This window comes from Devosia crocina (genome assembly GCF_900116545.1).
GTDB lineage: Bacteria > Pseudomonadota > Alphaproteobacteria > Rhizobiales > Devosiaceae > Devosia > Devosia crocina.
The window spans coordinates 1304702-1358098 of the sequence record NZ_FPCK01000001.1 but is presented as its reverse complement, the minus strand read 5'-3'; the positions used below and the strand labels follow the sequence as shown (position 1 = coordinate 1358098).

The 53397-nt window shown below is 62.0% G+C and carries 65 protein-coding genes and 2 tRNA genes (2 of these 67 only partly in view); 27 read left to right on the top strand and 40 right to left on the bottom strand.

Annotation, left to right across the window (positions count from 1 at the left end; translation table 11 throughout):
• The 8 genes from BM364_RS06530 to BM364_RS06495 all read right to left on the bottom strand — a co-directional run.
• Positions 1–269 carry the 5' portion of a phage tail fiber protein gene (locus BM364_RS06530; RefSeq protein ID WP_092422480.1) on the bottom strand. It extends 160 nt beyond the left edge of the window, so the window shows 269 of its 429 coding nt (coding positions 1–269); it begins with the start codon at positions 267–269; its stop codon lies beyond the left edge, outside the window.
• The gene (locus tag BM364_RS06525) at positions 269–892 is read right to left on the bottom strand and encodes a hypothetical protein (RefSeq protein ID WP_092422477.1); all 624 of its coding nucleotides are present in this window, start codon (positions 890–892) and stop codon (positions 269–271) included. Before BM364_RS06525 ends, BM364_RS06530 begins: the two co-directional genes overlap by 1 nt.
• A complete protein-coding gene (locus tag BM364_RS06520; protein WP_092422474.1) occupies positions 892–1599 on the bottom strand; it encodes a phage adaptor protein in 708 nt (235 codons plus the stop codon). Before BM364_RS06520 ends, BM364_RS06525 begins: the two co-directional genes overlap by 1 nt.
• 6 nt (positions 1600–1605) lie before the next feature.
• Positions 1606–2466: a hypothetical protein gene (locus BM364_RS06515; RefSeq protein WP_092422471.1), complete on the bottom strand. Its 861-nt coding sequence runs from the start codon at positions 2464–2466 to the stop codon at positions 1606–1608.
• Positions 2467–2598: 132 nt separating this feature from the next.
• Complete coding sequence (locus BM364_RS06510; RefSeq protein ID WP_092422468.1) at positions 2599–3054, bottom strand: hypothetical protein; 456 nt, start codon at positions 3052–3054, stop codon at positions 2599–2601.
• Between the two features lie 66 nt (positions 3055–3120).
• Positions 3121–4242, bottom strand: a complete 1122-nt coding sequence (locus BM364_RS06505; RefSeq protein ID WP_092422465.1) for a N4-gp56 family major capsid protein — start codon at positions 4240–4242, stop codon at positions 3121–3123.
• 106 nt (positions 4243–4348) lie between these two features.
• Positions 4349–4612 carry a hypothetical protein gene (locus BM364_RS06500; RefSeq protein WP_092422462.1) on the bottom strand — a complete coding sequence of 88 codons (264 nt, stop codon included), beginning with the start codon at positions 4610–4612 and terminating at the stop codon, positions 4349–4351.
• Between the two features lie 57 nt (positions 4613–4669).
• Complete coding sequence (locus BM364_RS06495; protein WP_139232511.1) at positions 4670–6811, bottom strand: hypothetical protein; 2142 nt, start codon at positions 6809–6811, stop codon at positions 4670–4672.
• A gap of 490 nt (positions 6812–7301) precedes the next feature.
• Here BM364_RS06495 and BM364_RS06490 point away from each other — a divergent pair, with 490 nt between their 5' ends.
• The 3 genes from BM364_RS06490 to BM364_RS06470 all read left to right on the top strand — a co-directional run bounded on the left by BM364_RS06490 (position 7302) and on the right by BM364_RS06470 (position 9306).
• Positions 7302–7580: a hypothetical protein gene (locus tag BM364_RS06490; protein WP_139232510.1), complete on the top strand. Its 279-nt coding sequence runs from the start codon at positions 7302–7304 to the stop codon at positions 7578–7580.
• Positions 7581–8272: 692 nt separating this feature from the next.
• Positions 8273–8614: a hypothetical protein gene (locus BM364_RS06475; protein ID WP_092422450.1), complete on the top strand. Its 342-nt coding sequence runs from the start codon at positions 8273–8275 to the stop codon at positions 8612–8614.
• Positions 8611–9306, top strand: coding sequence for an HNH endonuclease signature motif containing protein (locus tag BM364_RS06470; RefSeq protein WP_092422448.1), 696 nt, complete (start codon positions 8611–8613; stop codon positions 9304–9306). The genes BM364_RS06475 and BM364_RS06470 overlap by 4 nt, the downstream gene beginning before the upstream one ends.
• Before the next feature lie 7 nt (positions 9307–9313).
• Here the strand turns inward: BM364_RS06470 and BM364_RS06465 are convergent, their stop codons facing one another.
• Positions 9314–9529, bottom strand: a complete 216-nt coding sequence (locus BM364_RS06465; protein ID WP_092422446.1) for a hypothetical protein — start codon at positions 9527–9529, stop codon at positions 9314–9316.
• Positions 9530–9559: 30 nt separating this feature from the next.
• On the opposite strand from BM364_RS06465, the gene BM364_RS18400 reads away from it, so the two are divergent.
• The gene (locus BM364_RS18400; RefSeq protein ID WP_175528485.1) at positions 9560–9826 is read left to right on the top strand and encodes a hypothetical protein; all 267 of its coding nucleotides are present in this window, start codon (positions 9560–9562) and stop codon (positions 9824–9826) included.
• Positions 9827–9924: 98 nt separating this feature from the next.
• Positions 9925–10461 carry a hypothetical protein gene (locus BM364_RS06455; RefSeq protein WP_092422443.1) on the top strand — a complete coding sequence of 179 codons (537 nt, stop codon included), beginning with the start codon at positions 9925–9927 and terminating at the stop codon, positions 10459–10461.
• A 472-nt stretch (positions 10462–10933) separates the two neighbouring features.
• Here the strand turns inward: BM364_RS06455 and BM364_RS06445 are convergent, their stop codons facing one another.
• The 14 genes from BM364_RS06445 to BM364_RS06380 all read right to left on the bottom strand — a co-directional run bounded on the left by BM364_RS06445 (position 10934) and on the right by BM364_RS06380 (position 20946).
• Complete coding sequence (locus tag BM364_RS06445) at positions 10934–11866, bottom strand: hypothetical protein (RefSeq protein ID WP_139232509.1); 933 nt, start codon at positions 11864–11866, stop codon at positions 10934–10936.
• A gap of 216 nt (positions 11867–12082) precedes the next feature.
• Positions 12083–12304, bottom strand: coding sequence for a hypothetical protein (locus BM364_RS06440; protein ID WP_244542789.1), 222 nt, complete (start codon positions 12302–12304; stop codon positions 12083–12085).
• Positions 12305–12316: 12 nt separating this feature from the next.
• Positions 12317–13222, bottom strand: a complete 906-nt coding sequence (locus tag BM364_RS06435) for a hypothetical protein (RefSeq protein ID WP_139232508.1) — start codon at positions 13220–13222, stop codon at positions 12317–12319.
• Between the two features lie 23 nt (positions 13223–13245).
• The gene (locus tag BM364_RS06430) at positions 13246–15504 is read right to left on the bottom strand and encodes a portal protein (RefSeq protein ID WP_092422430.1); all 2259 of its coding nucleotides are present in this window, start codon (positions 15502–15504) and stop codon (positions 13246–13248) included.
• Entirely contained in the window at positions 15504–15947 is a 444-nt protein-coding gene (locus tag BM364_RS06425) for a hypothetical protein (protein WP_092422427.1), read from the bottom strand. Before BM364_RS06425 ends, BM364_RS06430 begins: the two co-directional genes overlap by 1 nt.
• A complete protein-coding gene (locus BM364_RS06420) occupies positions 15944–16198 on the bottom strand; it encodes a hypothetical protein (RefSeq protein ID WP_139232507.1) in 255 nt (84 codons plus the stop codon). The genes BM364_RS06425 and BM364_RS06420 overlap by 4 nt, the downstream gene beginning before the upstream one ends.
• Position 16199: 1 nt before the next feature.
• A complete protein-coding gene (locus BM364_RS06415) occupies positions 16200–16496 on the bottom strand; it encodes a hypothetical protein (RefSeq protein WP_139232506.1) in 297 nt (98 codons plus the stop codon).
• 60 nt (positions 16497–16556) lie between these two features.
• Complete coding sequence (locus tag BM364_RS06410) at positions 16557–16811, bottom strand: hypothetical protein (RefSeq protein ID WP_092422418.1); 255 nt, start codon at positions 16809–16811, stop codon at positions 16557–16559.
• A 95-nt stretch (positions 16812–16906) separates the two neighbouring features.
• Complete coding sequence (locus BM364_RS06405; RefSeq protein ID WP_244542788.1) at positions 16907–18490, bottom strand: hypothetical protein; 1584 nt, start codon at positions 18488–18490, stop codon at positions 16907–16909.
• Positions 18487–19299, bottom strand: a complete 813-nt coding sequence (locus tag BM364_RS06400) for a terminase small subunit (protein WP_092422415.1) — start codon at positions 19297–19299, stop codon at positions 18487–18489. Before BM364_RS06400 ends, BM364_RS06405 begins: the two co-directional genes overlap by 4 nt.
• Positions 19300–19698, bottom strand: a complete 399-nt coding sequence (locus tag BM364_RS06395; protein ID WP_139232505.1) for a hypothetical protein — start codon at positions 19696–19698, stop codon at positions 19300–19302.
• A complete protein-coding gene (locus BM364_RS06390; protein WP_092422409.1) occupies positions 19695–20066 on the bottom strand; it encodes a Thoeris anti-defense Tad2 family protein in 372 nt (123 codons plus the stop codon). Before BM364_RS06390 ends, BM364_RS06395 begins: the two co-directional genes overlap by 4 nt.
• A complete protein-coding gene (locus tag BM364_RS06385; protein ID WP_092422406.1) occupies positions 20063–20680 on the bottom strand; it encodes a helix-turn-helix domain-containing protein in 618 nt (205 codons plus the stop codon). The genes BM364_RS06390 and BM364_RS06385 overlap by 4 nt, the downstream gene beginning before the upstream one ends.
• Positions 20677–20946 carry a hypothetical protein gene (locus BM364_RS06380; protein WP_139232504.1) on the bottom strand — a complete coding sequence of 90 codons (270 nt, stop codon included), beginning with the start codon at positions 20944–20946 and terminating at the stop codon, positions 20677–20679. The genes BM364_RS06385 and BM364_RS06380 overlap by 4 nt, the downstream gene beginning before the upstream one ends.
• 106 nt (positions 20947–21052) lie before the next feature.
• Here BM364_RS06380 and BM364_RS06375 point away from each other — a divergent pair, with 106 nt between their 5' ends.
• The gene (locus BM364_RS06375) at positions 21053–21364 is read left to right on the top strand and encodes a helix-turn-helix domain-containing protein (protein WP_092422400.1); all 312 of its coding nucleotides are present in this window, start codon (positions 21053–21055) and stop codon (positions 21362–21364) included.
• Between the two features lie 6 nt (positions 21365–21370).
• Here the strand turns inward: BM364_RS06375 and BM364_RS06370 are convergent, their stop codons facing one another.
• Complete coding sequence (locus BM364_RS06370; protein ID WP_092422397.1) at positions 21371–21694, bottom strand: hypothetical protein; 324 nt, start codon at positions 21692–21694, stop codon at positions 21371–21373.
• Positions 21695–21848: 154 nt separating this feature from the next.
• Between BM364_RS06370 and BM364_RS18170 the strand changes: the two genes are divergently transcribed.
• The 15 genes from BM364_RS18170 (at position 21849) to BM364_RS06305 (ending at position 29475) form a co-directional block, all read left to right on the top strand.
• Positions 21849–22073 carry a hypothetical protein gene (locus BM364_RS18170; protein ID WP_139232503.1) on the top strand — a complete coding sequence of 75 codons (225 nt, stop codon included), beginning with the start codon at positions 21849–21851 and terminating at the stop codon, positions 22071–22073.
• Between the two features lie 5 nt (positions 22074–22078).
• Positions 22079–22291, top strand: coding sequence for a hypothetical protein (locus BM364_RS06365; protein WP_092422394.1), 213 nt, complete (start codon positions 22079–22081; stop codon positions 22289–22291).
• A gap of 1 nt (position 22292) precedes the next feature.
• Positions 22293–22736 carry a hypothetical protein gene (locus BM364_RS06360; protein ID WP_092422391.1) on the top strand — a complete coding sequence of 148 codons (444 nt, stop codon included), beginning with the start codon at positions 22293–22295 and terminating at the stop codon, positions 22734–22736.
• A gap of 86 nt (positions 22737–22822) precedes the next feature.
• Positions 22823–23086 carry a DUF2312 domain-containing protein gene (locus tag BM364_RS06355; protein ID WP_092422388.1) on the top strand — a complete coding sequence of 88 codons (264 nt, stop codon included), beginning with the start codon at positions 22823–22825 and terminating at the stop codon, positions 23084–23086.
• A gap of 2 nt (positions 23087–23088) precedes the next feature.
• Entirely contained in the window at positions 23089–23490 is a 402-nt protein-coding gene (locus BM364_RS06350; protein WP_092422385.1) for a hypothetical protein, read from the top strand.
• Entirely contained in the window at positions 23487–23711 is a 225-nt protein-coding gene (locus tag BM364_RS06345) for a hypothetical protein (protein WP_092422382.1), read from the top strand. Before BM364_RS06350 ends, BM364_RS06345 begins: the two co-directional genes overlap by 4 nt.
• Positions 23701–24093, top strand: a complete 393-nt coding sequence (locus BM364_RS06340; RefSeq protein ID WP_092422379.1) for a hypothetical protein — start codon at positions 23701–23703, stop codon at positions 24091–24093. Before BM364_RS06345 ends, BM364_RS06340 begins: the two co-directional genes overlap by 11 nt.
• Positions 24090–24314 carry a helix-turn-helix domain-containing protein gene (locus BM364_RS06335; RefSeq protein WP_092422376.1) on the top strand — a complete coding sequence of 75 codons (225 nt, stop codon included), beginning with the start codon at positions 24090–24092 and terminating at the stop codon, positions 24312–24314. Before BM364_RS06340 ends, BM364_RS06335 begins: the two co-directional genes overlap by 4 nt.
• A complete protein-coding gene (locus BM364_RS06330) occupies positions 24307–25311 on the top strand; it encodes a phage Gp37/Gp68 family protein (protein WP_092422373.1) in 1005 nt (334 codons plus the stop codon). Before BM364_RS06335 ends, BM364_RS06330 begins: the two co-directional genes overlap by 8 nt.
• Positions 25308–25625 (top strand): hypothetical protein, encoded by a 318-nt coding sequence (locus tag BM364_RS06325; RefSeq protein ID WP_092422370.1) that lies wholly within the window; start codon positions 25308–25310, stop codon positions 25623–25625. The genes BM364_RS06330 and BM364_RS06325 overlap by 4 nt, the downstream gene beginning before the upstream one ends.
• Entirely contained in the window at positions 25622–25828 is a 207-nt protein-coding gene (locus tag BM364_RS18395) for a hypothetical protein (RefSeq protein WP_092422368.1), read from the top strand. Before BM364_RS06325 ends, BM364_RS18395 begins: the two co-directional genes overlap by 4 nt.
• Entirely contained in the window at positions 25825–27165 is a 1341-nt protein-coding gene (locus BM364_RS06315; RefSeq protein WP_092422364.1) for a site-specific DNA-methyltransferase, read from the top strand. The genes BM364_RS18395 and BM364_RS06315 overlap by 4 nt, the downstream gene beginning before the upstream one ends.
• The gene (locus tag BM364_RS18760; RefSeq protein ID WP_280140626.1) at positions 27162–27290 is read left to right on the top strand and encodes a hypothetical protein; all 129 of its coding nucleotides are present in this window, start codon (positions 27162–27164) and stop codon (positions 27288–27290) included. The genes BM364_RS06315 and BM364_RS18760 overlap by 4 nt, the downstream gene beginning before the upstream one ends.
• A complete protein-coding gene (locus BM364_RS06310) occupies positions 27287–29254 on the top strand; it encodes a DNA cytosine methyltransferase (RefSeq protein ID WP_092422361.1) in 1968 nt (655 codons plus the stop codon). Before BM364_RS18760 ends, BM364_RS06310 begins: the two co-directional genes overlap by 4 nt.
• The gene (locus BM364_RS06305) at positions 29254–29475 is read left to right on the top strand and encodes a hypothetical protein (protein WP_092422358.1); all 222 of its coding nucleotides are present in this window, start codon (positions 29254–29256) and stop codon (positions 29473–29475) included. Before BM364_RS06310 ends, BM364_RS06305 begins: the two co-directional genes overlap by 1 nt.
• On the opposite strand, the gene BM364_RS06300 is transcribed toward BM364_RS06305, so the two are convergent.
• From BM364_RS06300 to BM364_RS06285, 4 genes are all read right to left on the bottom strand, one after another.
• Positions 29459–30784, bottom strand: a complete 1326-nt coding sequence (locus tag BM364_RS06300; RefSeq protein ID WP_092422355.1) for a tyrosine-type recombinase/integrase — start codon at positions 30782–30784, stop codon at positions 29459–29461. The genes BM364_RS06305 and BM364_RS06300 overlap by 17 nt on opposite strands.
• Before the next feature lie 114 nt (positions 30785–30898).
• Positions 30899–30988: transfer RNA gene (locus BM364_RS06295), tRNA-Ser, on the bottom strand.
• 60 nt (positions 30989–31048) lie between these two features.
• Positions 31049–32020: a quinone oxidoreductase family protein gene (locus tag BM364_RS06290; protein WP_092422352.1), complete on the bottom strand. Its 972-nt coding sequence runs from the start codon at positions 32018–32020 to the stop codon at positions 31049–31051.
• The gene (locus BM364_RS06285) at positions 32017–32952 is read right to left on the bottom strand and encodes a TerC family protein (protein ID WP_092423945.1); all 936 of its coding nucleotides are present in this window, start codon (positions 32950–32952) and stop codon (positions 32017–32019) included. Before BM364_RS06285 ends, BM364_RS06290 begins: the two co-directional genes overlap by 4 nt.
• Before the next feature lie 214 nt (positions 32953–33166).
• Here BM364_RS06285 and BM364_RS06280 point away from each other — a divergent pair, with 214 nt between their 5' ends.
• Positions 33167–34333, top strand: a complete 1167-nt coding sequence (locus BM364_RS06280; RefSeq protein WP_092422349.1) for an FAD-dependent monooxygenase — start codon at positions 33167–33169, stop codon at positions 34331–34333.
• Between the two features lie 62 nt (positions 34334–34395).
• Here BM364_RS06280 and BM364_RS06275 read toward each other — a convergent pair whose 3' ends face one another.
• The 4 genes from BM364_RS06275 to BM364_RS06260 all read right to left on the bottom strand — a co-directional run bounded on the left by BM364_RS06275 (position 34396) and on the right by BM364_RS06260 (position 39533).
• A complete protein-coding gene (locus BM364_RS06275) occupies positions 34396–35100 on the bottom strand; it encodes an invasion associated locus B family protein (protein WP_092422346.1) in 705 nt (234 codons plus the stop codon).
• A 143-nt stretch (positions 35101–35243) separates the two neighbouring features.
• Positions 35244–38729, bottom strand: coding sequence for a transcription-repair coupling factor (gene mfd, locus BM364_RS06270; protein ID WP_092422343.1), 3486 nt, complete (start codon positions 38727–38729; stop codon positions 35244–35246).
• Positions 38726–39004, bottom strand: a complete 279-nt coding sequence (locus tag BM364_RS06265) for an FAD assembly factor SdhE (protein WP_210186389.1) — start codon at positions 39002–39004, stop codon at positions 38726–38728. Before BM364_RS06265 ends, mfd begins: the two co-directional genes overlap by 4 nt.
• Before the next feature lie 178 nt (positions 39005–39182).
• Positions 39183–39533 carry a hypothetical protein gene (locus BM364_RS06260; protein ID WP_139232501.1) on the bottom strand — a complete coding sequence of 117 codons (351 nt, stop codon included), beginning with the start codon at positions 39531–39533 and terminating at the stop codon, positions 39183–39185.
• Positions 39534–39635: 102 nt separating this feature from the next.
• Between BM364_RS06260 and recG the strand changes: the two genes are divergently transcribed.
• Positions 39636–41744 (top strand): ATP-dependent DNA helicase RecG, encoded by a 2109-nt coding sequence (gene recG, locus BM364_RS06255; protein WP_092422334.1) that lies wholly within the window; start codon positions 39636–39638, stop codon positions 41742–41744.
• A 38-nt stretch (positions 41745–41782) separates the two neighbouring features.
• Here the strand turns inward: recG and glmS are convergent, their stop codons facing one another.
• Both glmS and glmU read right to left on the bottom strand, forming a co-directional pair.
• Entirely contained in the window at positions 41783–43609 is a 1827-nt protein-coding gene (glmS, locus tag BM364_RS06250) for a glutamine--fructose-6-phosphate transaminase (isomerizing) (protein ID WP_092422330.1), read from the bottom strand.
• Between the two features lies 1 nt (position 43610).
• Complete coding sequence (gene glmU / locus BM364_RS06245; RefSeq protein WP_175528484.1) at positions 43611–45005, bottom strand: bifunctional UDP-N-acetylglucosamine diphosphorylase/glucosamine-1-phosphate N-acetyltransferase GlmU; 1395 nt, start codon at positions 45003–45005, stop codon at positions 43611–43613.
• A gap of 70 nt (positions 45006–45075) precedes the next feature.
• Here glmU and BM364_RS06240 point away from each other — a divergent pair, with 70 nt between their 5' ends.
• Positions 45076–45879 carry a hypothetical protein gene (locus tag BM364_RS06240; RefSeq protein ID WP_139232500.1) on the top strand — a complete coding sequence of 268 codons (804 nt, stop codon included), beginning with the start codon at positions 45076–45078 and terminating at the stop codon, positions 45877–45879.
• 108 nt (positions 45880–45987) lie between these two features.
• A tRNA-Lys gene (locus BM364_RS06235) sits at positions 45988–46062 on the top strand.
• A 3-nt stretch (positions 46063–46065) separates the two neighbouring features.
• Here the strand turns inward: BM364_RS06235 and BM364_RS06230 are convergent.
• Entirely contained in the window at positions 46066–47790 is a 1725-nt protein-coding gene (locus BM364_RS06230) for an ABC transporter ATP-binding protein (RefSeq protein WP_092422324.1), read from the bottom strand.
• Positions 47791–47946: 156 nt separating this feature from the next.
• Here BM364_RS06230 and BM364_RS18755 point away from each other — a divergent pair, with 156 nt between their 5' ends.
• Both BM364_RS18755 and BM364_RS06225 read left to right on the top strand, forming a co-directional pair.
• Complete coding sequence (locus tag BM364_RS18755) at positions 47947–48081, top strand: hypothetical protein (protein ID WP_280140625.1); 135 nt, start codon at positions 47947–47949, stop codon at positions 48079–48081.
• A gap of 66 nt (positions 48082–48147) precedes the next feature.
• Positions 48148–48675: a hypothetical protein gene (locus BM364_RS06225; protein ID WP_092422321.1), complete on the top strand. Its 528-nt coding sequence runs from the start codon at positions 48148–48150 to the stop codon at positions 48673–48675.
• Here the strand turns inward: BM364_RS06225 and map are convergent.
• The 5 genes from map to BM364_RS06200 all read right to left on the bottom strand — a co-directional run.
• On the bottom strand, positions 48672–49427 hold the full coding sequence (gene map / locus BM364_RS06220; RefSeq protein ID WP_092422318.1) for a type I methionyl aminopeptidase: 756 nt from the start codon (positions 49425–49427) through the stop codon (positions 48672–48674). The genes BM364_RS06225 and map overlap by 4 nt on opposite strands.
• Before the next feature lie 3 nt (positions 49428–49430).
• A complete protein-coding gene (gene pgi / locus BM364_RS06215; protein WP_092422315.1) occupies positions 49431–51071 on the bottom strand; it encodes a glucose-6-phosphate isomerase in 1641 nt (546 codons plus the stop codon).
• A 25-nt stretch (positions 51072–51096) separates the two neighbouring features.
• The gene (tgt, locus tag BM364_RS06210; protein WP_092422312.1) at positions 51097–52236 is read right to left on the bottom strand and encodes a tRNA guanosine(34) transglycosylase Tgt; all 1140 of its coding nucleotides are present in this window, start codon (positions 52234–52236) and stop codon (positions 51097–51099) included.
• A gap of 65 nt (positions 52237–52301) precedes the next feature.
• Entirely contained in the window at positions 52302–53087 is a 786-nt protein-coding gene (locus BM364_RS06205) for a mechanosensitive ion channel family protein (RefSeq protein ID WP_175528483.1), read from the bottom strand.
• 57 nt (positions 53088–53144) lie between these two features.
• Positions 53145–53397 carry the 3' end of an exopolysaccharide biosynthesis protein gene (locus BM364_RS06200; protein WP_175528482.1) on the bottom strand. The gene runs 371 nt beyond the window's last position, so only the last 253 of its 624 coding nucleotides appear in the window; the start codon falls outside the window, past its right edge; its stop codon occupies positions 53145–53147.

Sequence of the window (53397 nt, the reverse complement as noted above, 5' to 3'; positions counted from 1 at the left end):
GCGCCATCATTCTCCGGAAACAGCATCTCCTTGAGGTTTGAGCTGGCCTTGCCGGCAGCAGCGCTGAAACCAGTTGCGATCGCTGCGGCGGCCGCAGGATCCTGCCGCGCGTAAGACGGCCAGTTCGCCGCACTGACTTCGTTGGCCGTGCCGTCCGCCCCGGGATCTCCGGTATGCAAAGCCATCCACACCCGTGTGGGCGTAGCCGGAGCAACACCGCGCAAATAGAGGTCGAGAATGTCGTGGGCGGCGCTTGTGCTGGCGGGCATCAGAGGAAACTCGGTTTGGTGCGGAGAGGAGCGTTCTGCTGGCCCTTGAGAGCCTTGCGATGCGAACGGACAAGGATCGACTGGAACTCGGCCAGGTAGAGACCGCCGACCTGGGGATTTGCCCATTCGCCCTTGGGATGCATCAGCACCCGGGCAATTGCGCCCTTGCCGATATCGATTCCATGGTCGGTCACCATAAAGTCCGGCAGGGTTCGAGCATCTATCGACGGCACCAGAACACACCGCAGCGTCAGCTTGCCTCGCGTTCGAGGAGCCACGGAAACCGTGCCGGGCCTGAGCTGGGTGATGAACTGAGGCGCACCTTCCGGCGCGTCCGCAGACTGCCAGCCCGGCAATTCATCGTCGAGGCGCTGGGGGTCGATCGGCTCGAGCTTGCGTCCATCGAACCGCGCGTCCTCGATCTTGACGATCGTTGCATCGGGAAATGGTGTCAGCACCTCATAGTCAGGTGCGGAGATGTCGAAGCTGTCCGTCTCGCGCCAGAAGAGTGCCTTCCCCGCGAGCTCGATTGCCGCCTCGAGGATATACCCCTCCGCAATCGGAGAGGGGCAGCTGGGGGCCATCGAAAGGACCCGGGGCAGAAGATCTTCAAGCGGACGCATTATGCACCCCCGCGAGCAGCATTCGGGCTCGACGCCCGCTCGACTTGGATCTTGAGGCCGATCGCAGAGGCGAAGGCCGCGTAGTGCATCTGCGCGCGGCCCGGTGCACCTTCCAGCGCATCCTTGGAGAACGCCCGGTGCAGAACATAGTCGAGGACAGGCCCCGAATAAGGTTCGGGCAAGCCGATGGGAGCGGCATAGCTGTCGATGCTGTCGGGTGCGCCGCTCGCTGCGAGATCGGCCGGCACCGTCGAGACTGCCGCTTCAACCATCCCCTCCCCGGTGTTACCGGGATAGACATAGAACTCCAGCGGCACGTTCTCGTCGTAAGTGTAGTGCCGGACGTCCTTGGAAAAGCGACCTCTGACCGGGTCGTGCCAGTCTGGAGAACTGGCTTCAAGAACCGAGTGCGACACGACGGTCACTGACCGCCCACCAATGCGCGCGGGAGCGCTGCTGGTGATGTTTCGCTTGATCGAAAGAAGGGCAAGTGCGGTTGCAGCATTCTCGACCTGCGCCACGCGCTGCAAAGTGCCCTTTTCCAATGTCAGCACGCGGGTTTCTGACGATGCGGACGGCTTCGCCAGCACAATGGCTTTGACGCCATCGTTTACCCAGCCGACGAGCTCTGGGATTGTCCAGCGCACGTAATCTTCATCCTGGAGCAGGATGCCGGCCCGTTTGAGAATGCCGACGCCGGACACCATTGCGGCTTACCCCTGGTTCTGCTGGGCAGCTTTGGCAGCTGCCTCGGCTGCGGCCTCGTCCTTGAGCTGCTGAAACACCTTCGCCTGGCCCACCCAGTCGCCACGCTTGATGGCGCCCTTGAGGCCCAGATCGGTGTCGAGCATGGCAATGGTCTGTTCGTCCCATGCGGCGATCTGCGAGAAGCTCGTGATGTCGAGCTCGGCGAGCTTGGCCGCTGTTGCTGGACCAAGACCGGCAATGTCGACGATCGGGTCGATGACCTTTTCCTTGGACTTGGCAAGACGCTCGGCGGCCGCGGCTTCTTCGGCTGCGGCAGCTGCTGCTGCCTCTGCCTCAGCAAGGCGCTGTGCTTCGGCCTCTGCCGCAGCAGCCTCGGCAATGCGAGCGGCCTCGGCGTCCTTCAATGCCTGAGCATCAGCCGCCTTCTGCGCCTCGGTCGCAATCTCGCGATCAACCTGCGCCTGGATGGCGTCCACCGTTGCGTCGAGGCGCTGTTCGCGCTCGTCCTGCGTCAAGCCGTTCCACTCTTCTGGCGTGAGGCCCGACTCCGCCACGGTGTGCGAAACGAGATAGCCCAGCGTAAGCTTGTGGGCTGGCGAGAACACGATTTCGTCCGGAAGGACCGTCGAACCGAGTAGCGTTTCGATCGATGTCTTGAGCTCGGGTGCCGGCGCAGTAGCGCGCGCGGCGAGGACCTCGGCAACAGTGGGCACCTCTTGATAGTGCTGCACCGAGAGGAAGCACTTGATGTGCACCAGGTCATGGACCTTGCTGACGGCGCGCCGCAGCTCGTCATAGGAAAACACATAGCCCTGGCCGCCAACGTTCGTTTCAGTCGGGCCAAGTTTGCATTCAATCAGAGCCATAGCGGATAGCCTTCATGTTGAAAGTGAAAAGGGTGAGACGGCCAATGGCTTAACCGTCTCACCCTCTTGGTTGGCGACTGCTGCGGGAGGAGGAGTACAGCGCGCCGCCGATCTACGTGGGCGGGGTGCCGCTTATCCCGCCACGTAAAACACGGTGAGCCCGATCGTGCCGCCCTGTGCGCCGGCTGGCGCCGTCGCGACCTTCACGCCGATTGAGCGATTCTGCGTCGACTGGCCGATACGGTAGGCAGACTTGAGGGTTGGGCGGGCAACGCCACCGGCCTGGCCGACATTGGTGCCGTCCAGAATGATGTCGTCGCAGGTGCGCGCCTGGTCGCGGTCGCCGAACTCGCCGGACATCAGGCCGACGTCGAATGTCAGCGCAGTGCCGGTATCGAGATCATCGGTGTCGAGGATGAACTCGCGCGGCACGCAGCCGGCGGGGAGCGGCGCGATCTCGAAGATGTTGTTCGCAACCAGCATGGCAGCAGTGACGGCAATGGAATAGCGCTTGGCGACGACTTCGCCAGCGGAAGCCGGGAACGGGATGTTGTCGATACCCTTCGCGGCGCTGCTCTGAATGATCATTGGAAACTCCGAAGTGACCAGTACGGTGAGGCCCGCGCCTTGCGGCGCGAGCGGCTACGTCGCGGCTTAGAGAGCGTTCGGATCCTTGGCGGCCGTGTCGATCGACAGGACGCCAAAGTCGGACGGTTCGCCACCGGGAGGGGTGAAACGGGTCTTCTTGATGCCAAGGATGACGCCGGAGGCGACAACCTGCTCGTTGCCATGGTCGTTGGTTTCTTCGGTCCAGTCGAACCGCAGACCACCCGACGAGCCGTAGGCAATGACGCCAGCCTGGCGGCCAAGCAGCAGAGCACGGCCGGCCATGACATTGGCGCCGGCACCATAGTCGTTGAAGCGGATGCCGCTCTGGTGGGCGTGGAGCACCACCGAGTTGATCATGCCCAGACCGCCCTTGAAGATCGGGTTGTCGCGGCCTTCGGCAGCAGCCGCAGCCTTCTGGATGTCCAGCCAGCCACCCGCACCCACTTCCTGGCGCAGGTCGTAGGACTGGAACTCGTTCATGACGCAGACATAGTGCTGCTCGCCCTTGATCAGGACCGGCAGCATGTTCGACTTGGTCGGGTCGGTCGACCGCATCGTCTTGGCCTTGAGCTCGGCGCGTTCGACAACGGCCTTGCTCATCTTGTCCGAGGCGGCGAGGCTGGCCTTCGACGTTGCGACACCACCATAGAGGAGGTGGCCGCTGTCGGGCGCTTCGATCGCGTTGGTCGCGTGGCCGGTCCAGGTCAGGTCTTCGGTGAAATCTTCGTTGATACCCCGGCTGCCCGACAGGTATACAAAATGCATTTCGTCGACAAATTTTGCCCAGTAGTCACTTAGCCGATCCTTGCCCACGGTGCGCAGGTCGTGCGCGGTGCGCTTGCGGGTCATCTTGCCGCCGACGCTCACGCCGTGGCGCATCTGGTCGATCACGATCTTGTCCGAAGCGAACTTGAGCCCCTCTTCCTTGCCCTGCAGGCGCTGGTCGCCATAGGTCGGCTTCTGCTTGAGCTGCACCGACAGGTCGAACTGGATCGTGTCGCCCGGACCCGACTCGAGCTCGTTCAGGCGCTGAATGACATGGTTGTCACTCGTGCCGACGAACTTTCGGTCGAAGTAGGACTTCTTCTGGGTTTCGAGAAATAGCGCGCCAGACCACTTCTGGATCGCTTTGGGGTCGCCGAATGAGATCTGCGTGGGGCCCGGCATGGCGGTGCGTCTCCTGTATGAGGGGATGCACGTTCATGCGCTGCTCAATGCATATGCGAATTCTTGGCAGCTTGCAACGGGTCAGCATGCGGTGTGGCGGCGGCGCTTAAGGCGCCAATCTGCCGGCGCGGTAAGCATCAAGAAAAAGCATCATTTCCGCTTCGACGCCTTTCTCGCCGAAGACATCTCTATCGATGTTCTCGAAAGGCGCCATCCGGGCCTCGGCCGTATCGACAAGCGCATCCGCTTCGGCGGCATCACGGCACACGACGGCGTTGCCTTGGATCTCCACCCAGATCTGCCCATCGACCTCGAACCTGACGATCCGCACACCCATCTCGCCCTCCGCTCTCCTGGCGCGGGCGATCATCTCAGAGAGAACTTGATGAAATCCCCTCCACGGAACGGGGGCACACCCCCTCTGACGTCAGCTCGCGATCGATTGAGCCGTCCCGTCGTTAGATGGACCGCTGGCCTCGCCGGTCATGCGTAGCCAATGGTGGCTGCTCTGCGTCGTCGAGTTTTTGACGCCGTTGTGCCCCTGGATCATCTGCCCGCCATTGGCAGCTGTCCCGAGCACCGTGCCGACAGGCGGTTTCGGCCCCGAGCTGCGGGTCAGGCCGAACATGTTGCCGAGCCCTTGACGCAACCCGTCGCCGATCCCCTGCCCCAGCCCGCCGGCTGGCAGACCGACCGCCATGCGCGCGCGCTCGAGCAGATTGGGTTCACGTTCGACAGGATCTTGCTTCTGCGGTTTCGGCGCTTCCACGGGCCTTGGCTGCGCGGTCTTCTTCTGCGGCTTGGGCGCCTGCTGCTCCACCCACTCCGGGTTCAGCGTGGTACGCTGCACCACTTTGAATTGCATCTGCTCCGCAGCCAAGCGTCCCGCTTCGGCTTGAGCGACCGAATCCCGGCCATACATGTGCCGCGTCTCGCCCAAGGGAATGCTGCCGTCAGTGAACTGCGTGCTGGGCTTGACCGGAGACTGGCCGCCCGGCCGAGTGATCGGCACGCGCTCTGTCGTGGTGATGTATTTTGGAACGTCCGCCGGCGATTGAGCCTGGGCCGGTTTCTGCGTCGCATCGAGAACGTCGTTGACCCGCTGGGAAATCGGCTTCGTGCTGCTCTGAGGCTTGCCAACCTGCGGCTTCGCGCCAGTCTGCGTTGAGGACGGCAACCCCATGGCCTGGTTGAACTCATCGCGCTGCGGCATCGATCCGACGCTGTCCATGCGCTGCAACCCTGTAGCGGCGCCGGAGCTGCTGCTGGTCGGCTTGGTGTTCCCCGGCTTCGTGCTGCCCTGAGGCGTGTTGCTGGTTGCGGGCTTGGGATTGGTAATGCCGACGGCTCGTTCTTGGCCGGCATAGGACATACCATTGGAGACCAGCTGCTGGCGTGCTGTATCACGCTCCTGCTGGCGCCGTGCGTCCTCCGCCTGCTTTACCAGCGAGTCGGCCGCTTCCGGGCGGGCGCCTGGCGTCATCTGGCTATTGCCAGCCATGGTTGCGCGATCTTCCGCCTGGATGCGCGTGATCGAGCCCGGTGGCGTCGTTGCTGGCTTCTGGGTCGGCGCAACCCGTTCCTGCCCGACCATGCCAGATTGGCCCGGCTGCTGCTGACGGAGTGCGGTCAACTCAATTGGCCGTGGCATGCTGCCGGGATCGTCGAAGCGCTCGCGGCCACTCGGCCCGATCGAGGGGAGAAGGCGCGATTTGCTCTCGAGAGGCGCAGCTGTCGGCTGCGACTGGCTGGACTTCGGTGTCACGGCACGCGGCCCCGCCTCGGCTCCGACAAAGCTGCTGCTGCCCGGCATGTTGCTCATGACGCGCCCTGAATCGGACAGCCGAGGGGTCAGCCCCGGCCGCTCCTGCGTCAGAGCGAGATCGGCAGCCGGCTGCACCGTCGGCGTGCTCCTGGTGACAGGTCCAGCCCGATCGTCGGCGGCGAACGATGCGGGCCGCGTCGTCTGTGTCGCGGGTGGCTTTGGCGGCCCTGCTCTGTCTTGCCCCACAAGCCCCCCGCTCGGCACATTCGGTGCCGTGCTCGGCTGGCGGTTGAAGGCGCGAAGCTCGGCCGCGCTGGGCATCGCTCCAACGGGATCCCGCGGAGAGCTCTCGCCCGTGCGCCCAATGATCGGCAGGCTGCGCTTCTGGCCGGAAAAATCCGCCGCGCGCGACCGTGCGATTGCAGCATCTGAAACAGGCGCCGGCACTGGTGGCGCATCGCGGGCGGCCTGCTGGGCGGCGATGCTGCCCGGCTTGGCAATGGGTCGCGGGGCGTTGAAGGTGGCTTGGGTTCGTGCTGCGGTGCCTTCGATCCGGTCGCGCGGGATCGGAGGTAGGCTGTCGAGCATCTGCTGGACGCGACGCCCGATCGACGGCGAGGTGTCGAGCTCCGACGCGACGATATTCGGGATTTCGGACGGAGGCAGCCGAATGCCTGCCTCGTTGTAAACGTCACCTTGGCGCCAGCCTTCGTGACGCTGTTGCGCCGCTAGAAAGGCCGCGCGTTGGTCTGGCGACAGATCCTTCAGCAGTGTGTGGCCAGACGTTCCGGACGCCTGTGTCACCGCTCGAATATAGCCTTCAGTATCGTTCTCATCCGGCGGGGCGTACCGGTAGATCGCCGCGCCTATTGAGCCCTTGGGGTAGGAGTGCCCCCAGCGTCCCGCGTTATCTGCGTTGAGATACGACGAGCTCTCAAATTGAAGGACCTCGCGCGCGCGCTGACCAGCCTCAAGAGTCGGAAATATGGCGAATCCGCGTTGGCGCCCCGGTGGAACCGCGCCAGGCCCAATGGCGCCCATGCTCCGGGCATATTCACCCCACTCAATATTTCCAGGATTATTGGAGCGCCATGCGTAGCTACCATCAAGGGTGTACACATTGCCATCAGCTAGCCGGACCTTATTCCAGCCGCCACCGACATCAACGATCTCAACGATTTGCAAAGCACGCGCTCCCACATAAGGGATGCACGTCCATGCGCAACTATGCAGACGATACCGAGTTCGTTAGGAATTAGCGAGAGGAGCTGCGGAGGAATGAGCCATTCGTAATTTGCTGACCGCATTGTTTTTCATCGCCATCGCTAGCGGCCACGCTTTCGGTGATGAATGCAGGTATCGCGCAGATGACGGAAGTGTCTTGGAGCGCGTCAGCTTGCCTGACTACAATTACGCCTTCCAGCCGAAGGGCGAATGGGGGACGCTCTGTGCGATCATGCGCAGCGACATCTCCACGGATTTGGTATGCGACAATGGCTTCGAAGCAGAACTGTCCGGGCTGGGAGAAGAGTTGCAGATCGGAGATCGACGCTTCACCCGCCAGTGCGATTGATGTTGGCTCAGGATCATTGCGTGGGGTCGCATCGCCCGGGATGGCACCAATGAACTGTGCCGGTCCATCGGTCTAGTCGGAATGCCACTGCAGTGCCGTCGCTTGTCGCAGTGGCGACCTCGTACCGTACCATCACCGCTGTCAGCGCGATCAGCAGGAATAGCCCGAAGACCGCATACTTGCGCCATCCGCGCCACAGATAGTACTTCGCTTCGTCCCTGAAAGACGGCGGCTTGAGGCTTGCGTGGGCTATCCGAGTGGCTATGGCCTCCATATCAGCAGCATACTCTGAGCCGGATAGCTCGCCCTCTTCAAAGCGAGCTGTGAGCCTGTCTCGCTCCTCGCGCAACTTCTGCACCAGTTTGTGCTGCACGTGTCGCTACCCCCCTTTGCTCTCGCCAAGATGCCCATGCTCGGCCAGCCACGCCTTGACTATTCGGCGCACAGCTTCAGGGCGCCCCGGCTTATCCTCCTCAGCCTCCGCATAACGCTCAACGGCATCGAGCAAATCCGGCTGGAGTCTCACCCCTACCAGAACGCCTTTACCTGTAGCAGGAGGGCCGGGCTTCTTTGCCATCTGTGTTAACACGGTTCTTGAATTGTAATTGCAGCTGTGTTAACACGGTTGCGGCTCGGAGGGAAGGTGGAAGCTCCCGCCCGAGCCTAACCGAAACTCGATAGGAGCATCGAGCATGGCTGAAGCCACCGTTACCACGCCTGCTGCCGGCGCGTCACCAATCGCCTTCCTGGCCCCACGTCGCCACGCAATCCAGAACGCCATCACGGCCCTTGAGCCACTGCTGCTCGCCGAGGGCAACACTGCCTCGCCACGCATCAAGGCGCTCGAGCTGATCTTCGGCCAGCTGATGGACGAGCTGTCAGCGGTCGACACAGTCATCCTCGCCCTGCCTCCGACCAGTGCGGACGATCTTCACGTGCAGGCCGCGATCACGCGTGCCTCTGTCGATGATTACCTCGACCGCATGCCGTTACTCGACAAGCTGCTGCAGCACGTTGAAGCCTTCGCAGCATGAAGACGTGCAGTGTCGCCGGCTGCGGCGCGCCTCACTATGCAAAGGGCTATTGCAATACCCATTGGCAGAGGTGGAAGCGCCATGGTGACCCGCTGATCGCCTACAAGCGAACCGCACCGCGGCCCGCGGCGAAGGTCTGCGCGGTTGAGGGTTGCGGCAAAGGAGCGATCGCCAAAGGGCTTTGCTCCAAGCATTGGCAGCGACAAAAGAAGTATGGCGACCCGCTGCATGTGCCCTACAGCACGGCGCCAGACAGACATGCCAGCCGCTTCTTCAAGGAAGTGGTGCTGCCCTATGAGGGCGATGAATGCCTGCTGTGGCCCTTTGCGTCACGTCCGAAGGGGTATGGAGTTTTGGGCGAGGACGCAGTGCATCGGCTTGTATGCGAGCGCGAGCACGGCCCGCCGCCGTCGCCAACTCATGAAGCCGCGCACCGCTGCGGGAATCCTCCATGCTGCAATAAGCGCCATCTCTACTGGGCGACGCCATCTGAAAACCAGATGGATAGGATCGCGCACGGCACCAGCAACAGGGGCGAGCGACACCCAAACGCCACTCTGACGGAAGATGATGTCTTGGCGATCCGGGCCATCAAGGGGACGCCCCTGTCTCAGATCGCGCATCGGTACGGCGTAACTCCGCAGACGGTTTGGGACATACAGCACCGCCGCTCCTGGTCCTGGCTCCCCTAACCCGCCCTCACGGCCCCGGCTGCGCTATATCCTCAACGGAGATCTGTGCCGCATCGGCAGCCTCAGCGAACTGCTCGTCCGACACCTCCGCAAAATTGAAAGGTATGAACAGGCGAACGAGCTGCGAAACGAGCTCGTGGAGCTGATTCAGCGTCAGCCCTTTCGCGCAGATGTTCTCGCCATACACATCGAGGCCGGTTTCGATTGAGCCTTCTATCCGCATTTACCAGAACCCCAACCAAGCGCCCCAGCCATGGATAACGGCAACTGGGAAAAACAGCGCGCCCGCGATCAGAAAACCCCAGTTTCCGTCTGTGAAGCAAATGTAGAGGTGGTTGAACCAGCCTGCCGCGCACGCCAACGCAAAAGCGATACCGAGTATCGCCCCGAAAATATCACCCACTCTTATCCCCGCATGAGTGCCAATCTTGATCGCATCGCTACCCAAACACCGAGCGAAACGCAAACCTATTGGTGGTCAACAGAGCAACTTGCAATCCGAGCCGCTGCTCCTGGCTGACCTATTCCCCCAACAAAAAACCGACTGTGCTAACAAACTGGCTTTAGCACTTAACTTCATGCTCTTCCGCTTGTTCGGGCAATAGAATATGCAGCGGCATGTCTTTCCCGGTCTTGCATTCGCCGATCACCTCAGCCGGCATCAAATACTCGCTGCATCACCTTCAGCCCTTCCATGTCAAGCTTGAGGGAAAGGGTAAGGACGGCCTCGACTTGACCGTGCGCGTGTCGTTTCACTCCCACGTGTATTCGAAGGCCGACAGTGACGAAGCGACGGGACATCGGTTCAAGGACGAGGGTGGTAAGTGGCGCGAGTTCTGCACGGATCGGTACGGCTGGTGCGTCGATCTCCCCGTCATCTGCACCGCTATGGTCGAGCAGAACTTTCCGTCTTGGGAAAGCCAAGACGCTGGGCAGAAGAACAATATGGCCGTTTCCGAAGCCGTGCCAACTAGCGGCCTCAAATACCTGATCTTTTACGATCTCCACCCCAGCCAATCGTCCGGCATCGACGTCGAGTTGGTGGTTAAGAGCGCCTACAAGAAGCAGTTTTTCGCGGATCGCGTGGGTAAGCGGCTGAAGGTGCACGCGCTCCTGCGCACTGTGCTTTACAAGGGCGTTCGAATGCCCAAATAAAAAAGGCCCCGTGAGGGACCTTGATTATGGCAGCTTAAGTCTCTGCCGTGCGACTGCCGCTTACCGTGGTATGCTGGCCTCAAGGGCGGGCTTGTAGCAGCATCCTTTCGGAGGCGTCGCTTTCTGCTACTGGGAGTACAATAGACTTTCAGGCGGTAAGGTTCAAGACTTTTTCGAAAAAAACCAGCCGTGAAGCTAAGGGACGCTACGGCGCAACAGCCCTATAGCCCCGGCATCCCGCCATCGCATTTGGGGCAGCGCCGCTGGTGGAAGTCTGACCCGTTAGCGCCATAGACATGCCCGCAGTTCTCTCGCTCACACTGCAGCGCCCAGATAAACTGATTGTGGTCTGTGCCGCGGAAGGTCGACTTCCGCAGCAAGCGCTGATTGTTCCTATTAAGGTCGCCTAACTCTGCCATCTTCCCCTCTGTGTTTATCGCCTAGCCGTGGGCCACGCACGGCACTGTAGCGCTCAGTCCTTTTGCTTCAGGATCGGCTTCAGCTCATGGAGAGCTTCCTCAAAGCGCTGTCCTACGCCATGGGCCCAGACCATGTCGGCCGCGTTAGCGAACGTCTTCTCCATGAACCCGTTGTACGCGGGCTGAGCCAGCAATCCGACGGCTAACAAGATGCCACCCAACCAGCGGGAGAAGGTGACACGCGCTCTATCAACGTGTTTTGCCGCATTGAGGATCTCTGCGCGCGGCGTGTTCTCATCAGCGCTTTCGAGCAGGCCGAGGCTGGCATCTAGATCCGCTTTTGCTTGTCCTGCGACAAGGAAGTCCGGCACCTCACCATTTGAGGGCGTTCTCAGCATATCGGCGACCATCGCCCGCACTTCCGGCGAGACGGCGTCCAGAGCAGCACGGAGTTCTTCTGCGGTTCGGCGGACTTCGGCCAGCCGGACAACCTGCAAATCCGCGCGCATGTTGCCCTCGCCACTGAGGGTTGCCGTCGCCGAGATCACATCAGGTTCTTCAGTTATCATCGGCTCGCCGTCCTCGGTTACGAGTTGCGCGCCATTCTCAGTCTGAAGGGGGGCTCCGTCGTCGACTACGTAATCCTGATCGACGTATCCGTCACCGGCATATAAGCCAAAAGATGCCGCTTCCGCAGGATCGCTTTGACTGCGTGCGCCACCTGCTGGACCCACGTCGTCTCGTGCGTAACCTTCTGGCAGGTCTACTGCGGTTTCCCAATAATCGGTGTTCTCCCGCTCCATGTCTTGCTGTGCGGATTTCGTTGAGCTCGCCTCAACTTGCACCTCAGCCGCCCTACCGGATCGAAATCCTGGCCTGCCTCTTGAGGCAAGACCCTGACCGGTAGCAGTGTCCGGGCGCGCGTGTGTGCTGTCGCCATTGTGCTTCGACGGTATCTGTGGCGGCGTTTCTTCGTCGTCTGCCATTTGCCTCCCCGATCTGGGGAAGACAATCAGGCTTGGGCATGGCGTTGGCAAGCGCCTTGCGAGGTTAGCGTTAAAGCCGCAAATCCTTAGATTCGTCCTTCGACTTCACGCTGGCGCGCGGAGTGCCCTGGCTGCGATCGATCAGCAGCCGATCGCGAGGGAGGCCGCGGGCGACAATTGCGCGCCGCCAACGGCCCTTGGTGTCGACGACTTCGCTCACGCGACGAGGGCTGCGGACGTTTTGTCCGGTGCCAGCCCTGTCGGCAGGAACGCCGGCGGGATGATACCCGTCGGGATCCGCGTGACCCGGAGGGACGGGTCCATGGTCGCGATCTTGAGCTTGACCGAACGGCCATTCCGATCGTCGACTTTTACAATGGCGACCTCGCCGATTTGCACGGCCTCGCCGACTTTGACGCTGACAGACAGCAAGCCCATTTGGTCCTCTCGTTAAGCGTATTCAGACGCCAGGTACTGGTTGCGCTCGGTGTCGGAGAGCTGCGCCATAGCGTTCTCCTTGGCCTCGCCAGTCATGCGCGAGATGACCGCAAACTTGCTGGTGTCCTGCAGGTCGGCCGGTGCTGCGCTGGGCAGACCGCCCAATGCCGGCGGGATCTCACGCTTGGGCTCCGTCGGCGGCTGTGGTGTGCTTGGCTTGTTTTCTTCCGCCGGAAGGCCGAGCGCCTTGCGCATATCGCGCTGCACCTTGGCATGCGCCTGGTCGAGGATCGATGCAGCGAACGGGTCGGCTGCATTCCCGCCCTGGAGCTTCATAACCTCAGCGTTCAACGCATCGTAGCCCGCGCTGCCGGCTTCATACTGCGGATGCTTCGCCAACCAGTCCGGCACGGTGTTTTCGAACCAGGTCGATTTGCGGATCTCAAAATCATGCTTGCGGCTGTCGGCTGACAACTCGTGCTTGAGCTGCATCCGCTCGAGCTCGCTGCGCTGGTCGTTCAGCTCGCGCAGGCCCTTCCGATATTCAGCGCTCGACAGCTCGCCGTCGTCGAAACGCTTTTCGAGATCGTCCTCGCCGGACTTGATCGCCTCCAAGCGGGCTTCGAAATCCTCGGGCAGATCGTAGGCCGGGAGGAGCGACTGAGGCTGCTGCACGGCGGCTGGCTTGCCTTCATCGGCGGCAGCATTCTCGACAGTGACCGACCCGTCAGCAGCAACGGCGCCTTCCAGCTCAGTCTCGGCAGGCGCGCTGGTATCGTCCTCGGCCGACGGAGTATCTGCCGCGGCAGCCGCTTCGGCTTCCAGCCCCTCGTCGACCAGGTCGGGGTTCAGGAGCCCTGCCCGTTCTTCCTCGGACAGGCTTTCGAGCATTTCATCGGTAAAGTCTGGCTTTGCCATTCTGGCTTCTCTCTGGTTCGGCGTTATGCGGGCACGTCCATGGCCGGCGCCGCACCGGTCTGGAGTTGTTCGGATTCGGCAGCAGCGGCCTGCTCAAGCTGGGCTTCTTGAGCCAGCTCAGTCTGGGCGGCTGCGACGCCGGCGGCCTGCGCCGCCTCGATGTTCTGATCGCTCTGCGACTTGAAGCCGGACTCGGACATGATCATGTCGGCCGTGTGCGAGGCTGCGGGTGGGAGAGCCAGGGCATTGCCGGCGGTCGCGAGTGCGCGATCCTGGGCGCTGACCTTTTCGGTGACGGTCTGGGCCGTGATCCGCTGTACCTCGGCACGCTTCTTCTCGGCGCTGGCTTCCTTGTCGGAAATGTCGGCTTCCACGGCACGAGCCTGCAGCTTGGCTGCCTCGGCTGCGGCCTGCTGGGCCTGCACTTCTTCTTCCGTCAGCTCCTCGGCGTCTGGGTCGCGCTGATTGGTGACGGCACGGATGCGCTTCACGATCTCCTCGCGGTTGCCGATGTCCATCTGCTCCACGACCAGGTCGAGCAACACCATGCCGACGGCTGGGGGCAGCTTGCCCACCAGACCCATGAGCTCGTCCATGGCATGCTGGCGCATGGATGCGCGCCAGTCGGCCTCGGTGATGACGAAATCAGCCTTGGACCGCTGGATGTCATTGGCCGGCAAGCCATCGTTCACGGTGATGTACTGAGGCGTGCCGCGCATATTGGTGATTCTAAATGCTTTTTCTTCGCTCACGAACTGCTCGATGTTCGACAGCAGCTTCTCGCCGCGCAGCTGGGACGCGAAGCGGAGATTATCGAAAAAGTGCATCGTCGCCATGGAGCCCTGGTCCTGACGCCGTCCGATCGCGACACCAGAGGTGGCATTGGTGTGGCGCCCGAGGAGCTCGTCGGTGACACCGCTCGACTGCTGGATCATCGCAATTGAGCGGGACATGAATTCGAGCTGGTACTGGGAAAGCTCTCGGTCATTGTCGAGGTCGAGCTGCGACCCCTTCTTCTTGACGATAATCGCGTCGGGGCGCGAGGCCTCGCGGCGCAGCTCGTCGATGTCTTCGACGGCGTCGTCGTCCATGACGATCTTGTTGGTGGAGAGGATGTAGAGCGCCTTGGATGCGCGCTTGTTGATGTCCTCTTGCATGCCCTTGAGGCCGCGGATCATACCGTATGGCAGGCCGTCGCGTCCGCGGCGCTTCCCCCAGATCGGGGTAAATGGAAACTGGTTGTGCCGGTACGGGCTCTCAGAGAACCAGAGCATGCCGGCATGGGTGAATATCGCCACGTGCATGCGCATGGTGATGCGCTCGACGAGCTCCGCTTCGCCACTTGCCAGCGAGTCCCTGTGGCCTGGCGAGAACGGGTCATAGATTTCCCGGGCGAAGGCGCCGCCCTTTAGTGCTTTCACCAGCACCGGCATGCGGATCCACCCTTCGATCAGGCGGACGCGCTGGCGGTGATAGCCATGGTTTACCCGATCGGTGCGGCCGCCCGATTGGTCGAGCGCCATCTCGGAATAGTCACCCACCTCGTCGCCATCATCGCCATACGTGCCGATGTCGAGCGCCTGCTGCGCCGAATGCTCGAGCAATTGTCCGCGCTTGCGGAAGATGGCCTTTGCAATATCGAGGTCGACCCACTTGTCCCGGAAGATGTACCGGGCGTCCGAGAGGTCCATCTCCGTCGAGGCGCTGTCCCAGAGCACGCGCCGCCAATTCTCGTAGCGGGTGCGCAGCGGTTCGTCGTCGCCGTCGCCGTCGAAATAGTCTTCGACCCAGCCGATGCCGCTTTTCACCGAATCCGCAAAGGCGCGGCTGACATGGAAAGGCGTGCGGTTGACGTCGCTGAGATATTTCATCAGCTCCGATTTGCGCTGCGCCGGCTTGCCCTCGTTCTTGCGACGCGGAATGACCTTATGGTCGGAGCGGGTGCGCTTCTCGGTGCCGAGCACCCAGTCGACCGATGCCGAGATCACGTTATAGACGAGAGCCTTCTGGCCGCGGTCTTCGACTTCCTGGGCGTCTTTCTCCGCCCACTGGATATTGTCGTAAAAGTCCTCGTCCTGCGCCTGCTCGACGCGGTTGTCGTATTGCCGATCAAGCTCCTTGGCCCGCAGGTCCATGAGCTTGTGGTGCATCTCCACCATGTTGGGAGCGTCGAGCCCTGAGGGCTTGATCTCCCTGGCGCCTTCCCGCCCCTCGCCACCCTTGATCGGTGACTTGAACTCGGTTTTGCGGACGGAGCCATCATCGGCATTGATGTCGAACATCAGAGGAGGACCTCGCGCACGCGCTTGCCGGAATTGCGGTCGGTGATCGTCACCTCGGCCATGGCCTCGTTGTCGGTCAGTATCGGCACGCGATAGGGCGGAATGCCGAAGAGGTCATCGATATTATCCTCGATCAGCTCGCAGATGCGCTGCGCAGATTGTGGCGTAACCCCGATGCGGAGGGCTTCGGCAAAACCGAATGCCATGAGCGCCGCCTTGCGGGCCCAGTCCGGATAGTGCTTGTGCGATGATCGATCGAACAGGAATGCGCTCTGCAGCGTAACGACGCATGGCACCGTGTGCTCGGAGAACTCTTCGCCCGTGCGGATCAGGCACAGGCATGGCGCGACGCCATCGTCCGTGGAGACCCACGTGCCGATAAGCGTGAGATTGCCCTTCACGGTTGTGAAGTGGCGCTGGTCTAGGTCGAGAACGGCAGTCATGCACGGCCCCCGGCAAAGGGGTGGTGCGGCAAGGGGAAGAGGTAAGCCAATTCGGCCCTGCTGTCTATCTGTCGCCGACCCTCAACGGAGAGCTGGGCGGTAAGGTCCGAAGGCCTGCGTTCGTCCCTCTGCACTGCCACTGACGTAATGGCGATGAAGATGCCGCAGGCGTCGCAGCACGTGCCATCGCCTGAAATGGTGCGCAGCATCTGACCCTGTCTGCACGATGGGCAGTCGCGTCTTGCGGCCATGTCACCGCCTCCCCGCCGATCGAGCCTTGCGCCATTTCCGGTGGGCGCGCTCGCCCCCTGCCCGGTTCTTGTGCTTGGTCCGCGCGAGAAACCGGCGATGGCGATAGGCCGCGTCCGCTTCACGCACTGCCGCGCGCTCGTTCTGTTTCGGCGCCGGCGCTTGCCGCTGGGTGTCGGTGGCTTGGCCTGCCGAAGCGCCGGTTACAACAACATGCCCCGCCTTGGCATTGACCTGCCCTAAGGCAGCGCCGCCCAGCATCGCCATTGCGGCGAGTGCCCCCACAATCATCTTCTTCAATCTATCCTCCTGGATGGACCGACACCCGGGCCGTCCCTGCCCGAGCGCGCGGCGTTTGGGTCAGCTGTGCGGGTCGGCTTCGTACTTCTCGGAAGGCAGCTGCCCGCGGATGCGCTCAAGCGACTCGTTGACGCTCACCGAGGCGGCCAAGATCTGGTGCGCCAAAGCGCGCGCATCGCCGAACACGCCATATCCCTCGAGATACTCAGGGCCTGTCGCGTTCTCCGGCACCGGCCCGCAAAGCCGATCGGCGAGTTTCGCAGCCTCACGCGCCGTCTCCCGAGCGTGATCCCGGGCATCCCTGAGATCGTCCATAAAGCTTTGTGGCCCCTCGCGAACAGGTCGGCTGTTCCGGGCTAACTCTGCAGCTCTGCGTGCATAACCTAAATCAGACATCGTCTCTCTCCTGGTTAAACAGCCATCGCGCTCGGACGCGAGCTGGGTCTGCGTGTCTGTTGGCGTGGGCCGCGGATCATGCCGCCGGCCTTGGCCTGGGCGTGCTGGCGGATGGCGTCGGCGGCGTGCTGGTGGCCGTTCTTGTTGACCTGGCTCGTGAAGGTGCCGTTGCGCTCGCTCCACGCCTTGCCGTAGCCGGCGAGGTGCTTGAGCCCTTCGGCGCAGTTCTCTTCGTCGATCCAGTAGCTCGCCATGGCGTCGCGCAGCTGCTGGATGCCGGCGATCAGCTCGTGGATGCGCGGGATGATCTCGATGTTCTTGAACCCGACTTCTTCGAGCATGTCGGCGGAGGTCTTGAGCAGCTCCGCGCCTGGGCGCCGATGCGCACCGTCATGGGGCAGAAAGCAGGTCCCGAGCACGTAAGGCCGCTTGTCGACCTCGCGCTTGAAGAAGCTGTAGGGCTCGCCCGATGCCTCGATATAGTCGATGAACCGGTCCTGCAGCCCGACCTGCTGGTGGAACCAGATGGCGATGTCGTCGTCGACACCGAGATCCCAGAAGAGGTTGACCGGCACCGACGGGTCATAGGGCACTTTGGTGATGCGCTGCTGCTTGCGCATGGTCGCCAGTTGCACGGCCAGCCACTTGCCCTCGGTCGACTGGTTGAAGGCCTCCTTGAGCGTGGATGGGTACTGCATCCACATCTTCTCGACATCGCCGCCGAACTCGACGTCCCGCTTCTGGACGTACCAGGCGCGCTGCTCCATCTCGATCGGGCGGCCGATCTCGGCCTCGAGGCGGAAGAAGTAGGCGTGGTCCGTCGGCGAGATGACCACCGATGCCGGGTCGGTCTGGTATTCGAGCGCGTCCCACCAGCTGGCGAAGTGGAGCCGATAGTCCATCTTGGACAGTGGACGGCCGCTCAGTGCCACTGCCTCGGCGCGCTGCACCTTCTCGGTGAAATCGCCGTCGAGGCCTTCCACCGTCGATTCGATGATGACGATGCCGGTCTGATCAACGGCAGGAATCGAGCCGGTCTGGATTTCGCGCGCCTTGAGTGGCGCCACGGCGCAGATCTTGCCGTATTCGGAAATGTGCAGGAACTGGATCGTGCCGCCGCGTACCGAGATGGCGCAGCGGATGGTGGAGTTGTTGGAGAGCACCAGCTTGGACTGGGTCGAGCGCACCACCGGGTTCATGGCCTTCACCAGGTCAGGCAACCGGTCATAGGCGAACTTGATCTTGTCCGAGAAGATCTGTTCGCAGGTCACCCGGTCCTGGGCGATCAGGGCGCAACGCTGGTTGGGCTCGAACAGCGCGCGATCGAGTGCCATCAGCTGCGCCACGGTCGAGAAGCCACGCTGGCGCGCCTTCGGCACCACGTTGCGGTACCAGAGCTCCTCGATGAACTTGTCCTGCACCTCGTTGGGCACGAACCGGACGGGGTTACCCTCCTTGTCCATGATCCAGTAGAGGTTGCGGATGCGCCACTTCGGATCCCGCAGGTTGCGGAAGAGCTCGAGCTCTTCGGCTGTCGGCGTGCGGCCGAGGATGGCGCGCAGCTGCTCCTCGATCGGGATGGCGAGAGCGTCGTTCACTCGTCGTCCTCCCCATCGTCGGAGAGATCAGGATTGCTGGCGGCAGCAATGGTGGCGGCGGCCTCGGCTGGCAGAGCACTGGTCGGCGGCGTCTGCGTCGGGCCCAGCGTTGTCCCGGCCAGCGCGCCGAGGAGCTGGGCGAACTGCCCGACGGCTTCCACCTCGGTGCGTTCCTTGAACGCCATGACGTCGACATGCTTGCCAACCAGCTCGAGGCGTTTGCCGCGATCGGCGAGCTTGATCTTGCGCACGCGGCCGATGTGCTCGCGGTCCTCGCCCCTGCCCTCGAACAGCTCCTCGACCTCGATGCCGGCGACGAGTCCTGTGCGGAACGCCATGGGCCACTCGTCGACGGGCAGCAGGTTCCCCGCCTCGTCGAACAAATCCGCCAGGTCGGCATCGAGCTCGTCACTGAGCCGCTCCAACACCCGGTCCCGGTCAAACTGGAGGCGGACAGCGCGATCTCGCTTAAGCTGCCTTATGCGGAGCCGGATGTGAGGTTTGGTCAGGTTTTCGTATGCGATCTCGCGCGCCGTGTTCTCGCTGTAGCCTGCGCGACGGGCCGCAGCCGCGCCGTTGAGATCGACGAGATACTCCTCGCAGAAGCGCGCTTCCCGTTCCGTCAGGCGCTTGTGTTTCGTGCCCCCGCTCTTGCTTGGGTTGTCGAAGCTATCACCTTCATCGGCCGCCGGCGTCGCGCCATCGTCATCGATGTACTTATCCGCGACGGAACGCGCCCGGGCACGCTGTCGCGCATCCTTGCCGGTCGGTTCTGTGGCTTTGGGAGACTTGCCGCGCGCCTTCGCCATCTATCGATGATCTCGGTGGTGCGGCAGGCGGAAAGTAGCACAATCGGCAGGCTCGGTCGAACGGACCTTTGCTGGTTCCTGCGGCCCGTCGGGCACCAAGGGCAGCTTCGGATCCAGCAACGGCGTGAACAGCGCAACGTCGCGGCGTTCCTGCTCGTCCACGACTGGGCGGAAGTGCGAGATGTGGAAGAGCATGTTCCCGTAGCCCTTGAGCGAGAGGAACAGTCCCAGATCACTCGGCACCACGGCGGTCACCACGTAAACGCCATGTCGGATGGGCAAGCCGAGCAGCAGGGCGCGCAAGTAGACGCTCCATTGAAGCGTCTTGCCGCGCTTCCACTCGGAATTGAGACACACGCACTTTGCGCCCGGCTTTGCCCAGAACCCGCCCATGGTCACGGCACCACCATCCAGTCCCGAGCAAAGAAATCCGCCTTGTCAGGCCGCCAGTTGCGCGACTGGTATTTGCCGCCGCTCGCCTCAAGGCAGATCGCGCCGTCCGACACGAAAATGACGCCATCTGGCCAGGCTTTCCGCGCCACCCGGTTTCCGGCAAAGAGCGCATGCACGGCATGGTCGAAGCTCATAGCGCCCGTCGAGGCATAGCTCGCCTCAAACTGCGCTGCCGACACCCAGCGTTCACGCCCGTCCAGCACCACGATCCAGCCGTCGAGGCTCGGCGCGGTCCCTGCCACGCCAATCGGACCCTTGGCAGGATAGGCGTGTACGGCGCGCGTCGCGATATGGGTAAGCGGCAGGTTACTCATTGCGCACCTGCCAAAGCCAGGCGCTGGCGCGCCTCGTCGATGACCTGCACCGGGAACGTCCACCCGCCCTTGGCGTCTGTCATGCTCGCGGCGTGGCCCGACACTTTGCAGCAGGTCAGGTAGAGCTTGTCGTCCAGCATGGCGTGCACATGCTGGGTGAGCCCAACATCTTGTGGTGGTAAGGCCCGACGCTCGTCTGGGGTAAGGGGATTCTTACTGGTTCTTTTACTGGTTATAGGTGTCTCAGAGCTGTGAGACACGGAAACAGCGGATTTTGAGACACGGCTTTCCGTGTCGCAATTTGAGACACGGCCCCCCACATCTTGTGTTCGCGGGAAATCGGGCTCGCAAGCCAGTCGGTATCGGGTGGGCAGCTGCTTGTTGGTCTGCGGATCGCGTTGCGGCTCACGCAAAATCAGCCCGAGCGATTCGAGTTCATCGAGATGCCGGTTCACCGATGCGCGCGAAATCTCGCAATCCTCGGCGAGCGTTTCCTGCTTCGGAAAACAGCCTTGATCGGGGTTGTGGCGGTCGGCGAGGTGCCAGAGCAGAAGCTTGACGACAGGCTTCAATCCGCGCTGCTTGATGGCCCAGTTCGTGGCGTCGTGGCTCATGTCGCCTCAGCCGCTTCGATCACCACGCCTTCGGGCATTTCCTTCATGCCCCAGAGCGATGCCGGCGCCGTCAGTCCCTTGAGTTTGAGCGCGTCAGTCATCACCACATAGGTGTTGGCAGCGAAGCGGTTGAGCGAACGCCAGTTCGTCACCACCTGGTTGGTCTTTGCCTCGGTCAACTCCATGACGGATCGTGTTCCGCCTAAAGCGCGGATAACATCGTCGACGCTCTCAAGCGCCTTGGGAGTGAGTTTGGTTTTTGGCATTGATGGTCCGCCTGCAACGGCCGGACCATACTAAAGGATTTCTTTATCCGCAATTGACAAGATAGTCTTTGTGGTGTCTCTGATGGCGCGACAATAAAATCTTGTCATGAGCGACATCATGCCCGACACCTCGAACAAGGCCATTGGCCGCCGCCTCGCCGCCGTTCGCGAGGTCAAAGGCTGGACGCAGGTCTTCATGGCCGAGCTGATTGGCGCCAGTCCTCAACGATGGGGAAATTACGAGCGCGGCCACAACGCGCCCCCACCGGACACGCTCGCACGCATCTGGCAGCTGACTGGCGCGACGTCTGATTACGTCTTATTCGGCCGCATGGACGGCCTGCCGCTGGAGCTTGCCCAGGCATTGCAGGCGCGATCGGAAAAGGTGGACGCCGGCCTCGGGACAAAGGCCGGCTAAGGCGGATTAGGTCCGCTCTGTGTCCAGGTTGTCATTCACTCGGAAACCTGACGCCCGTTTCAGCGAATGCATGCGCATACGTGTGCGATCGGTGCTGTATTCCAGGAACTCGCGAACCAGCTGCAGCACCAAAAGAGCCTCCTCAGGGTCCTCGGGCGTCATCGCAACGATGCGCTTTGCAGCGTCGCGCTTATCTCCCATCCCCATAGCATCGAGCACCGCCTCCGCAGCCGCCAACGTGGCTAATGCCTCGTCGTGATCCTCTGGAAGCACACCAGCGATTTGCGTAGCGAGTCGCCTGAATTTCCCCTCGCCTTGATTTCCAAACATCGTCGAACCCCTAACACCCTCTTGTAGGGCACGTAATATCCATAACAAGAAAATCTTGTTTTGGCAATTGACGGATAAAGAAATCCTTTATACCGTCACCCCATCTTGAAAGCAGGGCTCTGCCATAGTGGTGCCAAGCAAGGGGAATGGGGCAATGACTTCTTTACGAAATGGTAACCAGCGGGGCCGGGTTGCACCCGCCATGTCGCTTACGACCTATGTGTCTGGTCCATCTGACAAAACTTCGCGTGTCTGGATCATCGTCGCGCTGATCGCCATGGCGGCCCTGGGTGGCTACCATATCGGTGACCAGCCCCACGCCATGGCCGCATGCCAGGCGCAGCATAGCGCCGACACCTGCGCTCAGACGCTGCGGTGATCTCCATGGCACAGGTCCTCGCCTTTCCACGTACTCCCGCGCATCCGATACCGCCGCAACCTGCGCCGTCGGCCCAGCGCCAGCGCGACATGGTCACAGCCGCCATGCAGTCTTTCATGGACGGCGACCCGCTGACCGAGCGCGAGCAGCGCATCGTCGATACGGTTCTCGACTGCAACTATTTCAGCCAACTCGGCCGCCTGGCATTCGGAGGCTGAGATGACGGTTACTCACCAATGGGTCGATGACACTCAGCCAATCATCCCGCCGATCGACGATGTCGCACTGCGTGCCTTTGCCAGTGAATTCACCCACCTGCTGCGCAAGGGTGACACCTTTACCGCCGTTAGGACGCCTTGGGACACCGAAGATCTGCGCAACACGTCGTGCATCTGGAGCCCGAGATTGATCGGCGAACGCCAGCTGGCCGAAAGCGAAGAGCTGCGCGCCCCGTTCTATGTCACGTGCGGCTACTACGGCTTCTTCAAGCCATCGATCAGCGAGGTAGCAAGCCAGGTACCGCTCGACGAGATCCGCGCGAGGGGTCTGAATGCTTTCTATATCGGCGACCACGTCGAAATTCTTCGGTCGGGTGCCTTTCAGCGCGCCACTGCCATCTTCGTCAAGATTGCTGACAACCCAGACACCGAACAGGCCGGGTAAGCCCCCGCTCGGCCTTGGCCGGGCCCGGCGCCATGCCCCTCGGCGCCGGGCCTTCCCCCTTCCCTTAATTTCACCGAGAGGCCGTCATGGCTGTCGAAGACTCCGTTGCCCAGGACCAGCTCCGCGCCTTCATCGAGCGCATCGAGCGCATGGAAGAAGAAAAGGCCGCCATCGCGGCCGACATCAAGGAGATTTACGCCGAGGCCAAGGGCAACGGCTTCGACACCAAGATCCTCCGCAAGATCGTCACCATCCGGAAGCAGGACGCCAACGAGCGCTTGGAGCAGGAAGCCCTGCTCGAGCTCTACATGTCCGCCCTCGGCATGGTCGAAGCCCCACCGGAGCGCTAATCATGGCCACGCCAGCAAAAACGACCAAGTCTGCTCTTTCCGTCGTCGAAAGCGGAGAAGCCGTCGCTATCACGCCCGCCCCTGTCGAGGTCGCACCTCCTGCTCCCATTTCGCTTGGCGAGGATGCTTTCGCCGCGGTGGAGAGCGCGCTCGAAACTGTGGCTCAGGAATCGCGCCCGCTGGTGCTGCGCAGCCATGTGCGACGCGAAAAGATCATCAAGGATCTCCGTGAGGTGGAAAGCCTCCTCGCCGATGCTGTCGATCGGGAAAAATTGCTCGATCAAGCATACGAAGCCGCCAAGAAGTCCCTCGCGTCTCACAAGATGGATCTCGAGGACGAAATTGAACTGATGCAGGCAGGCCTTCGCGCGTCCCAGCTGCGGCAGGGGCAGACCGAAGCATGACCACCGCTCCTGATCTCGAAATCTATCGCGCCGTCTCTCGTGTGCAGGAAACTTGCGAGGCCATGGTGCGCGCTCATGGCGATGGGACCGCCTATATCGTCACCTTCGAAGATGGCACCGCCGAAACGCTTGGCGAAGTCATCGCCCGCGGTCGGGTCGCCCTCAACGATCTCGCCAAGATGTTCGGCCGCCCCGAGGAGGCGACTGACGATGGCCGGTAATGGCGAGTTCGAATGGTTCTGGGGCAAAGGCGAAGAGCCCGAGAAGTGGCATGGTGGCTTCCCGGCTGAGGCAAATGCCCAGGACCAGGCCGCCGGGCGTTTCCCGAAGGGTGGCTACACCATCATCGAGGCCGATCGTGCTGCTATCGACCCGGCAATCTTTGACGGACGCATGATCCTGATCGAGCTGCAATGCCACACGCCCAACTCTGACTGCTGGACGGGCGACATGCCAGTCGTGGCCCAGAGCGAGGTCGAAGACCTAGAGGCGAAGCTTGGCGACTGTCTCGATCGCTGGCTGCGCAAGCACAAGTTCGACGCCACCACCGCGGTCCACACCATCCGCCAGCGCACCTTCCATCCCGAGCGGCTATTCGCATGACCCAGCTCCGCACCTCAGATCACATCGCCACCCTGCGCCAGGCTGTCCTCCGCATGGACCTCACCCCCGAGCAGGTCCGCTGGCACTACATCCAGCTCGCCCACCACTCCACGGGCCGCAACGTCACCAAGACGGCCGAAAAGCTCGGCATCCACCGCCGCACCCTCCAGCGCGTCCTCGCCAAGCGCTTGCCCACCCGTTCCGAGGTGAGCCATGGCTGAAACCACCGCCATTGAGTGGACCGACAGCACGTTCAACCCATGGTGGGGCTGCACGAAGATCAGCCCTGCTTGCGACCACTGCTATGCGGCCGACCTGGACAAGCGCACCGGTGGCGACCATTGGGGCAATGTCCCGCGTCGCCGCACCAGCGAGAAGAACTGGAACGAGCCGCGCCGTTGGCAGAAGAAGTCAGCTGCGTTTCAGGAAAGCCATGGACGGCGCCAGCGTGTGTTCTGCGCCTCTATGGCGGATGTGTTCGACAACCAGGTGCCCGCCGACTGGCGTGCAGATCTCTGGGCTCTGATCCGCGAGTGCCCCGACCTCGACTGGCTGCTGCTGACCAAGCGCCCCATGAACATCGAGAAGATGCTTCCCGAGTTCTGGGAGGCAATCTCCGGACATGTCTGGCTCGGCGCCACCGTCGAAGACCAGCAGCGCGCCGAGCAGAACATCCCGCACCTGCTCAAGCATGACGCGGCTGTCCGCTTTGTCAGTGTCGAGCCAATGCTTGGTGCGATCGATTGGACGCGGTGGCTTCCGACAGGGCGCCCCGCTTACCGCCCAGGCGGAGAACCCTTCATCGCGTCCCAATTCTTTATGACCCGCTGCGAGCATTGCGGCTGGTGCGGCTCGTCTGAGCTTGTGGGGACTGATAGCGGTTTCGACGACTCGGACTGCTATTGCCCCTCCTGCCACCGCGCATTCCTCTGTGACGAAATCCATGAGCTTGATTGGGTGATTGCCGGCGGCGAAAGCGGTGCCAAGGCTCGCCCTGCCCATCCGGACTGGTTCCGCGCCCTACGCGACCAATGCCAGCGTGCCGACGTGCCCTTTCTGTTCAAGCAGTGGGGGGAGTGGCACCCCGACGCCGTGCTGACCCGCGAGGCTCGCCCAGGCGGCGAGTGCCCTCCACCATCTATGCGGATCGGCAAGAAACGCGCCGGCCGCCTGCTCGATGGCGTTGAGCACAACGGCTTCCCCGGGGTGGCCTCATGACCGCCATCCTCCCCACCGCCGAACAGATCGCTCGAGCCGTCGTTCTAGCCTCCCGCGCCGTCGGCGAAGATCCCGAATCAATCTTCCGCAACAAGGGCACCAGCCGCGCCCGCCTGATCGCTCTTGCGAGCCTCCGCGAGATCTTTCCCAAAGCTCGTTACGATCAGCTCGGCCGCATGCTCAATTTTGCCTCGCCCAAGCGCGCTGTGAATGATCTCGCCGAAGCCCAGCACGGCGCCGCCTGGCGTGATGACTGGATCGACGAAGTAGTGGGCGGCCTCGTCTCCCAGCAATACGGGGAGCGCGCCCTGTGACCAAAGAGCAGATCCTCGACGGCCTGATTGCTGGCCGCACCCTGATCCAGGAAGAATGGGCGATCTACGCCGAAATTCAGGCGGTGGACGAGCTCGTCGCCGAGAACAAGGCCACCGCCACCCGCTGGGAATGGCGGCCAAGCTATCAGTGCGAGCGGCGCGTCATCACCGCGGGCCCTGCTGCATTAGCGGTGGCAGCATGAAACCGAAGCGGTTCCTCGATGGTCGGGTCACCCTTCGTGCTGGCGATTGCCTCAAGGTGCTGGCTCAGCTCCCCGAGAATAGCGTCGACGCGATCGTGACCGATCCGCCGTACCATCTGACGTCCATCACCGAGCGTTTCGGCGCTATCGGCGCCGCCCCTGCCAAGTCGGGCAAGACCGGCGCCTTCAAGCGCGCCGGCGCCGGCTTCATGGGCAAGAAGTGGGATGGAGGCGACATTGCGTTTCGCCCCGGCACCTGGCGGGCAATGCTGCGCGTCCTCAAGCCCGGCGGCTACCTGGTGGCGTTCGCGTCCACCAAAGGCTTTGGGCGCATGCAGGTGGCGATTGAAGATGCTGGTTTCATTAGCCACCCGCTGACCGCCTTCCTGACCCAACACCCGGACGCACAGCCTTTCCTTGAATCGCTGTCCGACAGTCAGGTGTCAGCCTTCATGCAGTTGCTCGTCCACAACGACCTGGGCGGCATGCTGGGCTGGGTGTTTGGCAGCGGCTTCCCTAAAGCGACGCGCATTGCTGCCCCTGGCTATGAGGGCTGGCGCTATGGCGGCCAGGCGCTCAAGCCAGCGATCGAACCCATCTACATGGGCCAGAAGCCATTCAGCGAAGCCAACGGCACCGACAACATCCTCCTTTGGGGGACCGGCGGCATCAACATCGATGGTTGCCGCGTACCGACCGAGGAGACTTTGCGAGGCGGCGCCGGCAAGCTCTGGTCTCACCTGCGCTATGGTGGTGAGCCACAAGACAACCGGGCGCATGCAGAAACGGCGAGCAACCTCGGGCGCTGGCCTGCTAACCTGATCCATGATGGCAGCGATAGCGTTGTCAGCAATTTCCCCGCCACCGCCGGCGCATTTGCGCCCGTGACAGGCGACGAGCCAAGCAATACGTCGTCGAAGAACGTGTACCAGCTGCGTGATCGCGTGCCGTCGGTCCATCACGGCGATTCTGGATCCGCTGCGCGCTTCTTCTACAGCGCCAAGGCCACCGCAGAAGACCGTGTTGGGGCCAAGCATCCGACCGTAAAGCCTCTCGGACTGAAACAATACCTCTGCCGGATGGTGACGCCACCAGGCGGCGTTATCCTCGATCCCTTCGCCGGCACTGGCACGACCGGCGAGGCTGCCTTCCGCGAGGGATTTCGCGCCGTGTTGATCGAGCGCGAGCCCGAATACATAGCCGACATCATCCGCCGCCTGGAGCTCGCCGCCGACCCGGCCAAGCGTGCCGCCGTCGTCGCCGCTGCTGGCGAAGCGCTCCATGGCGCCGAAGGCACACCCCTGTTCAGCGACACACCGAAGGAGGCTGCCGAATGAAAGCCCCCGCCACCGCCAAGAGCACCAAGGGCCTGCTCCGAACCATCGAGCGCCGCGCGAAAGCCGAAGGCCGCTTGAAAGACCGCCGCCCGGCCGTCCCCAAAGAAGAAAAGCCCGCCCAATGAACGCCATTCTCCCTGTTTTCGGCAAAGAGGTCACCTTCACCCATTTCCAGCTCTTCTGCGGTCTGGGCGGGACGGCTAAGGGCTTCAATCGCGGAAAGTCTCGCGTGGGCGGCATCGAGGGCCGGTTCCGGTGCGTCGGTGGCATTGATGTCGACCCCGCATCGATCCGTGATTTCACACGACTTGCCGGCGTTGAAGGCACTGTCCTCGATCTGTTCGATCGGGAGCAATACGTGGACTTCCACGGGCGGCAACCGCCGGCAGATTGGCGGGAAGCCACCTCGGCAGACATTCGCTCCGCCGCGCACGGCGAGTTTCCCGACATCGTCTTTCTGTCCGCACCGTGCAAAGGCTTCTCTGGCCTTCTGGGCGAGACACAGAGCAAGACCGCCAAGTATCAGGCGCTCAACCGTCTCACCCTGCGCGGCGTCTGGCTGATGCTGGAAGCCTTCAAGGACGATTTGCCCAAGCTGATCGGCTTCGAGAACGTGCCGCGCATCGCCAAGCGCGGGCGCCACCTGCTCGACCAGATCTGTGCCCTGCTGCGCTCCTATGGCTATGCGGTCTCCGAGACCACGCACGATTGCGGCGTGCTCGGTGGTCTCGGCCAGAGCCGCAAGCGTTTCCTCCTCGTCGCCCGCCATGAGGCCAAGGTCCCGCCCTTCCTCTGGGAGCCGCCGAAGCGCCGCCTGCGCGGTGTTGGCGAGATCCTGGAAAAGCTGCCGCTCCCCGGCGATCCCCTCGGCGGCGCCATGCACCGCATGCCTGCGCTCCAGTGGAAGACCTGGGTGCGCCTGGCCTTCGTCGAGGCTGGCTCGGATTGGCGCTCGCTCAACAAGCTGGCGATCGAGAACGGCAACCTGCGCGATTTCGGCATCATGCCCGAAGGCACCTGGCGCGACGACATCATGGGCGTGCTGCCCTGGGGTGCCACCAGCGGCACGGTTACCGGCAAGGCCGGCGCTACCACCGGCCGGTTCAACATCGCCGACCCGCGCGGCATGGCCGAACCACACAACGGCTCCTACGGCGTCGAGAGCTGGGACGATTCCGCCGGCGTCGTCACCGCCAATGGCCGCCCGGCTTCAGGCCGCTTCTCCGTCGCCGATCCGCGCTTCGAAGGGCTCGACTATAAGCAGTACGGGGTACGCCGCTGGCGCGCCGTCATCAACGTTAAGGCGCCCGGCCAAGGCGTGTTCTCGGTTGCAGATCCCCGCTATGGCGAGGGGCCGCATTTCAGCAACGTGTTCCGTGTCGTTGAATGGGACAAGGAAGCCGGTGCAATCTCGGCAGGACAGGGGCCGACCAGCGGCGGCCAGGCTGTTGCCGACCCTCGCCCAGCCCAGCGCGACGATTACAAGCAAACCAAGTATCGCGTGACGGGTATGGACGAGGCCGCCGGCGCTGTGATTGCGGCGAGCACTACTGGCAACGGCGCCTTCGCTGTAGCCGATCCCCGACCCGTAGGTTTGAAACCTAACCGCGAAGCCTTCGAGACTGGCGGCCACTACGGCGTCGTGCCGTGGGATGGATCGAGCCGCGCAGTGCCCGGCTTCGCGAAAAATAACAACGGCCCATGGTCTGTCGCTGATCCCCGCGATGTACCCGCCGAAGCCATCACAGAATTGCCAAAGCCCGAAGAACGCCTCGTAGCTGTCATTCGCGCGCTCGATGGCACTTGGCATCGCCCGTTCACAACGCTTGAGCTGGCAGCCCTGCAAAGCCTCGTCGATCCGGACGAACCGCTCGTCTTGGATGGCACTTCCGATTCCGCCTGGCGGGAGCGCATCGGCAATGCTGTGCCGCCCGATGCTGCAGAGGCTATCGCGAGCGTCATGGCAACCACCCTGCTCCTGGCGATGACCGGCGAAACCTTCATGCTCTCGAGTGAACCCATCTGGGTCCGCCCCTTCGCTGTCGCCCTCAGCATTGACCACTCGCCCAACGACGGGATGTTGGACTGATGACCCACCGCGGCGCCGGCACGGAACATGTCAGCACAGAACGGCTCGAAAAGGCCGTGCACGCTATGGCCTATATTGTGCTGCGCCATGGCGAGAAGTATGGCCCGCTGCTCGATCGCTTGGCGGACGATCTCGAGGCTCGCACCCGCGCACCCTCGGCCCGCGATCGCGCCCGCCAAATCCTGGCTGCGATGACGCGCGAGGTCAGCCAGCATGCTTAGCGGGCTTATAGACGATCGATTGCAGCCACCGCTGCTTTTGCTCAAGGCTCGGGCCTTCCCCATATTTGGGGCGCTGGTGCTTGTGCCCCATGAGAACAGCGATGATCTTCTCGGGCGCGTCCACCGCGGTCAGGCGATCTTCGAAGGTGTGGCGCAGGCTGTAGAAGCTATGATCATCCGTCGGCAGCAGGTTCCGGTGGCCCAGATACTTGTTCACCAGAGCCGAGCAGGAATCGGGCTTGTCATGGTACCGCGAGAAGCCGTTGGGGAATGCCTTGGCGGCGTCGAGGGCGACCCCCACCAGTGGAATGTCGCGGGCGGTGTGCTGCACCTTCAGCTGGCGTCCGTTCGGTCGGACCATCACATAGGGCACGTCGCCATCGAGGCTGATTGTGGTGCTGTCGAGTGCACAGGCTTCGCTGATACGGAGCCCAGTTTCCGCAACGATCCAGAGAACGGCCCGCGCCTGCTCGTTCAGATCGTCAAGCACTCCGGGTGCGAGGATTTGCTTCTCGACGTATTCGGGTTTGAAGGCGGCGCGTTGCTTGTCCATTTCGCCTTCGATGGCGATCTCGGCAAAGATCGGCGGCAGCCCCATCTGGTGCAGCTTGTTGTAATCCCGGTACATGCGCGAAAGGATGCCCAGGTTCTTGTTGGCGGTGCCGATGTCGAGGTCCTCCTCAACAATACGGTCCAGCCACCAGGTGCGGAAGCGCAGGGCGTCGCTTCGCGTCAGCCGGTCGATCGCCTTATCACCCACCACCTCGATGAAGTTGTTGATGGCGAGCAGCCGCGGGTTCTTCCACTTGCGGCGCTGATTGGGCGATTTGAGCGCGAGCTCGGCCTTCTTCATCTCCTCATATTCCGAGACGAGATTGGAGAGCATGATGGACACCTTCGGCTCACCGCCGAGGACGGCCGCCACGTCCAGTTCGCTTTCCAGCGCCTTCCGATCGACGAGCAGCTCCACGCGCTCCACCAGGTCCTCGATCTTGCCGGCGAGCAGGTCGTTGATGGTCTCGTAGGTGACGCCAATGGCGAGGGCTCGCTTTCGCGCCGCTTCGAATCGCATGCGCGCCTCTGCGCTCTGTCCATCCCGCAGCCCGCGCCAGTATGCCTCGAGCTCGACATTCAGAGCCTGCACACGCTGGCCGGCACGCACACCGCGGGGGTCATCGGCAACGGCGATTTCGGTCGAGAGGCGGACAATGCCGCGCGTGTCGAGATGGGCGAAGTCCTTGGGCACTCGACGGACGAGATAGTAGATGCCGGCACGTTTGTGCGGCTTGATCATGCCCGTTCGGCGCATTGGCGCGGCCCCAATGTTACACAGTTTGTTACGCAGTATAGGGCACACGCCCGCTGCAAAACGTCAAGAGGAGTGGAAAACATGAGGAAAACCGGGCGTTTCCGGTCGAGCCATTGGCGGGTGGGGAGGGATTCGAACCCCCGGAAGGCTTGCACCTTCGCCGGTTTTCAAGACCGGAGCAATCAACCGCTCTGCCACCCACCCGGTGCTCAGCCGTTTATCTGCGCCGCGCCGCCCTGTCCAGAGGGCGCGGCGCATTCTGCGCTATGGCGTGATGATCACAGAGCCCGTCGTTTCGCGTCCCTCGAGTGCACGATGCGCCTTCTCGACCTCCGAAAGCGCAAAGCGCGCGCCGATTGCAACCTTGATCTTGCCTGCGGCAATAGCGTCGAACAGGGCCTTGGCCCCCTCCAGCAGATCCTGGCGCTCCGACAGATAATGAAGACCAGTCGGACGGGTAACGAACAGCGAACCCTTTCGTGACAGCAGCGTCAGGTCCGGAATTGAGACGACGCCCGAGGCATTGCCGAAGCTGGCCAGCAGTCCGCGCGGACGCAAACTGTCGATAGACCCTTCAAAGGTTGCCTTGCCCACGCCATCGTAGACCACGTCGACACCCCGTTTGCCGGTGAGTTCCTTTACCCGGGCTGCAAAATCTTCTGCCTTGTAGTCGATCACGTGGTCGCAGCCATGCGCCTTGGCGAGCGCAACCTTCTCCGGTCCACCGGCTGTGCCAATTACGGTCGCACCAAGCGACTTGGCCCATTGCGTTGCAATCAGGCCTGTGCCCCCTGCGGCCGCATGCCAAAGGATGGTCTCCCCAGCGGCCACTGGCCAGGTCTTGAACAACAGATAATAGGCCGTCAGGCCTTTGAGCAGCACGGCCGCCGCAACCTCGTCCGAGATCCCATCGGGCACCGGCACCAGCCGGTCAGCGGCGACGAGCCGTTCCCTGGCATAGGCACCGATCTGGCCTTGATAGGCCACCCGGTCACCCACTTTCACCTCTGTGACCCCCGAACCGATCGCCTTCACGACCCCGGCGCCTTCATTGCCACCCACAAAGGGCAGCGTGATGGGATAGAGCCCCGAGCGTTGGTAGGTGTCGATGAAGTTGAGCCCGATCGCAGTCTGCTTGATCAGGGCCTGTCCCGGGCCGGGTTCGCCGATGGTCCAGTCTTCAATGGACAGAACCTCCGGCCCACCGGTCTTGTTGATGGCTACGACTTGAGTCACTTGGGAGTCCTTGGCTTGCGCGGCGCCGATTTCGGCGCGCGATTGGCTGGAGACCGCTTGAAGGCGGTCGGAGAGGGCACCGAAGTGCCCGTGGGCGCCGGCGCCTGAGGCGAGGCACGATGACCAGAAACGGCGGCAAGCGCCGCTTCCGTAGAGACCGAGCCGGTGTCGCCGGTAAAGGGCGTGATTCTGGTTTTGCGCGCGGCGCCTGCCCGCATCTTGCGATGCTTGGCAAAGATGTTGACCGCCTCGACCAGCACCGAAAAGGCCATGGCCGAATAGATATAACCCTTGGGGATATGGAAGCCGAGCCCATCCGCCACCAGCGTAACACCGATCAGCAGCAAAAAGGCCAGGGCCAGCATCTTGGTTGTGGGATGATCGGCGACGAATCGGGCAATCGGGCCGGAAGCGACGAACATCACCCCGACCGCCACCAGCACCGCGGCCACCATCACCGCCACCTGATCCGCCGGCACCATGCCCACGGCCGTGATGATCGAATCGATAGAGAAGACCATGTCGATCACAACGATCTGCAGGAGGATCGCCTGCAGCGTCGCCGACGCGGCACTACCCGCCGTCACCTCGTGCGTATCCTCGATCGCGGCATGCATCTCGTGCGTTGCCTTGTAGATCAGGAAACCGCCACCGGCGACAAGGATGATGTCCTTCCAGGAGAAATCATGCCCGAATGCCGAGAAGACCGGGTCTTGGAGCTGTACGATCCAGCTGATCAAAAACAGCAGGATGATGCGGAAAACGAGCGCCAGTCCGATGCCGATCTTGCGGGCAAATTCGGCCTGCTCGCGTTGCAGGCGCGACACGAGCACGGAGATGAAGACGATATTGTCGATACCGAGAACGATCTCCATGACCGTCAGGGTAAGAAAGGCGACCCAGACATTCGGATCGGCCAGAAGCTCAAGCATGATGGGATCCCCATTGCGGATACAAGCTGCTGCGAGCAGCGTTAAGCGGAGGTAATGTGGGGGTGTTTTCGGGCAGATGACAAGAGCGTGAGCACCCGGCTTTTCAAACCGGGCTTGTTCTTGGGTTGATAGCCCTGCGGCAAGCCGGAAAATGGCGGCGTTGGTCATTGTTTGCTAAACCGGTTCTGTCGATGCAAACGGTTGGCGGATAGCGATGACCATTCAAGACGCGGAAATCATCATCGTGGGCGGCGGGCTTGCCGGCCTTGCAGCAGCTGTCAGCATCGCCCGTGCCGGGTTCGACACCATCCATCTCGCCCCCGCCGCGCCGCCTGACCGGCGCACATCGGCCCTCATGATGCCCAGCGTCGACTTTCTTCTCCGCGCCGGCCTCATCGAATCGCCCGCCGCCGTAGGACATCCGCTCACCGCCATCCGTATCATCGATGCCACCAATCGCCTGATCCGCGCCCCGGAAACCCTGTTCGAATCGACAGAGATCGGCCAGCCCGCTTTCGGCTGGAATTTTGCTAATGCGAAACTCCTCGAGCGCTTCGGGGCTGCCGCGCCCGCCACCGGCCTTTCCACCCGCAACGCAGCCGTCGTGGCCTATCACCGCGAAAACGGGTTGGGCCATGTCAGCCTTGCCGATGGCACCACCCTCTCCGCCCCCCTCGTCGTCGGAGCCGATGGCAAGAAGTCGCTGATCCGCAGCGCCGCCGGAATAACGGCCCGCGAACACGCCTTTGGTGAAGCCGCCCTCGTCTGCGATCTCGAACTCGGCCGCCCCATTGGCAACACCTCGATTGAATTCCACTATCCCCACGGCCCCTTCACCCTGGTGCCTGCCGGCGAGAAACGCGCGAACCTGGTTTGGATCGACGAAGAGAAACTGTTGCGCGAGACACAGGCCGCTGGTCCCGAAGCGCTGCTTGCCGCCCTGCGCACGCGCTCGCAAAACCTCTTTGGATCAATCGCGCTCGCCTCGCCGAGCTTTGTCTTCCCGCTCAGCGTCCTCAGCGTCGCCGAGGCTGGTCGCGACGGCACGGTACTCGTGGGAGAATCGGCTCACGCTTTCCCCCCCATCGGCGCCCAGGGCCTCAATCTCGGTCTTCGCGATGTCGCCGATCTCGTCGCCGTCCTCGCCGAAGCCGATCGCTCCGCGCCCGATTGGGCACTGACCGCCAGCACCGCCTACGCCCGCCGCCGCTCCGGGGATTTGCAGCGCACCGGCGGCATGGTGGACGCGCTCTTCCGCTCGCTGCTGGCCGAAATGATCCCCGCTCAAGCGCTGCGCGCGGGCGGTCTCTGGGCGCTCAAGCTCCTGCCGCCCCTGCGCCGCAGCGCCTTCGGCATCGGCATGGGCCAGCGCCGCGCCTGAGCCTAACGCAAGAGGGGCGCAGCTTTCGCCACGCCCCTCTGCTCAATTCGATGGTTCAGCGCTTACTGCTGCGCAGGAGCCTCGCCCTCGGGAGCCGCTTCCGGCGCCGGAGCACCGGTCTGGTCGGTCAGCTGCTGGCGCAGGCTTTCGGCACGGTCCTGCAGAACCTGCTCCAGAGCGTTCTCGCCCGAGGTTTCCTGCTGGAACTGCTCGAAGGTCATCGCCGTGTCGCTGTCATAAGCAGCGGTGAAGCCAGCCAGGTCGATCTCGATGGTCAGATCCTGGTTCTGGCGGTTCTTGGCCGTCAGCGTCAGCTTGTTGCCGCCCTTGAGCGAGTTGACATACTGCTCATTGATCACGAGCTGGGTGGCGCACGAGGTGGGATCGCAGATCATGTACGGCACGCGAACCGGCTTGGCGCCATCGATCTGCCAGGTCAGGCCGAACGGCAGCAGCACCCCGAGCGGCACGGCAGCCACGGCGAGGAGGCGCGACTCCTGGCCCGGATCGTCGCGCAGCAGGAACGAGCCGAGGAACTGCCCATTGGCCAGAACCACCTGCCGCATGATGCAAGCCTTTTGTCCGCTTTCGAGCGGATCGCAAACCTTGAGCCAGTTCTGGCTTGGGCCGCCGGCCGGCGCTGCAGCAGGCGCGGCGGCAGCCGGAGCTTCGGTGGCAGGTGCGGCATCCTGGGCGAAAGCGGCAACCGGCGACATCATCAGCGCGATCGCGGTCAAACCGGCAACGAGGGGTTTCCTGAATTCCATAGAGTGTCCTTGCCTTCCTTGGCGGTCTCGGCGGCACTCAGCCACCTAGAAACTTACCTGCCCTTCAAGGGCTCAATTCGGGCAATAACATGACCGGAAGCCCTTGCCAAAATATTATGAGGCAGCAGGGCAACACGCCTTCTTCAGGGGCTCGCATCGGCCAGTTTTGCCAGTTTCGACAGGATCGCGGCAGTCCCCTTCAGCCTTTGCTCGGCACTTGGCCAATTGCGCGCGAACACGAGTTTCTGATCGGGTTTGATGCGGACCTGGTTGGCCGGATCGCTCACGAGCTTGACCAGCCCCACCGGGTTGGGGAACTCGTTGTTGCGCAGGGTCAGCACCGCGCCCTTGGGTCCGGCATCGACCTTTTCCACATTGGCCTGTCGGCACAAGGACTTGACGAGGATTACCTTGAGCAGCGCTTCCACCTCTTCAGGCAAGGGTCCGAAGCGGTCGATCAGCTCGGCTCCCGCAGCGTCGATATCCCGGATGTCGTTGAGATCGCCGAGCTTTCTGTAAAGCTGCATGCGCAGCGTCAGGTCCGGCACATAGTGCTCGGGGATCATGACCGGCATGCCCAGCGAAATCGCCGGGCTCCACTCGTTGCGGTCCTCGTATTCTTCTTCGCCGCTGCGCAGCGCCGCCACGGCCTCTTCCAGCATGGCCTGGTACAGCTCGTATCCCACCTCGCGGATATGACCGGATTGCTCGTCGCCAAGCAGGTTGCCCGCACCGCGGATGTCGAGATCGTGACTGGCCAGCTGGAAGCCTGCACCGAGGCTTTCGAGCGACTGCAGCACACCAAGGCGCCGCTCCGCAGTGTCGGTCAATTTTCTGTCAGCCGGCACGGTAAAGAGCGCATAGGCTCTCTGCTTGCCGCGCCCGACGCGCCCCCGGATCTGATAAAGCTGCGCCAGGCCGAACTGATCAGCCCGATGCACGATCAGCGTATTGGCATTGGGGATATCGAGCCCCGATTCGACGATGGTCGTTGCCAGCAGCACGTCGAACTTGCCGTCGTAGAAAGCGTTCATGATATCGTCGAGCTCGCCCGGCGCCATCTGCCCATTGGCAACCACAAAGCTGACCTCGGGCACTTGGCTCCTCAGGAACTCGGCGATGTCGGGCTGGTCCTTGATCCTGGGAACCACGTAGAAACTCTGCCCCCCGCGATACTTTTCGCGCAAGAGCGCTTCGCGGATCGAAAGCGGATCGAAGGGCGAGATAAAGGTTCGGATCGCGAGCCGGTCGACCGGCGGCGTTGCCAGCAGCGACAGGTCGCGCACCCCCGTCAGGGCCAGCTGCAAGGTACGCGGGATCGGCGTCGCCGTCAGCGTCAGCACATGCACATTGGCCTTGAGCTCCTTGAGCCGCTCCTTGTGGCCGACGCCGAAATGCTGCTCTTCGTCGATGATCAGGAGACCCAGGTCGCGGAACTTGATGGTCTTGCTCAGCAGCGCATGCGTTCCCACCACGATATCGACCTGCCCGTCGGCAAGGCCTTCCTTGGTTGCCTTCAATTCGCTGGCGCTGACCATGCGCGATGCATGCCGCACCCGCACCGGCAACCCCTGGAACCGCTCCGAGAAGGTCTTGAAATGCTGCCGCGCCAAAAGCGTCGTCGGCACCACCACGGCCACCTGCTTGCCCGAAAGCGCCACTCCGAACGCAGCCCGCAGGGCCACCTCGGTCTTGCCAAAGCCCACGTCGCCGCAAACGAGGCGGTCCATGACCTTGCCCGAAGTGATGTCGTCGAACACTGCCTCGATGGCGTTGAGCTGGTCCTCGGTTTCCTCGTAGGGGAAGCGCGCGGCGAATTCGTCATAGGCCCCGGCATTGATATCGATGACATCGGCCTTGGTGAGCATGCGCTGCGCGGCCAGCTTGATGAGCTGCTCCGCCATTTCGCGGATGCGCTGCTTGAGTTTGCCTTTCTTGGCCTGCCAGGCGACGCCGCCCAGCTTGTCGAGCGCCACGGACGCATCGTCAGATCCGTAACGGGTCAGCAACTCGATATTTTCGACCGGCAGGTAGAGCTTGGTTTCGCCGGCATATTGCAGCTCGACGCATTCATGCGGCGCTCCGCCCGCTTCGATCACCTTGAGCCCGAGGAACCGGCCGATACCGTGATCCACATGCACCACGAGATCGCCAGCCGAAAGCGAGGCGGCCTCGGTCAGCGCGTCCGACGCCTTCTTCTTGCGCTGCGGCCGAAGGATCCGTTCGCCCAGAATGTCCTGCTCGGAAAGGACCAGCAAATCCTTCGTCTCGAACCCGGTTTCGAGCGGCAGCACCACCAGCGAGGTGGTGGCGGCGCTCGTCGTTTCCGCGTCGCGCCAGTTTTCCGCCAGCCGCGGATTGGTCAGCCCGTGATCCCGAAGCACCTGCGCCATGCGGTCGCGCGTGCCCGCGCTCCAGCAGGCAACGACTGCCCTTCGTCCCTGGCGCCGTTCCGCCAGCAGCCGCTCGACCACCGCCTCGAACAGGTTGACATCGGAAGCCAACCGCTCGGCGGCAAAACTCGGCGCGATATGCCCCCCGGCATCGTCACCCTTCTTGGCATTGGGCGCGAGAAACGGCGAAAGCTGGATCACCGACGCGCCCGCCAGCGTCTGCGGCGCCGCATCGAGATCGTAAAGCAGTTCGGGTTTGATCGGCTTATAGGGCGCCCCTGCCCCCGCAACCGGCGGCGTCAGCCGCGCGGCTTCGCGCGCGTCATAATAGTCACGGATCTGTTCGGCACGTTCGGCAAAGGCCTCCGCCACCTGATCGTCGAAAACGAACGGCGCATCGCCCGTATAGTCGGCGAGCCGATCCATGTGCTCGTAGAAAAACGGCAACCAGTGCTCGGTGCCCGAATAGCGCGATCCCCCGCTCACCGAGGCATAAAGCGTATCGTCCACCGTATTGCCACCGAATGTGGCGGTGTAGTTCTGCCGGAAGCGGCGAATGGTCTCTTCGTTGAGAATGACCTCGCTCATCGGCGTCAGGTCGACGCGCTTCAGCGTGCCCGTCGTGCGTTGGCTGTCGGGGTCGAACGTCCGGATCGATTCAAGCTGGCTGCCGAAGAAGTCAAAGCGCAGCGGCGCTTCGGCGCTTGCCGGAAACAGGTCGACCAGCCCTCCGCGCACCGCATATTCACCGCTCTCCCGCACGGTCGGCACGCGCAGATAGCCATTGTTCGACGCCCACCCGATCAGCTTCTCGCTATCGACTACCCGTCCCACGGCAGCGGAAAACGACATGGTCTCCACCACATCGCGCGGCGGCAGTTTCTGGATCAGCGCGTTGACTGCGGTCAGAACGACAGCGCCCTTGCCGCCATTGGTCAGCGCTGCCAGCGTGTTCATCCGTGCTGCAATGGTAACGGTATTGGGCGAAACCCGGTCATAGGGTAGACAGTCCCAGGCCGGCAGGGTCAGGATCGCATGACCCGGCAACATGGCGCCCAGGATTTCTGCCATCCGCTGCATGCGCCGGCCATCGCGCGCGACAAAGACGAGGCTTGCACTATCGTCCGGCGCGGCCTTGAGCCGGTCCTCGACCAACTTGGCCAGCACCATGGGCTGCATGCCATCGGGCACATTGGACAGCGTCCGCGCTGCTGCAAGACCGCTCATTTCGTTCATCGCTCGATCCGCGCCTGATGGTCGGAAACTACAAGTTCCAGAAACGCCCGGTCCACATGCGGCGGCGGCTCTTCCTGCTGCATCACCCATTTGAGCAGTGGCGGATCTTCTTCGTTCATCAGCGCTTCGAGCCGGTCGAGCATTGCGTCATCGAACCGCTCGACATGGGCATCGCAAAATGGCCCCAGCACCAGGTCCATTTCCTTGGTTCCCCTGTGCCACGCCCGATACCGCAAGCGCTTGCGACGAATAGCAATGTCCTCACCGGCAGCCATTTGAGACACCATGATGCAAGTTTGTTCCCGATTTGGACATGTCTCTTACGCGGCTTGTCGCCCCTTGTCAGCCCTGGCATGCTTCTTTTGCGCCCATCAGCCCGAAGCAGGCCGCTCTCTGCCCCACGGCGCTGGTGAAGCCTTTGACTTCACCCACGCCCGGCAGGCGCCAAACCCCTCACTGCTCCCAGGCCGGCAATCCCTCGAACGTCCCGCCATCCATCTGCACGACGATCCTGTTGTTCACCAGCTCCATCGACGCCAGCTCCAGCACCACGCTTCTGCCATTCATCTCGACCGCTAGGGCCGTCGGCGTCTTCTCGCTTTGCCCGAGAACGGCCAGAACCGTGCCGATCGCATTGCCGTCCATGTCGTAGATTTCGACGCCTTCGGCCTGATAAACCCGCATGCCGAGCACGCCGATCGACACATCGGGATCGGTCAGCCGCATCAATGGCTCCTGCTGCTGCGCCAGGGCGGGCGACATAAGACTAGAAAACAAGGCGGCGGTGAGTAGAAAGCGCTTCATCGGACTTCTCCTGTTGCCAAGCTCAATCCCTCAGCACCCGGCCGGTTCCGCTCTGTTCCTCTCCTGTTCTTTTGTGCCACCCTCCGCCGCAGGAGAATCACTGTGTCGCGTCCTGATCATCTTCAGCCTCTCTTTCGCTCGCTCCACTCCATCAAAGGTGTCGGGGACAAGCTTGCCGCGCTCCTGACGCGTTTCTTCGGCGCGCCCGAAGGCCAGGAAGCCATCGTTCTCGACATTCTGATGCACATGCCTTCAGGCATCGTCGACCGGCGCCGGCAAGTCGGGATCGCCGAGGCCTATCTCAATCAGGTCGTCACCCTCCTGCTTCACATCGACCGACACCAGCCACCACCACGGGGAAAACCCCACGTGCCCCATCGCGTCTTCGCGCATGACGAAAGCGGTGAAATGCAACTGGTCTTCTTCAGGGCCCAGGGCGGCTGGGTCGAAAAGGCACTCCCAGTCGGCGAGCAGCGCTACGTTTCCGGACAGATCGGCTTTTTCAATGGCGAGAAGCAGATCACACACCCCGACTACATCGTCGAGCCCGCCAGCTTCGCCACCCTGCCCCTTGTCGAGCCAGTTTATCCCCTCACCAATGGGCTCAGTTCCAAAGCGCTGGCCAAGCTCGTGCGGCAAGCTGTCGATTCGGTTCCCGATTTGCCCGAGTGGATTGCTCCGGCAACAATGGCAGAACGCAAGTGGCCTCCATTCGTCGAGGCGATGCGCGCGGTTCATCTTTCCGAAAATCCTGGCGAGGCCGAGCTGTGGTCACCGGCTCGTCAGCGCCTAGCCTATGATGAATATCTTGCCGGCCAGATCACTCTCCAGCTTGTTCGATCGACCATGGTCTCGGTTCGCGGAAAAGCGCGGACGTTTACGGGAAAACTGACCGAAAGTGTTAGCCAGGTGCTACCCTTTTCCCTCACAAATGGGCAAAACGAGGCACTAAACGAGATATATCGTGACCTTGCCTCGCCGGACCGCATGTCGCGTCTGCTGCAGGGCGATGTGGGCTCGGGCAAGACTGTCGTCGCGCTCATGGCCATGGCCGCCGTGGCGGAAAGCGGCGCACAATCGGCCTTGATGGCGCCGACAGAACTTCTTGCTTCTCAACACTTTAAGACCATCAAGCCCATCTGCGACGCCGCCGGAATCGGGTGTGCCCTCCTCACCGGCAAAATGCCCGCCGCAGAACGCCGCGCCATCCTTGCCGGCCTTGCCGATGGCAGCACAACCATCGCCGTCGGCACCCATGCCCTTTTCCAATCCGGCATAGAATTCAGGGACTTGGGGTTAACCGTCGTCGACGAACAGCACCGTTTCGGCGTCCACCAGCGCCTTGCCCTTTCCGAAAAAGGCCGCCACACCGATCTTCTCGTCATGACGGCCACGCCGATCCCTCGAACCCTCGTGCTCACCCACTTCGGCGACATGGCCGTCAGCGTCCTCAAGGAGAAGCCTCGAGGGCGTCAACCCATTGATACCGCGGTTCTTTCCATCAACGACTACCCCCGGATCATCGCGCGCCTGCAGGCCAAGATCTCTGAGGGTACCCAGGCCTATTGGGTCTGCCCGCTCGTTGAAGAAAGCGAGACACTGGAAGTGGTTAGCGCCGAAGACCGCTTCGCCGAACTCCAGAAAGTCTTCGGGAGCGACGTCGCACTCGTCCACGGCCGCATGTCGGCGGCGGCGAAGGAAGACGTCATGACGCGCTTCAAAGCCAATGAAATCAAGCTTCTAGTGGCAACCACCGTCATCGAAGTCGGCGTTGACGTCCCTAACGCGACCATCATGATCATCGAGCACGCCGAACGCTTCGGCCTCGCCCAGCTCCACCAGCTGCGCGGTCGCGTCGGTCGCGGCTCGCAGCGCTCAGCCTGCCTTTTGCTCTACAAGGACCCGCTCAGCGAAACCGCAAAGGCCCGGCTGGAAACGATAAAATCCACCGAAGACGGTTTTCTGATCGCCGAACGCGACCTCGAACTGCGCGGCCAAGGCGATATCCTGGGCACCCGCCAATCCGGCATGCCCGGCTATCGCCTCGCGGTTCCGGACGTGCACCGGCACCTGCTGGAATTTGCCCACGACGACGCAAAAACCCTGCTTAAGCGCAATCCCGGCCTGACCGGCGAGGAAGGCGAAGCAGCTCGTACGCTGTTGTATTTATTCAGAAAAGATCTCGCAATTCCGCTGATCAGGGCCGGGTAGTGGCACGCCATCAGGAGTTTGAAGGCGTGCGCTCCCACTCATTCCACCGTCACTGACTTTGCCAAGTTACGCGGTTGATCGACGTCTGTGCCCATGAACACTGCGGTATGATAAGCGAGCAATTGCACGGGGATAGTCGCAAGAATTGGTGCGACGAACGAATGCACATGCGGGATTTCGATGATGTCAGCTACGCCATGGCCGACCGTCTTCGCGCCCTCGGCATCCGTAATCAGGATGATCTTGCCACCCCTAGCCGCAACCTCCTGCATGTTGCTCAAGGTTTTGTCGACCAGCTCGTCCGATGGCGCCACGACGATCACCGGCATGGCTTCATCCACAAGCGCTATGGGTCCATGCTTGAGTTCGCCAGCGGCATAGCCCTCGGCATGGATGTAACTGATTTCCTTGAGCTTTAGCGCACCTTCCATTGCGATGGGGAACATCGGCCCACGCCCGAGATAGAGCACATCCTTAGCCTTCGAGAGGCGCTTCGAGATATCGACGATCTGGCTTTCGGCACCCAAAGCTTGCGACACTGCCGATGGCAACGCGACCAGAGCCCGAACGAGCTCGGCTTCGTCCTCTGCGCTGACAACGCCCCGCGCGCGACCGGCAGCCAGTGCCAGGCTCGCCAATGCCGTCAGTTGGGCCGTCAGTGCCTTGGTCGAGGCAACGCCGATCTCCGGTCCGCACAGGATCGGGAACACGACACCGGATTCTCTCGCGATGGTGGATTCCAACGTATTGACGAGACTGGCCACATGCTGCCCCTGCCCCGCGCAATAGCGAAGCGCCGCCAGCGTATCGGCTGTCTCGCCCGACTGCGAGATGAAGAGCGACAAGCCGTTCTTGTCGAGCGGCGGTTCGCGATAACGGAACTCGCTGGCCACGTCGATATCGACCGGCAACCGGGCATAGCGCTCGAACCAGTATTTCGCGACAGCTCCGGCGTAATAAGCCGTGCCGCAGGCACTCATGGTCAGGCGCGAAAGCTCGGCGAAGTCGAAAGGCAACGTCTCGCGGATCGCTACCTTCTCAGCGCCCATGTCCACATAGTGGCTGAGCGTATGAGAGATGGTTTCCGGCTGCTCGTAGATCTCCTTTGCCATGAAATGGCGATGATTGCCCTTGTCCACCAGCAAGGCCGAAGCCTGCGACAGCATCTGCTCACGCTGTACGATGGCATCCTTGCCATCGCGGATGGTCACGCCTGTCGGTGTGATAACGGCCCAATCGCCATCTTCAAGATAGGTGAGGCGCGAGGTGAACGGAGCCAGCGCCATTGCGTCCGAGCCCAGGTACATCTCCGTCGCGCCATATCCCACGGCCAGCGGCGCGCCGTGACGCGCGGCGATCAGCAAGGCCTTTTCTCCCTTGAAAAGAAACGCCAGGGCGAAGGCCCCTTTGAGCTTCTTAAGGGTGCGTGCAACCGCCAATTCCGGATCGGCGCCATTGGCAAGCTCGCGGCTGACCCAGAGCGCAACGGATTCGGTATCCGTCTGCGTTTGCGGCAGATAACCGTCCTCGGCGAGATCGGCGAGGAGCTCGCGGAAATTCTCGATAATGCCGTTATGAACCACAGCCACACGTTCCGTCGCGTGCGGGTGAGCATTCTGTTCGGTTGGCGCGCCGTGCGTTGCCCACCTGGTATGCCCGATGCCGATATGCCCGTCGAGCGGCTCCATGCCCAGCTTGCTGGCGAGGTTGCCGAGCTTGCCTTCTGCGCGGCGGCGGGCAATGGCCCCGCCTTCCAGCGTTGCTACGCCGGCGCTGTCATAGCCTCGATATTCTAGGCGCTTCAGCGCGTCGACCAATCGACCAGCGACCGGAGCGTTACCGACGATACCAACAATGCCGCACATCTTACTTCCCCTTGGCCGCCTTCTTGGCGAGCGCTTTGTCGCGCAAAACAGGCGCGTAGTCCGGTTTGTTGACCTGACGGGCGCGACCGAAGGCAACGGCGCCATCGGGCACATTCTCGGTGATCACGCTGCCTGAAGCGGTATAGGCGCCATCGCCGATCGAAACCGGCGCAACGAGCGAGGTATTGGAACCAATGAAGGCGCTGTCGCCAATCACCGTCGTGTCCTTGTTCACGCCGTCATAATTGCAGGTGATCGTACCAGCACCGATATTGGTCTTCTGGCCGATATCGGCATCGCCAAGATAGCTGAGATGGCCTGCCTTGGTGCCTGCCCCGATCCGCGATTTCTTGACCTCGACAAAATTACCGAGATGCACATCGGCGCCCAGTTCAGCGCCCCCTCGGATACGGGCGAATGGTCCGATCGTCGCGCCCTCTCCGATCACAGCATCTTCGATATCGCAGAAGGCCCGGATTTCCGCGTGATCAGCGATTTTCACGCCAGCTCCAAAAACAACGTTCGGAAAAATGGTTACGTCGCGACCGATCTCTGTGTCCCAGGAAAACCAAACACTCTCCGGATCGCGCAGGGTAACCCCGGCCATCATGAAAGCCTCACGCCTGTCGACCTGAAAGACCGCCTCTGCGCGCGCCAGTTGGGAGCGATCGTTAACGCCCATGACGTCTGTCTCGGGAGCGATCCCGTAGCCCACCTTCTTGCCAGCGCCGTTCGCCAGGCTCACGAGGTCGGTGAGGTAATATTCGCCTTGGGCGTTGTTGGTGTCGATCTTGTCGATCAGGTCCCGGAATACCTCCGCGCGGAAGGCTAGGATGCATGCATTGCAAAGGCCAATCTTGCGCTCGTCCTCACTCGCGTCCTTATGCTCCCGGATTGCCAGAAGCCGCTCACCATCGGTGATGAAACGGCCATAGCCCGTAGGGTCGACCGGCTCAAACCCAAGGATCGCCACATCGAGTCCAGCATCGAGACGCTCGATGACGGCTTGGAAATTGGCGCCCCGCAGCAACGGATGGTCACCGTAAACAACCGCCACATAGCCACTTGCAGAGGAAAAGAGCTCACGCGCCATCGAGGCGGCATGTCCCGTTCCGCGCGCGACGGCTTGTTCGAAGTGCACGACATCTGGATCCATCAGAGAAACCGTCTCGCGGATGCTGGCATGTTTGGGGCCCGTAACGAGTGCAATTCCCGTCGAGCCCGCCTCGCGTGCAGCCCGGACTACATGGCTGACGATCGGCAACCCGCCCACGTGATGCAGCACTTTGGGGCGAGAAGACTTCATCCGCGTACCTTCGCCTGCGGCGAGGATGATCGAAAGCAGTTCTGTCACGAGGATCTCATCTCCAGTTTGCGGCGAGTTCTCTTTGTCCATTGCCACAATTTTATGGCGGCAACCATTGGCGAAGGGATAACAGATGCCCCACTCTGTGGGTGTATTGCCCTTGATTCGTAAAACTGTCGAGGATCGAGCATTGGCCGGTGTTTCAAACCAGTTTCGGCAGTCGGATGTGACTGGCTGGGGCATTGCTGCGATCGCTTGCGCGGGCCTTGCCATCGTCTGCGCGAACCTGACGGCGCTTGCGCCGCAATCTCTGACGACTGCCCTTCATGTGCCCCATGCCAATGGCGTGTCCCTGGCTCAGCTGCGCCAGCAGGTGGCCGAGCTGCGCACCGAAACCGCACTGCTGCGTCGGCAGAACGAACTCTTGGCGACACGCTTCGCGCTGCAGGAGCAGACGGGTAGCGAAGTCGTCCGGCGGGTCGGCGCACTCGAAGTGTCGATGCCCTCGCTTCTGGATACGCCTCTTCCTGGCTCCGGGGTCGATCGCAGCACAACCACGGCATCGATCGGAACGCCAGGGCAGATGTTCGACGCACAAGGCGGCTCGGTTCTTGTGCGGCAATCCCCTATGCCGCCACAACTCACCAATTCCGATGCGCCCGCGCCCTACATCGCCGCGCTGCCCAACCTGCCTGCAAGCGACCAGGGCTATGGCGTCTCTATCGGTTCGAGCTTCGCAGCGGGGCAAGGCCATGCCCAGTGGCTCGACATGCAGGTTCGCCTTGGCTCCCTTCTGCTGGAGATGGCGCCGCTGGTCACCCCAGGCTCCTTCGCTGGCGAAGAGCGCCTCGTTGTCGGCCCCATGGGCGCGGTGTCCTCGGCGCGCGACCTTTGCGCGCGGGTCGAACAGGTCAATATCTCCTGCAGCCCAGTCGCCTATGAAGGCACGCCTCTCAGCCAGTGAGCGGCAATGGGCTGTGGATGCATCTAATAGAGGTTGACTCCCGATCCATCCCGGCTATTTTCCGCGCCATTGCCTCAGGGCGGTTCGGCAGCGCCGATCCACCAGTATGCGCCGGTAGCTCAGTGGTAGAGCATTCGACTTTTAATCGAATGGTCCTGGGTTCGAATCCCAGCCGGCGTACCACTCCTATCCCACCAGTCCCAGCTGCTGTGCCGAGTGCAGCTTTGCGTAGAGGCCGCGCTGTTCGAGCAGTTTGTCGTGCGGACCCTGTTCGGCGATCCCGTTTTCGGTCAGCACCACGATACGATGCGCGTGGCGCACGGTGGCAAGGCGATGCGCAATGATCAGCGTCGTGCGTCCGGACGAGAGTTCGTTGAGCGCCTGCTGGATCGCAGCCTCCGTCGCAGTATCGAGCGCTGAAGTGGCTTCGTCGAGGATCAGGATCGGCGGGTTCTTGAGGAAGATGCGAGCGATTGCGACGCGTTGCTTCTGTCCGCCGGAGAGTTTTACCCCGCGCTCGCCCACGACAGTATCGAGCCCTGCGGGCAGCCCACTGATCACCTCTTCAAGTCTTGCGCGCCGTGCGGCTTCCATCACCGCTTCCTCGCTCGCATCGAGGTCCCCATAGGCGATGTTGTCCCGAAGCGTGCCGCCAAACAGAAAGACGTCCTGTTGAACGACGCCAATCTGTCGCCGCAGGGAGGCCTGAGTCATGTCGGCGATGTCTATGCCGTCGATCAGTATGCGGCCGGCCGTCGGCTCATAAAAGCGCGGCAGAAGCGAGCACAGCGTCGTTTTGCCGGCGCCCGACGGTCCAACGATAGCGATGGTCTCACCTGCCGCCAGATCAAGATCCACATCTCGCAAAACCGTGCGTCCTTCGTCGTAGGAAAAGGAGACACGGTCATATCTGATGTGACCTGCGAGCCGTTGGACTTCTGCCGCATCCTTGCGATCGGCAATGTCGGGATCGGTATCGATCAGCCGTAGAAAGCGCCGGAAGCCGGCAATACCTTTTGGGTAGCTCTCCAGAACACCCGTGATCTTGTCGATGGGTCGCAGGAAGACGTCGACAAGCAACAAAAAGCTGATGAAGCCGCCATATGTGAGCTCATTGACGACCACGAGCCAGGCTCCCGCCAGCATGATCACGAGCTGGACCATACGGGTCGAGAGAAAAGTGATGAGCAGGCTGGCCGTCATCATGGCGTAGGCCTGCAGCTTGGTCTTGCGATAGGCCATGTTGTTGGAGTTGAAGAGCCCGGCTTCATGGCTCTCGTTGGCAAAAGCCTTGACGACTCGGATGCCGCCAATGGCGTCTTCGACGCGCACATTGAAATCGCCCACGCGGCGGAACAGCTCCTGCCAGTTCTGCGTCATGCGCGACCCATAGCGCATCACCAGCCAGCTCATGATCGGCACAAGCGCAATTGCAATCAGCGCCAGCTTCCAATTGGTGAAGAACATCAGAAGGAACGCGCCGATGAAGGTCATCACGGCGATGAAGATATCCTCGGGGCCGTGATGGGCGATCTCCCCCACGTCCTCGAGATCCTTGGTCACATGAGTGATGAGATGGCCGGTCTTGTTGTTGTCGAAAAAGCGGAAGCTGAGCTTTTGAAGGTGGTCAAAAGCCTGGCGCCGCATATCGGTTTCAATCGAGACGCCAAGCACATGACCGAAATAGTTGACGATGCCCTTGAGCCCCGCACTCACGATATAGATCGCGAGAAGTCCGCCGCAGGCAGCGATGATGAGCGAGTAATTCGACTGCGGCAGAAGCGTGTCGATGACATAGGCGACGGCAAGGGGAAAGGCGAGTTCGAGCAACCCGGCAAGAACGGCGCAGCCAAAGTCGAGAACGAAGAGGCCCGTATAAGGTCGATAGTAGGAATAAAAACGCTTCAGCATTGCTCTCGTCAATCAAACAGGGCGCACGGGCCTCCGCGCGAAACTCTACCCGGATAGTCATATACGTGAGATAAGGCAACGCTTGGCGCTGCCGTCTTGACGCCGCCTAACGGCACGGGCATGACCCCCGGCAATGCTTCTCGCTTATGCCTGTCAATGACCACGCCTTCACCAGACGTCGACCCTTATGCCGAACTCGATAGCCGCGCCGACGCGGCCGAGCTGTCGGAGGGCAAGCGTTTACCCATTGTCGTCAGCCGGCGCCGTCCGCGTCCTCGCTTCATCCGCTAGAGCCGACCGGTGCGAGATTCGCGCCTTCGCCGTAACTTTTCCGCCCGGGAAATCTGAGGAGGCAATATGTCTCAAGACACCATGGACCTTCTCAAGGTTTTGGCCGCTGTACTCGTCGTCTTCGCAGGCTCAACTCTGGTCATGCTCTACGTGATCTACCTGCTGGCTGAATACGGCGCCAATCTGCCGATGGTCGGCGCGGTGCCGCTCACCGCACCACCCGAACTCATCCCCCTGCTGGCACAGAATCAGGTGTTCGCAACGCTGGCGGCAGTCCATGTTACAGCGACGGGTATTGCCTTGCTGCTGATGAGCAACACGATCGACATGGCTCTTCTGATCACCGCTAAGGCAGTGACGGTGGTGATCACTTCGCTGATCGGCTTTGCCGGTGGTCACATGATCTTCTTGCAGCTGACCGAAAATACGGCGCTCTCACCCAGCGGCCTCACGCCGGCCGTCGTAGCGCTGGCCGGCTACTTTCTGCTTTCGACGGCGCTCAGCGTTCAAGCCCTGCGGGGACTGGGCAATCTGCGCTTTGCGGTGGCGATTGCCGCAATCCTTTTGGGACCGCTTCTGCTGGTCTGGCTCTAGGCAGCCAGGGTCACGACAACAGGACCTTTGGGTGTCGCGACGACGGTGTGTTCATACTGCACGCATGGTGCCATGGGATCACTGACGAGCGTCCACTCGTCGTCTTCGCTTTTTTGGGCAGCATAGTGCCCGCCCATCGAGAGGAAGGGCTCGATGGTAAACACGAGGCCATTGCCGATGCGGCGGCGCTCGGAGCGATCCGGCCAGGTCGGGATCTCGCCCGGTTCGTCATGGAGACTGTCACCCACGCCGTGGCTGGCAAGGTTCCGGATAAGGGTGTAGCCGCCCTTTTTTGCTACCTTCCCGATTGCTGTACCGATATCGGCCAATGGCGCTCCCGCCTTGACGGCGTTGATGCCAGCCCACATGGCCTTCTTGCCGTCGCGGCACAGCGTATTAAGCCGCTTGTCGCCTTTGCCGAGAACATAGGACGCTCCGCAATCGGCGAATACGCCATTCAGCTCCGCTGAGACATCGATATTGACGAGATCACCCTCATTGAGCACGCGCTCGCCGGGAATGCCGTGGGCGATCTCCTCATTGACCGAAATGCAGGTGTGCCCTGGGAAGTCATAGGTCACGATGGGAGCCGATAGAGCACCGTTCTCCGCCAGGATCTTGGCGCCGATCTCGTCGAGCTCCATCGTCGTCATGCCCGGGCGCATTGCTGCGGCCATGGCGTCGCGCGCCACAGCACAGATACGTCCGATTGCCCTGAGCCGTTCCAGCTGCTCGTCCGTCGTGATGGTCAATGATCAGCCCTTGTTCGCGCGATAGAATTTCAGAAGGCCCTGTGTGGAGCTGTCGTGCCCCTCGCCGCCTTCTTCGCCCTGCACCTTAGGCAACAGCGCCTTGGCGAGCTGCTTGCCCAGCTCCACGCCCCACTGGTCGTAAGAATTCACATTCCAGATCACGCCCTGGACGAACACCTTGTGCTCATACAGCGCAACGAGCGATCCGAGGATTTCGGGTGTCAGCTGCTTGTAGAAGAGAGTGTTCGAGGGCCTGTTGCCTGGGAAGACCTTGTGCGGCGCCAGTTCCTTGATCTTGGCCTTATCGAGCCCCTGTTCCTTCAGTTCGGCAACTACCTCGTCCTCAGTCTTGCCCAGCATCAGGGCTTCCGACTGCGCCAGAACATTGGCGACAAGCTTGTCGTGATGCGGCGGCAGGCTCTCATGGGGCTGGGCAGCGATCAGGAAGTCACAGGGGATCACATCGGTACCTTGATGGATCAATTGGTAGAATGCGTGCTGGCCATTGGTGCCGGGTTCACCCCAAACGATCGGCCCGGTCGACCAGCCGACCGATTTGCCGGAGAGCGTTACGGACTTGCCGTTCGATTCCATGTCCTGCTGTTGCAGATAAGCGGGGAAACGGCTGAGGCGCTGATCGTAAGGCAGCACGGCGTGAGTCGAGAAACCCCAGGCATTGCGATACCAGACGCCGAGCAATCCCATGATTACCGGCAGATTCTTCTCGAGCGGAGACTCGAGGAAATGCCGGTCCATCGCGTCGGCGCCGGCCAGGAATTTCGCGAAATTGTCGTAGCCGACGGCCATGGCTACCGGCAGCCCGATGGCGGACCAGACCGAGTAGCGTCCGCCGACCCAATCCCAGAACCCGAAGATTCGATCTTCGCGGATGCCGAACTTGGCACACGCTTCGATATTGGTTGAGACGGCGGCGAAGTGATTGGGGACCGCGTCTTCTCCAAGGGCACCCGCCAACCACTTGCGGGCCGAGTGCGCATTGGTCATCGTCTCGTCGGTGGTAAAGGTTTTGGACGCGATGATGAAAAGGGTTTTCGCCGGATCCAACCCCTTGAGCGTATCGTGAATATGGGCGCCGTCAACGTTGGAAACATAATGGGCCCGCAGATCCGGCCGGGTATAGGGCGCCAGCGCCAGCGTAACCATAACTGGTCCCAGGTCGGAGCCGCCGATGCCGATATTGACCACGTCGGTGATCTGCTCGCCGCCATGGCCACGAATATCGCCGTTGCGAACCGCGTTGGAATAGCTCTCAATGGCCGTTAGCACCGAACGCACGTCCGGCATGACATTCTTGCCGTCCACATCGACCGGCCTGTCACCCTGATAACGCAGCGCCATGTGCATAACGGCGCGATTCTCAGTGATGTTGATGTGCTCGCCCTCGCACATCTGAGTGCGACGTTCCTCGACCCCGGCCGCACGGGCGAGATCGAACAGCGCTGCCATCACGTCTTCATCGATCCTGTTCTTGGAGTAGTCGAGCAGAATGTCGGCCCCGCTGGCGGAAAAACGCTGGAAACGATTGGGATCCTCGGCAAAGAGCAGCCGCATGGGCTGACCTTCCATGGACTTCTTGAGTTTGCCCAATGCTTCAAACCCGGCTTTGCGCACCGACTTAGCCATCAGCTTTTTCTCCCGAGGATCGTCTCTAAAGGACCGGCAGGTCGCCGGCGGCCCATGCGGCGCGCGTCTCGGCCGCAAAATCGGCCATGCGGCCATCTTCGATAGCCACTCGCGCGCCCGCAGTCAGCTCTTGATAATAGGCCAAGTTGATCTGTGAAAGCACCATGGCTCCCAAAATCTCCTCCGTCCGAACCAGATGATGGAGATAGGCGCGACTCCAGCGCCGGCAGTTGGGGTTGGGCGATGCCTCGTCGAGCGGGCGGTGATCGTCCTTATGCCGGGCGTTCTTGAGATTGATCACCCCGAAGCGGGTATAGGCATGACCGTGCCGGCCCGCTCGTGTCGGATGAACACAGTCGAACATGTCAACGCCACGCTCGATGCCGCCAAGAATATCGTCCGGCTTGCCGACACCCATCAGATAGCGTGGCTTGTCGAGAGGCAGCTCGGGCGTGATGTTGGAGAGAACACGGAACATCACCTCCTGCGGTTCTCCGACGGCAAGGCCGCCGATCGAATACCCGTCGAAGCCGATGGACTGCAGTCCAGCCGCAGACCGGGCCCGCAGCTCTGGATCGTCTCCGCCCTGCACGATGCCGAACAGCGCACGGTTCTTCTGATTGTTGAATGCAGTCTTCGAGCGATCAGCCCACCGGAGCGAGAGCTCCATGGCCCGTGCCATCTCCTTGCGTTCGGCAGGCAAGGCTATGCACTCATCGAGCTGCATGATGATGTCGCTATCGAGCAGCGTCTGAATCTCAATCGACCGCTCGGGCGTCAGCTCGTGGGACGAACCATCGATGTGGGATTTGAAGGTCACACCTTTTTCGGTCAGCTTGCGCAGCTTGGCGAGCGACATAACCTGGAAGCCGCCACTATCGGTCAGGATCGGGCGCTGCCAATCCATGAATGTGTGGAGGCCGCCGAGAGAAGCCACGCGCTCGGCGCCAGGCCGCAGCATCAGGTGGTAGGTATTGCCAAGGAGAATGTCCGCGCCGGTTTCCCGCACCTGTTCGGGATACATCGCCTTTACTGTGCCGGCGGTCCCCACGGGCATGAAGGCTGGAGTGTTGATCTCGCCGCGAGGCGTATCGATCCGGCCGCGACGGGCCAGGCCGTCCGTCGCCGACACGGAGAAGGTGACCAATTTGGTGGAAGTGCTCATGGGCGCGGTATCTAGCCTTTTGCCCGTCAGGATGAAAGACCCTACACGCGCGCCCGAAGCTGAAATCAAGCTTGGGCAACAAAGCCATTCTGGAGATCGATGGCGTTCTTCACCCGTTCATTGATGATAGAGCGCGCACGCCACCAGTCGCGGCTCTTGACCGGTACGCGAGCAACCAGTGAAACCGCCGTATCGGCAAAGCTGTCGACCCATATCTCTGGTGCTGCCGCATCCTCGGAAAATTCGGTCTTGAGCGCCGTGCCTACTGTCTCGCGCACGAGTGAAAGATCGGCGTTGCGCGGCACGTTGAACTTTACCTCAACAATACGGGACTTCTCGCGGCTAAAGTTGGTGATCTTGGCGTTGGAGAGCTTGGAATTGGGCGCAAAGAGATAGATGCCGTCTATCGTCCGCAGTTGCGTCGCAAAGAGCCCGACCTCCACCACCGTGCCGACAATCCCATCCGCGTCGATATAGTCGCCGACGCTAAATGGACGGAGAAACACCAGCATGATGCCCGCTGCAATATTGGACAGGGTGCCTTGCAAGGCCAAGGCGATGGCGAGTCCTGCCGCACCGAGCACGGCGAGGATGGACGCTGTCTCCACTCCGAACTGACCGAGGACGACGACGACTGTGACAAAGAGGATCGCATAGCGCACCCCCTGCCCTACGAGCGGCGCCACCGTCGCATCATGCCGCAATTTGCCGGCCAGGAGACCCGCGATGTAGCGGGAGGCGAAATTCGCGATCAGCCAGCCAACGATCAGCACCAGCACGGCGACTGTCACCGACCACACATTGGCGATGATCCAGGCCGTCGAAATTCCAAACAACGCAGCGTCTTGCACAACTTGCTCCCGATTAAGACTTCGAGCGAAAAGCCCAGCGACGCAGATGGTTGCGCATCACTGCATCGAAGAAACTGCAGCCATGCCCAATTGCAGCGCGCCGAACACGATTGCGGCCGTTACCCCCAGACCGGCCAAGGTCGTGATGATGCCGATGATCACGCCCACGCCATCTCTGTTCAGCATTGAGAACGCGAGGATACAGAGCCCCAGATTGGGCACTGCGTTGGAAAACGGAATTGGAATAGTCATCACCACGCTGATTGCCATGGCGAATATGCCGAAGGGCACTGTTGCAGCAGCGCCGGTT

What these genes read in the sequence shown, in the direction of transcription:
- BM364_RS06385 (WP_092422406.1), bottom strand. Translation starts at nt 20,680, where the DNA reads ATGAGCCACGACGCCACGAACTGGGCCATCAAGCAGCGCGGATTGAAG.
- BM364_RS06500 (WP_092422462.1), bottom strand. Translation starts at nt 4,612, where the DNA reads ATGATCGCCCGCGCCAGGAGAGCGGAGGGCGAGATGGGTGTGCGGATC.
- BM364_RS06260 (WP_139232501.1), bottom strand. Translation starts at nt 39,533, where the DNA reads ATGAAGCGCTTTCTACTCACCGCCGCCTTGTTTTCTAGTCTTATGTCG.
- BM364_RS06505 (WP_092422465.1), bottom strand. Translation starts at nt 4,242, where the DNA reads ATGCCGGGCCCCACGCAGATCTCATTCGGCGACCCCAAAGCGATCCAG.
- BM364_RS06510 (WP_092422468.1), bottom strand. Translation starts at nt 3,054, where the DNA reads ATGATCATTCAGAGCAGCGCCGCGAAGGGTATCGACAACATCCCGTTC.
- BM364_RS06400 (WP_092422415.1), bottom strand. Translation starts at nt 19,299, where the DNA reads ATGGCGAAGGCGCGCGGCAAGTCTCCCAAAGCCACAGAACCGACCGGC.
- BM364_RS06280 (WP_092422349.1), top strand. Translation starts at nt 33,167, where the DNA reads ATGACCATTCAAGACGCGGAAATCATCATCGTGGGCGGCGGGCTTGCC.
- BM364_RS06265 (WP_210186389.1), bottom strand. Translation starts at nt 39,004, where the DNA reads ATGGCTGCCGGTGAGGACATTGCTATTCGTCGCAAGCGCTTGCGGTAT.
- BM364_RS06435 (WP_139232508.1), bottom strand. Translation starts at nt 13,222, where the DNA reads ATGGCAAAGCCAGACTTTACCGATGAAATGCTCGAAAGCCTGTCCGAG.
- BM364_RS06285 (WP_092423945.1), bottom strand. Translation starts at nt 32,952, where the DNA reads ATGCTTGAGCTTCTGGCCGATCCGAATGTCTGGGTCGCCTTTCTTACC.
- BM364_RS06455 (WP_092422443.1), top strand. Translation starts at nt 9,925, where the DNA reads ATGTCTTTCCCGGTCTTGCATTCGCCGATCACCTCAGCCGGCATCAAA.
- BM364_RS06420 (WP_139232507.1), bottom strand. Translation starts at nt 16,198, where the DNA reads ATGGCCGCAAGACGCGACTGCCCATCGTGCAGACAGGGTCAGATGCTG.
- BM364_RS06515 (WP_092422471.1), bottom strand. Translation starts at nt 2,466, where the DNA reads ATGGCTCTGATTGAATGCAAACTTGGCCCGACTGAAACGAACGTTGGC.
- tgt (WP_092422312.1), bottom strand. Translation starts at nt 52,236, where the DNA reads ATGAGCACTTCCACCAAATTGGTCACCTTCTCCGTGTCGGCGACGGAC.
- BM364_RS18760 (WP_280140626.1), top strand. Translation starts at nt 27,162, where the DNA reads ATGAAAGCCCCCGCCACCGCCAAGAGCACCAAGGGCCTGCTCCGAACC.
- pgi (WP_092422315.1), bottom strand. Translation starts at nt 51,071, where the DNA reads ATGGCTAAGTCGGTGCGCAAAGCCGGGTTTGAAGCATTGGGCAAACTC.
- BM364_RS06325 (WP_092422370.1), top strand. Translation starts at nt 25,308, where the DNA reads ATGACCGCCATCCTCCCCACCGCCGAACAGATCGCTCGAGCCGTCGTT.
- BM364_RS06315 (WP_092422364.1), top strand. Translation starts at nt 25,825, where the DNA reads ATGAAACCGAAGCGGTTCCTCGATGGTCGGGTCACCCTTCGTGCTGGC.
- BM364_RS06360 (WP_092422391.1), top strand. Translation starts at nt 22,293, where the DNA reads ATGACGGTTACTCACCAATGGGTCGATGACACTCAGCCAATCATCCCG.
- BM364_RS18170 (WP_139232503.1), top strand. Translation starts at nt 21,849, where the DNA reads ATGACTTCTTTACGAAATGGTAACCAGCGGGGCCGGGTTGCACCCGCC.
- mfd (WP_092422343.1), bottom strand. Translation starts at nt 38,729, where the DNA reads ATGAACGAAATGAGCGGTCTTGCAGCAGCGCGGACGCTGTCCAATGTG.
- BM364_RS06335 (WP_092422376.1), top strand. Translation starts at nt 24,090, where the DNA reads ATGACCCAGCTCCGCACCTCAGATCACATCGCCACCCTGCGCCAGGCT.
- BM364_RS06355 (WP_092422388.1), top strand. Translation starts at nt 22,823, where the DNA reads ATGGCTGTCGAAGACTCCGTTGCCCAGGACCAGCTCCGCGCCTTCATC.
- BM364_RS06380 (WP_139232504.1), bottom strand. Translation starts at nt 20,946, where the DNA reads ATGCCAAAAACCAAACTCACTCCCAAGGCGCTTGAGAGCGTCGACGAT.
- BM364_RS06475 (WP_092422450.1), top strand. Translation starts at nt 8,273, where the DNA reads ATGGCTGAAGCCACCGTTACCACGCCTGCTGCCGGCGCGTCACCAATC.
- BM364_RS06310 (WP_092422361.1), top strand. Translation starts at nt 27,287, where the DNA reads ATGAACGCCATTCTCCCTGTTTTCGGCAAAGAGGTCACCTTCACCCAT.
- BM364_RS06465 (WP_092422446.1), bottom strand. Translation starts at nt 9,529, where the DNA reads ATGCGGATAGAAGGCTCAATCGAAACCGGCCTCGATGTGTATGGCGAG.
- BM364_RS18400 (WP_175528485.1), top strand. Translation starts at nt 9,560, where the DNA reads ATGGATAACGGCAACTGGGAAAAACAGCGCGCCCGCGATCAGAAAACC.
- BM364_RS06340 (WP_092422379.1), top strand. Translation starts at nt 23,701, where the DNA reads ATGGCCGGTAATGGCGAGTTCGAATGGTTCTGGGGCAAAGGCGAAGAG.
- glmS (WP_092422330.1), bottom strand. Translation starts at nt 43,609, where the DNA reads ATGTGCGGCATTGTTGGTATCGTCGGTAACGCTCCGGTCGCTGGTCGA.
- BM364_RS06410 (WP_092422418.1), bottom strand. Translation starts at nt 16,811, where the DNA reads ATGGACGATCTCAGGGATGCCCGGGATCACGCTCGGGAGACGGCGCGT.
- BM364_RS06470 (WP_092422448.1), top strand. Translation starts at nt 8,611, where the DNA reads ATGAAGACGTGCAGTGTCGCCGGCTGCGGCGCGCCTCACTATGCAAAG.
- BM364_RS06350 (WP_092422385.1), top strand. Translation starts at nt 23,089, where the DNA reads ATGGCCACGCCAGCAAAAACGACCAAGTCTGCTCTTTCCGTCGTCGAA.
- BM364_RS06525 (WP_092422477.1), bottom strand. Translation starts at nt 892, where the DNA reads ATGCGTCCGCTTGAAGATCTTCTGCCCCGGGTCCTTTCGATGGCCCCC.
- BM364_RS06345 (WP_092422382.1), top strand. Translation starts at nt 23,487, where the DNA reads ATGACCACCGCTCCTGATCTCGAAATCTATCGCGCCGTCTCTCGTGTG.
- BM364_RS06370 (WP_092422397.1), bottom strand. Translation starts at nt 21,694, where the DNA reads ATGTTTGGAAATCAAGGCGAGGGGAAATTCAGGCGACTCGCTACGCAA.
- BM364_RS06440 (WP_244542789.1), bottom strand. Translation starts at nt 12,304, where the DNA reads ATGGGCTTGCTGTCTGTCAGCGTCAAAGTCGGCGAGGCCGTGCAAATC.
- BM364_RS18755 (WP_280140625.1), top strand. Translation starts at nt 47,947, where the DNA reads ATGACCACGCCTTCACCAGACGTCGACCCTTATGCCGAACTCGATAGC.
- BM364_RS06365 (WP_092422394.1), top strand. Translation starts at nt 22,079, where the DNA reads ATGGCACAGGTCCTCGCCTTTCCACGTACTCCCGCGCATCCGATACCG.
- BM364_RS06520 (WP_092422474.1), bottom strand. Translation starts at nt 1,599, where the DNA reads ATGGTGTCCGGCGTCGGCATTCTCAAACGGGCCGGCATCCTGCTCCAG.
- BM364_RS06430 (WP_092422430.1), bottom strand. Translation starts at nt 15,504, where the DNA reads ATGTTCGACATCAATGCCGATGATGGCTCCGTCCGCAAAACCGAGTTC.
- BM364_RS06445 (WP_139232509.1), bottom strand. Translation starts at nt 11,866, where the DNA reads ATGGCAGACGACGAAGAAACGCCGCCACAGATACCGTCGAAGCACAAT.
- glmU (WP_175528484.1), bottom strand. Translation starts at nt 45,005, where the DNA reads ATGGACAAAGAGAACTCGCCGCAAACTGGAGATGAGATCCTCGTGACA.
- BM364_RS06230 (WP_092422324.1), bottom strand. Translation starts at nt 47,790, where the DNA reads ATGCTGAAGCGTTTTTATTCCTACTATCGACCTTATACGGGCCTCTTC.
- BM364_RS06375 (WP_092422400.1), top strand. Translation starts at nt 21,053, where the DNA reads ATGAGCGACATCATGCCCGACACCTCGAACAAGGCCATTGGCCGCCGC.
- BM364_RS06305 (WP_092422358.1), top strand. Translation starts at nt 29,254, where the DNA reads ATGACCCACCGCGGCGCCGGCACGGAACATGTCAGCACAGAACGGCTC.
- BM364_RS06330 (WP_092422373.1), top strand. Translation starts at nt 24,307, where the DNA reads ATGGCTGAAACCACCGCCATTGAGTGGACCGACAGCACGTTCAACCCA.
- BM364_RS06390 (WP_092422409.1), bottom strand. Translation starts at nt 20,066, where the DNA reads ATGAGTAACCTGCCGCTTACCCATATCGCGACGCGCGCCGTACACGCC.
- BM364_RS06225 (WP_092422321.1), top strand. Translation starts at nt 48,148, where the DNA reads ATGTCTCAAGACACCATGGACCTTCTCAAGGTTTTGGCCGCTGTACTC.
- BM364_RS06300 (WP_092422355.1), bottom strand. Translation starts at nt 30,784, where the DNA reads ATGCGCCGAACGGGCATGATCAAGCCGCACAAACGTGCCGGCATCTAC.
- BM364_RS06425 (WP_092422427.1), bottom strand. Translation starts at nt 15,947, where the DNA reads ATGACTGCCGTTCTCGACCTAGACCAGCGCCACTTCACAACCGTGAAG.
- BM364_RS06275 (WP_092422346.1), bottom strand. Translation starts at nt 35,100, where the DNA reads ATGGAATTCAGGAAACCCCTCGTTGCCGGTTTGACCGCGATCGCGCTG.